The organism is Herbaspirillum sp. Sphag64 (assembly GCF_014192645.1).
In the GTDB taxonomy this organism is placed as follows: domain Bacteria; phylum Pseudomonadota; class Gammaproteobacteria; order Burkholderiales; family Burkholderiaceae_D; genus Herbaspirillum.
Window position 1 is genome coordinate 1,058,184 of sequence record NZ_JACHYE010000001.1, and the last position, 57,671, is coordinate 1,115,854.

The following is a 57,671-nucleotide window of genomic DNA, read 5'->3' on the forward strand; positions in this document are numbered from 1 at the left end:
ATAGCGCGCCTGATTCAGTACGAAGTCCGGATTGAGGGGGCGCTTGCTGTTATCCATGCCTGGCTCGCCATGATCCAGATAACGCCACTCATCGAACAGGTTCGGACCAAAACCACTACGCTTGATCGACTTCAGAAACTGCTTGGGAATGATGGCGTCGGTATCGACATTGGCGCGATCCAATGGCGCAACCAGACCATCATGGACAATGAATTTATTCATGATATTTACCGATCTTACAAAGCACGAACGTCAACAAAATGGCCTGCGATACCTGCGGCTGCGGCCATCGCTGGGCTGACCAGATGGGTACGACCACCAGCACCCTGACGTCCTTCAAAATTACGGTTCGAGGTGGAAGCGCAACGCTCGCCCGGCTCCAAGCGATCAGCATTCATGGCCAGACACATGGAGCAACCTGGCTCACGCCATTCAAAACCGGCATCCTTGAAAATCTTGTCCAGACCTTCACGCTCAGCCTGTTCCTTGACCAGACCAGAGCCAGGTACGACCATGGCCAGCTTGACGTTGGAAGCGCGGAACTTGCCACGCACGACAGCCGCTGCCTCACGCAGATCTTCAATCCGCGAATTGGTACAGGAACCGATGAATACTTTGTCGATCCGAATATCGGAAATTGGCGTATTGGGCTTGAGCGCCATGTACACTAACGCCTTTTCCATACCGTCGCGCTTGGTTGCATCCTTTTCTTTGTCAGGATCAGGCACACGACTATCGACCGAAACCACCATTTCAGGCGAGGTACCCCAGGTCACTTGCGGCTTGATCTCGGCAGCATTGAGGGTAACAACCATATCGAATTTAGCACCCGGATCAGATTGCAGTGTGCGCCAGTACGAAACAGCGCGCTCCCAATGTGGACCAGACGGCGCAAACGGACGTCCCTTCAGATAATTGATCGTGGTGTCATCGACCGCCACCATGCCAGCGCGGGCACCCGCTTCAATAGCCATGTTGCAGACCGTCATACGGCCTTCCATGGTCAGCGAACGAATGGTCGAACCGGCAAATTCAATCGCATAACCAGTACCGCCGGCGGTACCGATTTTGCCGATCACGGCCAGCACGATATCCTTGGCAGTCACACCAACTGGCAACGCACCGTCGACCTGAACCAGCATGGCTTTGGATTTTTTGGCCAGCAAGGTCTGTGTCGCCAGCACATGCTCCACTTCGGAGGTGCCAATACCGTGCGCCAGACAGGCAAACGCACCATGGGTGGAGGTATGAGAGTCGCCACAAACAACGGTCATACCAGGCAAGGTTGCTCCCTGCTCAGGGCCGATCACGTGGACGATGCCCTGACGTTTGTCATTCATGCCGAAATAGGTCAAACCGTAGGTTTTGGCATTCTCATCGAGGGTTTCGACCTGCAGCCGCGAAATCGGATCAGCGATACCGTTGGCACGATTGGTCGTTGGCACGTTATGGTCAGCAACCACCAGATTGGCAGCATTGCGCCATGGTTGACGATTGGCTAGCTTGAGTCCTTCAAACGCCTGCGGGCTTGTTACTTCATGCAATAGATGTCGATCGATATACAGGATGGCTGTGCCATCTTGCTCGGCGTGAACGACGTGGGATTCCCAGAGTTTGTCATAAAGCGTTTTAAGCATGATGCAGGCGTGTCGTAGCGACACCAGTCGTTGAAAATGAACGGATGATTATGCCATAAACAGGCTCTACCCGAGTTGTCAATATGGTTTTAGCATCTGCTTGCCATCGGGCAGGCAATTGCCTACCCGCACCATCATGACTATTTTATTGCCCGGGAGGAATTTTTGGCGTCGCAACCCGTACATCGCCGCATTGCGCGCGATGACGCAAGGCATGATCCATGAGTACCAGTGCCAGCATGGCTTCTGCAATAGGCGTGGCACGAATGCCAACGCAAGGGTCGTGGCGACCGAAAGTTTCCACGGAAGTGGACTGACCGGCCTTGTCGATCGATGGGCGCGGCGAACGAATGCTGGAGGTTGGCTTGATGGCGATCGATGCAGTAATGTCCTGACCAGTCGAAATGCCGCCCAGAACGCCACCAGCATTATTCCCGACGAAACCCGCTGGCGTCAGCGCGTCTCCATGTTCGGTGCCCTTTTGCGCAACCGACTTGAAGCCGGCGCCAATTTCTACACCCTTGACCGCGTTAATCCCCATCAAGGCGTAAGCAATTTCGGCATCGAGCTTGTCATAGATTGGCTCACCGAGGCCGACCGGCACATTCTGCACCACCACATCAATACGCGCACCACAAGAGTCACCATCCTTGCGCAGGCCGTCCATGTAGTCTTCCAGCTGATTAATGATGCTGGCATTGGCGGCAAAGAACGGGTTCTCGCGCACATGCTCCCAGGATTCAAATGGAATCGCGATCTCACCCAATTGACTCATGCAGCCTTTGAAGGTTGTGCCATATTGTTCGAACAACCACTTCTTGGCCACCGCCGCCGCACCCACCACGGGCGCAGTCAGGCGCGCCGACGAGCGGCCGCCGCCGCGTGGATCGCGGATACCGTATTTGTGCCAGTAGGTATAGTCGGCATGTCCCGGACGGAAAGTATCGAGCAGATTGCCGTAATCTTTGCTGCGCTGATCCTGATTGCGAATGAGCAAAGCGATTGGCGTACCGGTCGTCTTGCCCTCAAACACACCAGAGAGGATTTCGACCGTATCGGGTTCCTGCCGCTGCGTGACGTGACGCGACGTTCCCGGTTTGCGACGGTCCAGCTCGGGCTGAATATCCGCTTCCGACAGCGTCATGCCCGGGGGACAACCGTCAATCACGCAACCGATGGCCGGGCCATGGGATTCGCCAAAAGTGGTAACCGTAAATAGCGTGCCAAGGGTGTTGCCGGACATAAAGAAGCTCTGCTGTGAGTTGGATGGAGAGAAGGCGATTCTACCAGTGCAGCGGCCTCAGCTGCTAGTGAGCACGAAGATCCGTGCTCTCCATCCGCTTGGCAACGCTACTTCCACGCTCCACGTAATGCCTTGACGCGTTGCTGCAACTGTTCCGGCGTTGCCTCCGCTGGGGCCAGCGGAGCGCCAACGACCAGCTCAAGACGTGAAAAAGGACCGCGCTTGAAGGAACGCTGGAAGGGATTGCCGCCGCCACGCGTCAACAAACTGCCCCACAGACCTCGTAATGCCATTGGAAACACTGGTACCGGTGTGCGCTCGATAATCTTCTTGACGCCGCCTTTGAATTCGCTGATCTCACCATCCCGCGTCAACTTACCTTCAGGAAAGATGCACACCAGATCACCTTCATGCAAAGCCTGCGCGATATCGACATAGGCTTTCTCCATGATCCATGGATCTTCCTTGGCCGATGCAATAGGGATTGCACGCGCCGTGCGGAAGATCCACGATAACAGCGGAATCTTGAAAATCTGATGATCCATCACGAAGCGGATCGGACGTGGACTGACGGCCATGATCACAATGGCATCAACGTAGCTGACGTGGTTGCATACCAGCACGGCAGCACCACGCGCTGGAATCAATTCGGCATTGATGGTGCGAACACGATGGATGGTATGAATCAGCAACCATGCCAGGAAGCGCATCAGGAATTCAGGTACCAGCGAGAAGATATACAGGGCCACCAACGCATTGAGCCCCGCTGTGATCAGAAATATTTCGGGAATCGTCAAACCAGCGCGCAGCAATACCAGCGCCAGCAATGCGGATACCACCATGAACAGGGAGTTCATGATGTTCATCCCGGCAATGGTGCGCGAGACATGCTGCGGGTCACAACGGGTCTGAATTACCGCAAACAGTGGCACGATATAGAAACCACCAAAAACACCTATCAGCAGACAATCGAACAAAATCCGCAGACTGCCATGCTGCACCAAGAATCCGACGATGTTAACTGCCTCCTGCGCCTGATAGCTCAGGCTGGCGAAATAAAGATCCACCCCAAATACGGAAAGCCCGATGGCACCGAATGGCACCAGTCCGATTTCCACCTTATGCCCGGACAAGCGCTCACACAACAGTGAACCTGCGCCAATACCGACCGAAAATGTTGCCAGCAACAGCACGAATACGCCGTGATCGCCGTGCAGATAATTCCTCGCGTACAAAGGAAATTGCGCCAGCATGATGGCGCCATAAAACCAGAACCAGGAGTTGCCCAGCATGGACAAAAACACCGGACGATTGGCACGTGAGAAGCGCAAATTGCGCGCCGTCTCGGAAAACGGATTCCAATTGATCTTCAACTGCGGTGCCGGCGCCGGCGACAATGGAATCGCCAGACTAGTCAGCCAGCCAATGACTGCAAAGGAGATCGTGACGACAGCAATGACTTCGAGTCCGAACGGCTTACTCACGACCAGTACTGCACCAAGAATTTCTCCCAGCAAGATACCAACGAAGGTTCCCATTTCAATGACACCATTGCCACCGACGAGCTCCTCCGCCTTAAGCTGCTGCGGCAAATAAGCGTATTTGACTGGCCCAAACAGCGTGGAATGAATGCCCATACCAACGACCGCCGCTACCAGCAGCCAGAGGTGATGCGTCATCCAGCCATAGGCTGCGATACCCATGATGACAATTTCCAGTAACTTCACATAGCGCGCGAGTCGTGATTTTTCCATCTTGTCAGCCAACTGCCCCGCCGTGGCAGAAAACAGGAAAAACGGCAAAATGAACAAACCTGGAATCAGGTTAGTCAGCAAACTGGTATCAAGCTTGGTCCAGCTCAGCGCGTCATAGGTAATGATCGTCAGCAGTGCCGTCTTGAACACATTATCGTTGAGTGCACCCAGAAACTGCGTCCAGAAGAAGGGGGCAAAACGGCGCTGACCAAGCAGGGAAAACTGGTTCGATTTACTCATGGAGCATGCGTTGATGGGGTATTTGAGGGTGGAGAAGCGCCATCATCACCAATAGCGTCAATTCCGAGACTGTGACAAATAGGCAACAATATAGCCAATAAAAAACCGTTCATGCAAGCATGAACGGTTCCCATCGTCGGTTTTCAATGCCCTTCGCCGTCTGCAATCCTGCACATGCGCTCGGGCGTAGACGATGTCAGCTGTTTTCTTCTTCAGCCGGCCAGTCACGAATGTAGGCCTTGAGCATCTTGTTTTCAAAACCCTGGGCATCCAGAACGGCCTTGGCCACGTCATAAAACGACATCACGCCCAACAGTGTCTTGGCATCCATGACAGGGACATAGCGCGCATGTTTTTCGAGCATGATGCGGCGCACTTCGTTAAGATCCGTGTCCGGCGTCACCGTAATCGGATGATCGTCCATATGCTTACGGACAGTATTGGGTCCAACCGAGCCCTTGTTTTCCTTCAGGGTATTGAGCACTTCGCGGAAAGTCAACATACCCACCAGTTCGCCAAACTCCATGACGACCAGCGAGCCGATATCTTTTTCGGCCATCGCCTCAACCGCATCGACAATCGGTGTGTCAGGTGTCACGGTGAAGAGAATATTGCCTTTGACTTTTAGAATTTCAGAGACTTTCATGGTGTCATCCTCAAGTTATTATGGCCTTGAAAGGTTGGGCTAGCCGTGATGACCGCCTATCACTTTCTGGCGGTTCTATCCGGAATGTAGACCATGCAGATCCAAAAATCTACAAGCACATCCCGGTAAATGTCATGGTACGAGGTTTCTGGGCGCTTCGGCAACTCAGATTTCGTGTCAGGAATGAAATTTTCCAGTTCAGCCCGGATGGGCAACGACGCTTCGTTCCTTTACGCCAGCCACTGGCTGCTGTAGGCAAAAATAGTCGGTCAGACTCTGATTGAGTGCTACGGCAATAGTCCCGTGGATCCTGTCAAGCAATGGCTGATCCTCAGGTGCATGCATAATCGCATCAAAGACAAACAGGCGGTAGACTTCATCGAGCTTGAGCAAGTCAGGATTGACGATCAGCGTCCAGCTATCCAGCCCATCAAGCACACGTTTGTTCCACGCAGCCTTTTTCGGTGCTTCTGCCTTGATCGATCCGACCCAGCCGGCCTCCAGCATCTTTTGCAACAAGTTCTGCAACTCCTCTAACCCCAGATGCGTGCGCGCGCGCAGCAAGCCCATGTCTACCGTCGAAGTTTCGGCATTGGTGCGCGCGTGGTGGAGAATTCTCAGCACCTGCAAGGCATCCACAAACTCGCTGCCCGGCACTGCTATATGCCACCAGCGCTCATAACGCACTACCGGCAGCGCCGCAGTCAACAAAGCACCCACCAGTGTAATCATCCATAGCATGTAGATCCACAACAGGAAGATAGGCAATGCTGCAACTGCACCATAGACCACGGTGTAAGTGGGAAACTTGAGGACATAGGCTGCAAACAGGCGCTTGGCAATTTCCACACCAACGCCTGCCAGCAAGCCGCCCCAGATAGCATCGCGCCAGTCTACCCATTGATTGGGCACCATGACATAGAGCAGCGTAAAGGCAGCCGTAGTCAACAGTACCGAGATCAGCGTAAAGAAGCTGGCACCAATTAGCGGCACGCTGGTTACCACGCCATTGGTTGCAGAATACAGGGTGGATGTGACGCTGAAGGAGACACCAATCAATAACGGTCCCAGCGAAATGATGGCCCAATAAACCAGGATGCGCTGTAACACGGGTCGCGATTTCTTGACGCGCCAGATTTGATTGAACACCCGGTCAATGGTCGCCATGGTCAGGACCGATGTCAGAATCAGTGCCACCCCACCCAACGCCGACAAGCGTGCTGATTTTGCAGAAAACTGATTCAGATAGCCCAGAATCGTACTGGCCACGCCCTTGGGCATCAGATTTTGTACAAAATAGGCTTCCAGCCCATCGCGAAAGGTATTGAACAGCGGGAATGCGGTAAAGATGGCAAGCGCAATCGTAAATAGCGGTACCAGTGACAGCGTGGTCGTAAAGGTCAGACTACCAGCCACCTGCGGCAGACGATCCTCACCCAGCCTTTGCATGGCAAAGCGCAACAGATTACGCAACTGGTTTCGGGTCAGGCCGTGCATGGGCTTAAATAATGTGGACAGCATGAAACAATCAAAAAATTAAAAGACTGGGCGGCGCAACACCGCCTCGGGCGAGCACAACAAGGAGACTGCACAGGTACTAAAAAAGTGCCAGAAAAAACCCAAAAAACGCCCCACAGGAACTGCGTACCGCTGCGATGATGAAGTAAAGGCTCCTATAATACCAACATGACACAGACATCCATCACGATACTCATCCTCTACTATTCACGGCACGGGTCAACCCGCAAGATGGCGGAACTCATCGCCCAGGGTGTTGAGAGTGTAGCCGGCTGCGATGCGCGCCTGCGCACGGTGCCGGCGGTCTCCACCGTGACCGAGGCGAGCGCTCCTGATATCCCTACGGAAGGCGCACCGTATGTCGAGACGCTCGACCTGGAACAATGCGCTGGCCTGGCACTGGGCTCGCCAACCCGCTTTGGAAACATGGCAGCTGCCATGAAGTATTTCTGGGATGGCACCGCACCGCAGTGGCTCTCCGGCGCATTGGCAGGAAAACCGGCCTGCGTCTTCACCTCGACTGGCAGCATGCATGGTGGCCAGGAATCAACCTTGTTGTCGATGATGTTGCCGCTACTGCATCACGGCATGCTGGTACTCGGGCTGCCCTACACCCAGCCGGAACTGATGAGCACCACGACCGGTGGCACGCCCTACGGTGCCAGTCATTGGGCTGGCGTGAATGGTCATCAGGCGATTTCCGACGATACCCGGGCGCTGGCTATTGCACTTGGCCGACGCCTCGCACAAAACGCCGTCAAACTCCAAGGTGCCTAAATGACCATCTCCCGTATCCGCTTCCTGCATCTTGGCGCTGCCATCAGCCTGGTTGCACTGATCGCCTTGTGTCTGGCCTGGGAATTGTGGCTGGCACCATTGCGACCGGGCGGATCCTGGCTGGTCCTGAAAGCGGTACCACTGCTATTTCCCTTACGTGGCGTATTCAAGCGCGATATCTACACCATGCAGTGGTCAGCCATGCTGATTCTGCTCTACATCGCCGAGGGTATCGTGCGCGCCACCAGTGACCGCGCAACAATGAGCATTACACTGGGTTGGCTGGAAGTTGGCATCAGCAGCATCTATTTTCTGTGCACCATCCTGTACCTGCATCCTTACAAAAAGGCTGCCCGCGAACTGACCCGTCAGGCCATTCAGAAAGCGTCGCGCTGAACCGGCGCGCAAGGTCCGCAATAACACTCAGCGATAATTCAGCAACTGGCGCAGCAACTCACCGCGCCGCTCTTGAAGGCGATGTGCCTGTCATCCATGAACGATTTTCTGCAATGCTGTCGTAACGCCATTGGAGGCGCCAATGTCCTGACTGAAGCTGCCGACACTGCCAGCTATCTGACTGACCAGCGCGGACGGTTTACCGGTCGCGCCTTGGCCGTTATCAAACCTGGTAATACCAATGAAGTTGCGGCCATCGTGAAGCTTTGCCAGCAGTATCAGGTACCGATCGTGCCACAAGGCGGCAACACGGGGCTGGTACTGGGCAGTGTTCCCGATACCAGCGGGCGCGCCATCGTGCTGTCGCTGACGCGCCTGAACCGCATCCGCACGGTCGACCCGATCAACAACACCATGACGGTGGAAGCCGGCTGCCTCTTGCAGCAGGTGCAACAGGCAGCGGCCGACGCTGGCCGACTGTTTCCGCTGTCACTGGCCGCCGAGGGCAGCTGTACCATCGGTGGCAATCTCTCTACCAACGCTGGTGGCACTGCCGTGCTGCGCTATGGCAATACCCGCGAGCTCTGCCTGGGATTGGAAGTCGTGACGGCGCAAGGCGACATCATGAGCAGCCTGCGCGGCCTGCGCAAGGACAATACCGGTTACGCCCTGCGTGATCTGTTCATCGGTGCCGAGGGAACGTTGGGCTTGATTACTGCTGCGGTGCTGAAGCTTTTCCCGCAGCCGCGGGCACAGGTCACGGCGCTGGTTGCCCTGCCCAGCCCCGAACATGCACTGAAACTACTGAATCTGGCACAGGCGCATTGCGGATCATCGCTGACAGGTTTTGAATTGATGTCTGCATTTTGTCTGGAACTGGTCATCAGACACTTCCCGCAACAACGCTTGCCATTCGAGCCATCTGCGCAACCCTCGCCGCACTTCGTCCTGCTGGAAATATCCGATAGCGAATCGGCAGAGCATGCGAACAGCCGTTTCGAAGACTTGATTGAGAATGCGCTGGAGGAAGCGCTCGTCAGCGATGCCGTGATCGCGACGTCAATTAACCAGTCGAAAGCGCTATGGCAACTGCGAGAAAGTATTTCCATGGCACAGGCGCGTGAAGGCAAAAATATCAAGCACGATATTTCGGTCCCAATTTCGCATATTGCCGAATTCATCCGTGTCACCGATGTGCTACTGCAGCAAGCTGCACCCGGTTGCCGCATGGTAACCTTTGGGCACCTGGGGGATGGCAATCTGCATTACAACGTCTCCCCTCCCATCGGCGTGACAGACACCGACTTCATCGCCCAACAGTCCGCAATCAATCGGGTGGTACACGACAGCGTTGACCGCTTTCACGGCTCGATCTCAGCCGAACATGGGCTGGGCGCACTCAAGCGCGATGAAATTCTGCGCTACAAGTCACCGGTGGAATTACAGTTGATGCGCTCGATCAAACAGGCACTTGACCCAGATAACCTGATGAATCCCGGCAAGGTACTCTAAATTACGCGTCTGCCGGTTCATCTGCAGACCAACCACATCGGACTGACAGTGTTGAACTTAGGCCACTGGCGTGCGCATCGTGACAAACTCTTCTGCCAGCGTCGGGTGAATGCCGATAGTGGCATCGAACTGTGCCTTGGTGGCGCCACAATTGAGCGCTACCGCAAACCCCTGAACAATCTCGCCAGCATCCGGCCCCACCATATGTACGCCGAGTACACGATCACTGTTGGCATCCACCACCAGTTTCATGAAGCTGCGTTCGCCATTACCGCTGAGCGTATGCTTGAGAGCCCTGAATTCTGACTTGAAGATGCGCAGCGTTTTGCCCTGTGCTCTTGCTGACTCTTCGCTCAAACCAACCGTGGCGACATTGGGATGACTAAATACGGCCGTAGGAATATTGTCATAAGAAATGGTGCGTTCACCCTGCCCGAACAGACGTGACGCTACAACCATCCCCTCTGCCAGCGCTACCGGTGTCAACGCCACACGATCAATGACATCGCCGATGGCGTGGATCGAAGGCACACTGGTCGTAAAATGTTCATTCACCCAGACTGCACCACTTTCTTGTAAGCGGACACCGGCCGATGCCAGCCCCAGACCTTCGGTATTGGCGTGACGCCCGGTGGCAAACAGCACACAATCAGCCATAAGCTGGTTGCCATCGGTGAATTGAATATCGCGTGCACCGGAGACATGCACGGTGATAGCGGCAATATTGTTTTCAAGCAGTACCGTGATGCCTTTCTTGCGCATCTCTGCCGTCAGAAAATCACCCAACGCACGGTCCATCCCTCGCAACAGATGTTGGCCGCGATAAACAAGTGTTACTTCGCTGCCGAGACCATTGAGAATCGATGCCAGCTCAACGGCAATATAGCCGCCACCGAGCACAACCGTGCGCTGCGGCAACGCCGGCAAATGAAAGAAATCATCTGAGGTAATCCCCAGCTCCTGTCCGGTAATCCCGGGCAAGCTGGGTCTGCCGCCAGTCGCCAGCAAAACGTGCGCTGCGCTGTATTGCTTGCCATTGATGCTAACAGTATGCGCATCCTCAAGGCAGGCATATCCCTCCAGTCGATGCACCTTGGCGCCGTCGAGCAAGTTGCGGTAGATGTCGTTGAGACGCAAGATTTCCCGGTCCTTGGCAGCAATCAGTGCAGACCAGTCAAGTGTTGGCGACACTTCGCTCCAGCCAAAACCACGCGCATCAGCAAAGTCTTCATGGAAGTGTGCGCCGTAGGACATCAGCTTCTTGGGAATGCAGCCCAGATTGACGCAGGTACCACCCCAGTCGCGTCCCTCGGCGATGGCAACGCGCGCACCATATTGCGCCGCAAATCGTCCGGCCCGGACACCGCCGGAACCACCGCCAATGATGAATAAATCGAAATCGTATTGCTGCATGGAGGAACCCTGTCACCGATGAAAAACGAAGGATGTGTCGATACACAGCACACCAAGGCAGGCAGAACAAACCTGCCGCCGCACGTTTCAAGCCTAAAACCTCAAGGCTACCAGATCCCTCTGCCCGACGTCTGTTGCACCACAAGGGTAGACCGAACGCACAGACGCAAGCATAAGCCAGTTACTCAGCGACGTGCCTTGGACAACACCAGCAACCAGCGCCGGAACAGGAGTACCTCCAGATGGCCCGGCTCAATGCCTGCACTGCATTCAATGACCGGATTGACACGATAACGGCGTACATAGGTGTCTCGGCAAACAAAAATTTCGCGACGGCCGAAGCGCAGACTGAATGATGAAGGGGTAGAAGATTCCAGACCAAAGCGTGCGCCTGAAGTGAGATCCAAGTGTGTCATGGCAGTGGTTCCTATCTCGAATGATGAGTCACCACTGTAGCACGAGTACTGTACAAATAAACAGTAGTTTCGCGAAGCGTTGTTTTTGTACAATCCACACGAGTACTTGAGTTTTTTCTATTCTACGACACCGCGCCGGACAATAACAACTCTCGCAATCCTCTGCTGGCGGGAGGATCCCCTTCCCACCAGAAGGCTTCAGTATCAGTATGTTTTGTAAGGCAGGAACTTGCCACTGAGGACAACATTGACGCGGTCTCCATTGGGATCGGGCTGCCGTTGGATATCCATCTTGAAGTCAATCGCACTCATGATGCCATCACCAAACTCTTCATGAATGAGCTCCTTGATGGTACTGCCATAGACACTGACGATTTCGTACCAGCGATAAATCAGTGGATCGGTTGGCACTACAGTGGGCAGAGAGCCTTTATAGGGAACGATCTGCAACCACAGCGTTTCTTCATCGCTGAGGTCAAACAATTCCTGCGTCACGGCCGCCTGTTTGGCGGTCAGGGTCATCTGCCCCAGCATCGCAGCGGTCGTCCATTCCTTGCTTTGGCCAATGTGCTTGGCAACCTGTGCCCAACTGAGTTGCTTTCTGACCTTCGCACTGATGATTTTCTGTGTAACCTGATGACGATCCATGCTGTTCTCCTGTGGTGGACGAAGACTACGGGTTGATCAAGCTCTCCCTGCTGCTATCGCTGTCAGACTCGGTTTTGGCAACATCTCGATAGGTGGCACGGACGCCGCTCAGATGGGTTCGCATGGCGCGTGCTGCCGCTTGCGGATCGCGCGCATTGAGTGCAGCGAGAATCGTACGATGATCCTGCAGACTGCGCTCGAGCACGGCAGGAATGCGGGAAGTGATGCTACGACTTTTCTTGCCAAGGAAGTACAGACTGCCAGCGATACTTTGCAGAAAGGGATTATCGCAAGCATCGATGATGGCTTCATGGAATGCCATATCAGCAGCGGCAAAGGCCACCGGATCGTTGAGCAGTTCGGCTTCGGCTTGAACGCTGTGATTCAGACTCTGCAGCTCGGCCTCACTGATATTGGTCGCAGCCAGCGCAGCGACACCACTCTCGATGATCAGACGGGCATCAAACAAAGCGTCCAGCGTGCCGGCGTTGAGATCAATGATCATCTCCAGCGGCTCTAGCAGCTCCCGCGTTTGCAGTGAGCCTACAAACGTCCCTTCGCCCTGCCGGATACGCAGCAAGCCGAGCAAGGACAAGCCACGAATCGCCTCACGCACTGCAGGACGGCCAACGCCTAGCATGGTCGCCAGCTCACGTTCGGGAGGCAATTGCTGATCCGGCTTGAGCAGACCGCTGCGGATCATACTCAACAGGCGCTGCGCAACCTGCTCGGCAATGGATTTCTGGACGATAGGATCAAAAGACATGTCAGTCTGGATAGTAGGCTGCGCAGAAGGAGGCATTGTCGTCACGAGTCACGATAATGCAGCGAAGGACCGCGAACAAGCCGGTCGCAATGGAGGGTGAGCATAGGCACGCGATGAAGGCATGTCAAGAACGACATCTGACGGATAGAGGCGCTCAGCTTCAGGCATGCACTTTCACACGCAGACGGGAAAGACGCTTCCAGCACCTGCTCAGGCTGTGGTACTGATGGTGGTACCGATGACTTCGCCGTTGGAGTTACGCGAATATTGACGGGACTGCGCCAGTCGCGCCTGTTCAATACGTTCCTGCTGGATTCTGTCTTGTGCAGCCTGCTCATCCTGACGTGCCTGTGCACGTCGCGCCGCATCGAGATCGCTGACCTGCTGTGGTCCCGGGCCAGGCACTGCCGCCGGAGAACTGGGAGTAATTGCGACATCCATGATGGTCACCTTTCAATACTGCTCATACCGCGCTACGCCTCGACCCAGTCACAACGGGCCAGAAAATATCTTACACCTTTGACGCAGCCTGCACAGCGGCATCACTGCCTGACGATGAATCTGGATTGGCAGACTGACAAGATTCCGTTGCGCGGCCACAAAAACACTGTCAATCGGTTAACACATTGGTCATTTCTGCCAGCAAACTCTGCACATCAGGATAACGCAACCGAATCCCGAGTTCGTGATACAGGCGCTCATTACGCAAGCGCCTGGACTCCGACATGAACGACAACATCATCGGCGACACCTCTCGCTCCAGCTCAATACGGGGCAGTCTTGGCGGTACCGGCAACTGCAGCGCCTGCGCCACGGCATCAAAATAATCCCCCATTTTTAGGTCGGTATCATCGACCGCATGGTAGACACGTAACGGTGATGCACGATAAATCGCCGCACAGGCAATGCGCGCCAGATCGTCTGCATGCACATGATTGGTATAGACGTCCTCGCTAGCGATCAGCGCCGGTGTACCTTTTTGCAGGCGCTCCAGTGGCAGGCGATCACGCGCATAAATCCCCGGTACCCGCAGAATCGCCAGCCGACTGCCCGAGCGACGTGCCCAATCGCGCAGCACGCGCTCTGCATCTACCCGCCGACGCGCACGCAGATTGGTCGGGCTAACCACACGGGTTTCATCAAAGCAGGCGCCACCGCAATCTCCGTAGACACCGGTCGTACTGATATAAACCAAGTTAGCGCGGTCGGGTAAAATGGCGGCCAAATGTCGCGTACGGCGGTCGGTTTCGCCCATCGATTGCGGTGGAGCAAGATGAACAATCAGTTTCGCCAGACCTGCCAGACGGGCTAGCGAAGCAGGTTCATCCAGGTTAGCCACGATGGGAGTCGCACCGGCAACACGTAGCTCGGCACAACGCGCCGGGTTGCTGGTGACGGCAAAGACCCGGAATTGACTACGCAACAAGGGCAGCATACGCATGCCAACATCGCCGCAACCCAGCATCAAGAGACGTGTTTTTCCAATTTTGTTTAATTTTTTGATCATTACAGGATTCTATGAGTTTTCAGGTTACCGTTCAGCCCAGTGGCCGTCAGTTTAGCTGCGATGAAGGCGAAGCAATTCTTACTGCCGCCATTCGTGCCGGTGTCGGCTTGCCTTATGGCTGCAAGAATGGGGCTTGCGGCTCGTGCAAAGGGAAACTGCTCAACGGCAGCATCACCCATGGTGCGCATCAGGAACGTGCCTTGTCGGCGGCCGATGAAGAACTGGGATTTTCGCTGTTCTGCTGTGCCAAGCCCAATTCGGATGTCACCATCGAGGCCCGCGAAGTCGCGGGTATTGGTGACTTCCCGGTCAAGAAAATGCCGGTGCGCGTCGCAAAGCTGGACAAAGTCGCCGACGACGTCATCGTGCTCTCGCTGCAACTGCCTGCCAATGACCGCCTGCAATACAAGGCTGGTCAATACGTGGAATTTCTGTTGCGTGATGGCAAGCGCCGTAGCTACAGCATGGCTAACGCACCGCACAAGGATGAACATCTGACGCTGCATATTCGCCACATGCCAGGCGGTCTGTTTACGGACCAGGTATTTTCCACCCTCAAGGAACGCGACATTCTGCGTATCGAAGGTCCACTGGGAACCTTCTTCCTGCGTGAAGATTCCACCAAACCGATCATCCTGCTGGCGTCCGGCACCGGTTTTGCGCCGATCAAGGCCATCATTGAGCAGCTCGAACATAGCAAGTCCGAGCGTCCGATCAGCCTGTACTGGGGCGGTCGTCGTCCGCAAGACCTGTACATGGATGCTTTGTGCAAAGGCTGGGCGCAGAGCCTGCCTGGATTCCAATACACTCCGGTAGTCTCCGATGCACAGCCTGACGATCAGTGGAGCGGTCGCACCGGCTTTGTCCATCAGGCCGTCATCGCCGACCATCCCGATCTGTCCGGCTATCAGGTCTATGCCTGCGGCGCGCCGGTTGTGGTGGAATCAGCGCAGCGCGATTTTGTCGCTGTGTGCAAACTACCGGAAGACGAGTTCTTTGCCGATGCCTTTACTTCGGCGGCAGACCAGCCAGCAGCGTGACAATATTGTTACCAACCGCGCTGCAATTTGTCGCAAATTAGTTTTGACGCATCGCGCAAAAGGTCCTAATATTATTTGCATGAACGCTACCACTACCTACTTGCGACGTCGCAGCCAGCCCCAACGGGGTTTGCCGTGCGCGTGAAGTAAGTCAGGTCACGAAGCCACAGGCAATCCCTGTGGCTTTTTTTTATCGTTCACTTTTATTTCATTTTGGTTACCACCGCGCTTAACTGATCGAGATCGGCTCTGGCCATCAATTTATTCACCGCCTTCGCAGGAGTCATGTAATGGAATTCAACCAGTTCGACGTCAACAAGCTGATGTATGTCACCAATCGCCCGGAAATTGTCTTTACCGAAGGCAACGGCATGTGGCTGACCGACCATACTGGCAAGCGCTATCTGGACTATCTACAGGGCTGGGCCGTGAATGTCCTCGGACACTCGCCACAATGCATTCAGGATGCCCTCACCACCCAGGTCAAGAAGGTCATCAATCCTTCCCCGGCTTTCTACAATGCGCCATCGATTGAGCTGGCCAATCTGCTGACCGCCAATTCGGTATTCGATCGCGTGTTTTTCGCCAACAGTGGCGGCGAGGCCAACGAAGGTGCCATCAAGCTGGCACGTAAATGGGGCAAACTCAACAAGAACAGCAAGGGCGAAAACCGCTTTGAAATCATTACCTTCAATCACAGCTTCCATGGTCGCACTATCGCCACCATGTCTGCCAGTGGCAAGGATGGCTGGGACACCATGTTCGCACCTCAGGTACCGGGCTTCGTCAAGGCTGAGCTCAATGATCTCAATAGCGTCGAGCGCCTGATCACCGACAAGACTGTCGCCGTGATGCTGGAACCGGTGCAAGGTGAAGGCGGTGTGATTCCTGCCAGCCATGAGTTCATGCAAGGCCTGCGTCGCCTGACCAAGAATGCCAACCTGTTGCTGATTGTCGACGAAGTACAAAGCGGCGTTGGTCGTACCGGCGAATTGTTTGCCTATCAACTCTCCGGCATCGAGCCTGACATCATGACGCTGGCAAAGGGTATTGGCGGCGGCGTGCCACTGGCGGCACTGCTGGCGCGCGAAGAAATCGCCTGTTTTGAGCCAGGTGAACAAGGGGGTACCTACAACGGCAACCCATTAATGACCGCAGTTGGTGCTGCCATCATCAAGGAATTGCTCAAGCCAGGCTTCCTGCAGTCGGTGCGTGACAAAGGCGCACACCTGAGTGCGGGTTTGCTCAAGCTGTCAGAGAAGCACGGTTTTGAAGGCGAGCGCGGTGAAGGCTTGCTGCGCGCACTCAAGCTGGGTCGTGATATTGGCCCGCAAGTGGTGGAAGCAGCCCGAAATCTGGAACCGGTCGGCTTGCTGCTCAATTCACCGCGTCCGAACCTGTTGCGCTTCATGCCGGCACTCAATGTCAGTATCGCTGAACTGGATCAGATGCTGGAGATGCTCGACGGCGTACTGGTCAAGCTGGGACACTAAGCGCAGCAACTGCGATGGCGATTTGCTACCTGTCTCCGGTTCAGCGCAACGCGCTGCTTGCCTGCTGCTTCGCTGCCTTGCTGGCAGCATGCAGCAGCCCCCCGATCGCGCCGCCGGATAGCACGCCGGTACAGCCGCCACAGTCTGATGTGGCGGCGGAGAAAGGCAGTGAAGTCGCCCTCTTTGCGATTGGCTTGATTGATACAGGTTATCGATTCGGCGGCAAAAATCCGGAAGCTGGACTCGATTGCAGTGGCATGGTGACATATATCTACAGCCATGCCACAAACCTCCGGCTCACAGGCAGCGCGGCTGATCTAGCCCGCAAAGGACGACAGATCGACAGAGGTCGTTTGCGCGCCGGTGATTTGGTTTTTTTCAATACCCAGCATCGGCCGTTTTCTCATGTTGGCATTTATATCGGTGATGGTCGTTTCGTGCATGCACCAGCAACCAATGGCCGCGTCCATATCTCCCGCCTCGACAACCCCTACTTTGCGCCACGCTTTGAAATGGCGCGCACCTATCTGGACTGAGACCTTGCGCGCTCCTGCAGCAGCATTTCAAGTTGCTGACGAATTTCGGGAGGCGCTACGCCAAGCTCAGTCTCGCCATGCGCATTGACGACTCCGATATCAATATGCGAGGTGCTCAGCAATTCAGTGACAACGTCCAAATGCCCATATCTGGCTGCTTCCAGCAACGCAGTGCTGCCGCACATATCGCGGCAATTGATATCAGTCCGCTCATGCGCAAGCAGAAGTCGTATGGTATTGAGCTCACCACGCATAGCTGCCTGAATCAAAGGTACTCCACGATTGGGATCAATCAATGGAAAAGCCAACAGCTGCTCAATCAATTGAGTATCACCAAGCTGCGCGACCCACACCAGCGCAGTATCACCGAACTCATCGACGCCGTTGATATCAGTCCGGGGATCTCGCAACAGCAGTTGGTAGATATTGAGCTGCTCATACAACAAGCTCTCCACCAGGGGCGTACCAGCGTTGACGTCAATTTCAGGACGCTGCAATAACTTCTCCACGACAGCGTGACAACCCTGTTCTACGGCGATGGACAGTGCAGACTTCGGCGAACCACGTCCATCGACAACACTGGCCAGATTGATATCGAGTCCGGCATGCGGCAACAGTAACTCCACGATATGGAGTTTATTCTCCTCGCAGGCCAACATTAACGCGGTAAGGCCTCGCGCATTAACGGTATTGATCAATGCATTGTCCACGCTGTTCTCAAGGCAAAAACGCATGATCGATTCATTCTCGCCTTGGATGCAGTGCTGCAACCACTGTTTAGTTTTACTAATAGGATGGGCGAACCGGAAAACCCGCTGCACCTCCCCCCGATAGCGGGGGGGCAGCGCACCTGCCAGCTCGTACAAGTCAGGCAAATCCACGATGTATTTGAAAATTTCCCCGAGACAGTCACTCGGAAGTCTTAGTAATTCAGACGCCGTCATCCCCGCGTCCACAGCCAGAGTTGTGCCCGGTGGAGTCTCCGGAACATTGGCTACATGAACAATGTGTTGCGTAACAGGCTTAGTATTAGCCCTCCTGCTAGGGAGAGGTGCGGCAGGATCGGCGCGGTGAAGTGATACATCTGGCTGAAGTATAGAAAAATTGTCCACTTTACCCTCCACAAAGAAGAGATTGATTTATTATCACGAGAACAATTAAAAAACGTTAAAAAATCAAACAAACCAAATCGTCGATGCTGGTGGGACATCTTTGCAGATAGGCCAGCCCCTATACAAACGGCCAGCAAAAAGCCGGCCGTTTTATGTTGTCGCAAATCTCAGTAACTAATCAATTAGCACGCAACGGAGCAGGTTTTCATCGCCCTGAATCAAGCCAGTTGCACAGCAAAGAAATTCTTCAATGCCACAGCAGCACGCTCTGCCGTCTGTTGATGGTAGTAATAACCTGGGTTGTTTGCCTCAGGATCGGTAAAGGAGTGGGCTGCCAGACCGTAGTTGACCAGTTGCCAGTCGATGCCAGCGGCACTGACTTCATCGATGAATGCATTGACCTGCTCACGGGGCACCGAAGGATCCAGCACGCCGTGCAATACCAGCACGGCGCCCTTGATATTCTTCGCATCTTGCGGTGTCGGCGTGTCGAGTGCGCCGTGCAGTGACGCAAATGCCTTCAGATCTGCACCCGAGCGCGCCAGTTCCAGCGCTGCCGTACCACCGAAGCAATAGCCATGCGCCGCAAGCTTGCCATTGAGCTTGACCTTGTCCTGCGACTTGAAGGCATCCAATGCTGCCTGCATGCGCTTGCGCAATTCAGCACGATTCTGCTTGAGGGGGATGATGGTCGCCAGTGCCTCATCTGGCGTAGCAGGACGCACGGTCTTCCCGTACACATCGGCGATAAACAAAGGTTGCGCCAAACCTGCTGTGGTCGTCACGACCTGCAAGGCCTTCTGGCTGATACCGAAGTAATTTGGTACAGCCAACACGCCGGCTGCAGGTGCAGTCACTGTTTTATTGAACAGCAACACGCTTTCATATTCGACGCCGTCAAGGTGATGGGCGATGAGCTCGATACCCAGGTCAGCAGCGGCAATACCGGCAATTTTTGCAATGGGTGCGGGATCAAAATGGTGAGACATGCGGTGTTCTCCTGAACAAAACAAAAGTGGCTAAATTGCGAGAGCCGCTATCTTTGCACAGCTGAAAAAAGTTTGCTGGCGAGCGCCTGAAATGAAAAAAACACCAGAAGTGCATAATCACCCTTGACTTAGAGCGCACTCAAACTTCTAGACTCCGTTCCTATGACCACTTCCCTGAGTATCCAGCAAGCCGCCGCCGTCACTGGCCTATCAGTGCATACCTTGCGTTATTACGAGCGCATCGGTCTGCTCGATCCGATCCGACGCGAAGACAATAGTCATCGCCGTTTCCGGGAGGAAGATCTGCGCTGGATCGATTTTCTGCGCAAATTGAAGTCGACCGGCTTACCGATTCGGGACATGCTGCATTACGCCGAACTGCGACGCCTTGGCAATACCAGGGATAGTGTGTCAGCACGCAAAGCCATGCTGCAACAGCATACGCTGGCCGTGCAACAGACGCTCATCGAGTTGCAAAGCAACCTCACCGTTCTGCATCAAAAGATTGCGATGTATGACGCTTTGGAAGCCACCATTGCGCAGGGCGTTCCACCCCAATCCACGGAGGATGTTTTTCATGAATACACTCAGCACAGCGACACTGCAACAACTGCCAATCAAGGCAGCAACTCAGGTCGGCACTCGCCAACTCGGCGCTGACGGCCCGCACGTCTCAGCCATTGGTCTGGGCTGCATGGGCATGAGCGACTTCTATGCCAATCGGGATGATGCCGAATCCATAGCCACCATTCATCGCGCACTGGAGCTTGGTATCAATCTGCTCGACACTGCCGACATGTATGGCCCCTACACCAACGAGGAACTACTAGCCAAGGCAATTCGTGGCAAGCGCGATCAAGTCTTCATTGCCACCAAGTTTGGAATTGTTCGCGACCCAGCCAATCCAGCGGCACGCGGCGTGAACGGCAAGCCTGACTATATCCGGCAATCAGTAGAAGGCAGCCTGAAACGGCTCGGTATCGATACCATCGACTTGTATTACCAGCATCGCATTGATCCCACCACTCCGATCGAAGAAACCGTCGGCGCGCTCGCGGAGCTGGTCAAGGCCGGCAAGGTCCGTTACATCGGCTTGTCCGAGGCATCTTCGGGCACCCTGGAGCGCGCCAGCAAGGTCCACAAGATTACGGCATTGCAAAGCGAATACTCCTTGTGGACGCGCGACCCGGAGCAGGATGTATTGGCCACCTGTGCGCGTCTGGGAATCGGCTTCGTCCCATACAGCCCGCTTGGACGAGGTTTTTTGACTGGTGCTATCACCCGTCCAGAACAATTTGCAGCAGATGACTATCGTCGTCACAGCCCACGTTTTCAAGGTGAAAACTTTGACAAAAATCGGCAGTTAGTCCACCAGGTCAAAGCGCTGGCACAGCGTTACGCCTGCTCACCATCGCAACTCGCCCTGGCCTGGGTGCTGGCACAAGGCGAGTATATCGTCCCGATTCCCGGCACCAAACGCAGGGTGTATCTGGAAGAAAATACCGGTGCGCTGGCCGTCACCTTGTCGGCAGCTGATCTCACCGAACTGAACCAACTGTTCCCGCTCGGTGCCGCCGCCGGACTGCGCTATCCGGAAGAGGCGATGCGCACATTGAACGGATGATCTTGCTGCATTAGTAGCCTCAGGCAGCGTCAATGAAAAACGGCTGGCATCTAGCGATGTCAGCCGTTTGATTTGCCATTCAGGCGTCAGTCTATCGATTGAAAGACTTATTTCTTGCGTGCAGGAGGCAAGTCCGTGCAAACGCCCTCAAACACTTCTGCCGCCATCCCAATCGATTCACCCAGGGTCGGATGCGGATGGATGGTCTTGCCGATATCGACGGCATCTGCGCCCATTTCGATCGCCAGCGCGATTTCACCAATCATGTCACCCGCATGGGTGCCAACGATACCGCCACCGACGATACGATGCGTCTCAGCATCGAACAGCAGCTTGGTAAAACCTTCCGAGCGGGCATTGGCAACCGCACGGCCAGAAGCTGCCCAAGGGAAGTGGCCCTTCTCCAGCTTGATACCCTTGGCCTTGGCCTCATCTTCGGTCAGACCAACCCATGCCACTTCCGGATCGGTGTAAGCCACCGAAGGAATCACGCTGGCATCAAAGTGGCTCTTCTGACCTGCAGCTGCTTCAGCTGCCACATGCGCTTCGTGCACGGCCTTGTGCGCCAGCATCGGTTGCCCGACCAGGTCACCGATCGCAAAGATATGCGGCACATTGGTGCGCATCTGGCTGTCGACAGGAATAAAGCCGCGATCCGTCACGGTCACGCCCGCCTTGTCAGCAGCAATCTTCTTGCCGTTCGGGCTACGTCCGACCGCCACCAGCACCAGATCATAGAGTTGCGGATCCGGCGCCTTACCACCCGCTTCAGCAGATTCGAAACTGACCTTGATACCTTCCGGCAGCGCTTCCACTGCTACGGTCTTGGTCTTCAACATGATGTTGTCGAAGCGTTTCTCGTTGAACTTTTGCCACACTTTCACCATGTCACGGTCTGCGCCCTGCATCAGACCATCCATCATTTCAACCACGTCAATGCGGGCACCGAGGGTCGAATAGACGGTCGCCATTTCCAGACCAATGATGCCGCCACCAATGACCAGCATGCGCTTGGGCACCTGACGCAATTGCAGCGCGCCAGTGGAGTCAACGATACGCGGATCTTGCGGCACGAACGGCAGGTTTACCACTGACGAACCAGCTGCGATGATGGCTTGCTTGAACTTGATCGTTTTCTTGCTACCGTCAGCGGCAGTGACTTCGATATGGTTGCTACCGACAAACTGGCCGACACCTTGCACCACGTTGACCTTACGTGCCTTGGCCATCCCGGACAGACCTGTGGTCATGGTACCGATGACTTTTTCCTTGTAGGCGCGCAGCTTGTCGATATCGATCTCCGGCTTGCCGAAGGTGACACCGTGGTGCGACATGGACGCAGCTTCATCAATCACGGCGGCTACGTGCAACAAGGCCTTGGAAGGAATGCAACCAACGTTCAGGCAAACCCCACCCAATGTCGAATAGCGCTCAACCAGCACCGTGTTCAGGCCGAGATCCGCCGCACGGAAAGCCGCTGAATAACCGCCAGGGCCAGCGCCCAGCACCATCATGTCGCACTCGACATCGGCATTACCGCCAAAGCTGGCAGCAACAGGTGCTACCACTGGTGCGGCGGCAGGAGCCGGCGTTGCTACCGCCGCTGCAGGTGCAGGCGCTGACGCCGGAACAGGAACAGCAGCACCAGCCGCAGCTTCGACCAGCAACACCACCGAACCTTCAGCAACCTTGTCGCCAACCTTGATCTTCAATTCCTTGACCACACCCGCCGTGCTGGAGGGGATCTCCATACTGGCCTTGTCGGATTCGACGGTGATCAGCGATTGATCGACCACGATGGTATCGCCGACCTTGACCAGCAATTCAATCACTTCTACTTCTTTGAAGTCACCAATATCGGGGACTTTGACTTCGACGAGACTCATGTCTTGACTCCGTTATATTCGTTGTTCGCTCATGCCTGTAAAGGACGTTGCCGCCGTGGCATAGACCACGGCGGAATGCAGCATTACAGCAAGGTCTTGCGCAAGTCGCCCAGTACTTCAGCCAGATAGGCCGAGAAGCGGGCACCCATCGCACCGTCGACGACGCGATGATCGTAAGACAGCGAAGTTGGCAGGATCAGACGCGGTGCAAACTGCTTGCCATCCCAGACCGGTTTGATGGCCGACTTGGACAGACCCAGAATGGCCACTTCCGGCGCATTGATGATCGGGGTGAAGGCGGTGCCGCCAATACCGCCCAGCGAGGAAATGGTGAATGTTGCACCTTGCATGTCGGCAGGCTTGAGCTTGCCGTCACGCGCCTGCGCCGACAGCTCACCCATTTCTGTCGCGATCTGGCCAATGCTCTTCTGGTCAGCATTCTTGATCACCGGAACCACCAGACCATTCGGCGTATCGGCTGCGAAACCGATATTGTAGTAATGCTTGAGGATCAGGTTTTCGCCATTGGCATCCAGCGAGGAATTGAAGGCGGGGAATTTCTTCAGCGCTGCAACGCTGGCCTTGATCACAAACGCCAGCATGGTCAGCTTGACCGGCGACTTGGCCTTGGCGTAGGCGTCGTTGGACGTCTTGCGGAATTCTTCCAGCTCGGTCACGTCTGCTTCGTCAAATTGCGTGACGTGTGGGATCATGACCCAGTTACGGTGCAAGTTTGGACCGCTGATCTTCTTGATGCGCGACAGCGGCAGCAATTCGGTGCTACCGAACTTGCTGAAGTCCAACGATGGCCATGGCAACAGATCCAGGCCTACACCGCTGCCATTCTTGGCTGGTGCGGCGGCTGCGGTACCTGCACCGCCGGCCAGCGCTGCCTTGACGAAATTCTGCACGTCTTGCTGCACGATACGGCCCTTGGGACCCGTACCGGCGACACGGGTGAGATCCACACCGAGTTCGCGGGCAAATTTACGTACCGATGGCGACGCATGCGACTTCTTGCCGGCGCCTGGTGTCACTGCGGCCACTGCCATGGCTGGCGCCACAGCTGCTGCGGCAACCGGTGCTGCTGGTGCTGGAGCCGCTGCTGGAGTTGGGGCTGGAGCCGCTGCTACCGGAGCTGGCGCGGCTGCACCACCAGTCGCTTCAATCACGGCGACCAGCGAGCCCTTGGCAACCTTGTCACCGAGCTTGACCTTGAGTTCCTTGATCACGCCGGCGTGGCTGGAAGGAATTTCCATGCTGGCCTTGTCGGATTCGACGGTCAGCAGCGATTGCTCAACCTTGACGGTATCCCCCACCTTGACCAGCAGTTCGATCACTTCGACTTCGGCAAAATCGCCGATATCAGGTACCAGAATATCCTGCACGCCACCGGCCACTGCTGGCGCTGCTGGTGCAGGCGCTGGTGCAGGCGCTGGTGCAGCGACACTGGCTGCAACAGGTGCAACCACTGCAGCGGCTGGCGCTGGAGCAGCGGCAACAGCGCCGCCTTCGGCATCCACGACGACCACGACCGAGCCTTCAGCAACCTTGTCGCCCAGCTTGATCTTGATTTCCTTGACCACACCAGCGTGGCTGGAAGGAATTTCCATGCTGGCCTTGTCGGATTCGACGGTCAGCAATGATTGTTCGACCTTGATGGTATCGCCCACCTTGACCAGAATTTCAATGACTTCAACTTCCTTGAAATCGCCAATGTCCGGTACTTTTACTTCGATTTGACTCATCTCTTGCGCTCCGTTTGTTCTGGCTCCGGTCCGATACTGGGAAATTGATCGACCGGTGCTTGTGTCCACTCATGTTGAAGGCGGCTTGCCGACAAAGTATGTCACGACAAGCCGCCTTGCTGATGATGCAAGTTCAGCGTAACCCTTAATTATTGGGTCACTGGATTTGGCTTTTCCGGATTGATGCCGTACTTGGCAATTGCCTCAGCCACCACGGAAGGCTTGATCTTGCCTTCATCTGCCAGCGATTTGAGCGCTGCCACGGCGACGTAATGACGATCCACTTCAAAGAACTCACGCAGCTTGGCACGGGTGTCGGAACGGCCATAGCCATCGGTACCCAGTACCTTGTAGGAGCGACCCTTCGGTACAAACGCACGGACCTGTTCAGCATAGGTGCGCATGTAGTCGGTCGAGACCACGATCGGACCTTCGGTCTTTTCCAGCGATTGCTCGAAGTGACCCTTGCGTTGGGCTTCGGCCGGATGCAGCATGTTCCAGCGTTCGCAATCCTGACCATCGCGGGCCAGCAGGGTGAACGATGGTGCGGACCAGACGTCAGCATCGACCTTCCAGTCGTCGCGCAGCAGATCCGCGGCAGCAATGACTTCGCGCAGGATGGTGCCGGAACCCAGCAACTGCACGCGCAACTTGTTCTTCTTCTCTGCTTCATTGAGCAGATACAGGCCCTTCAGGATGCCGTCTTCCTGCCCTGGCTTGATGCCTGGGTGACCGTAATTCTCGTTCATCACGGTAATGTAATAGAACACGTCTTCCTGATTGCCAACCATGCGACGTAGACCGTCATGGATGATCACGGCGACTTCATGAGCGAACGTCGGATCGTAAGGGACGCAGTTCGGAATGGCTGAAGCGAACACATGGCTGTGACCATCTTCATGCTGCAGACCTTCGCCGTTGAGCGTGGTACGACCAGCAGTACCGCCGATCAGGAAGCCACGCGCACGCATATCACCTGCGGCCCAGGCCAGATCGCCAATACGTTGCAGACCAAACATCGAGTAGTACGTATAGAACGGAATCATGATGCGGTTGTTGGTCGAGTACGAGGTCGCCGCGGCGATCCATGAGCTCATACCGCCCGCTTCATTGATACCTTCCTGCAAAATCTGGCCGGCCTTGTCTTCGCGGTAGTACATCACCTGGTCCTTGTCGACCGGGTCATACAACTGACCTACCTGGCTGAAAATACCGATCTGACGGAACAAGCCTTCCATACCAAAGGTACGTGATTCGTCGACCATGATCGGCACCACGCGCTGACCCAGGCTAGGGTCACGCAGCAGTGCTGTCAGCACGCGCGAATAGGCCGCTGTGGTGGAGATTTCACGGCCTTCAGCGGTTGGCTCCAGCATCGCCTGGAAGGCAGACAGCTCGGGTACGACCAGCTTTTCATCGGCTTGTGGACGACGTTGCGGCAGATAACCGCCAAGCGCCTTGCGGCGTTCGTGCAGGTATTGCATTTCTGGCGTGTCATCGGCCGGCTTGAAGAAGGGAATGTTCGGCAGCTCAGCGTCCGAGATCGGCAACTGGAAGCGGTCGCGCATGGCCTTGATGGCTTCGTCATCGAGCTTCTTGGTGTTGTGCGCGGTATTGCGTGCTTCGCCAGCCTTGCCAAAACCATAACCCTTGATGCTCTTGGCCAGAATCACGGTTGGTTGGCTCTTGCTTTCCTGAGCCGCCTTGAAGGCAGCATAAATCTTGTGTGGATCATGACCGCCACGGGTCAGACGCCAGATATCGTCGTCCGACATCTTGCTGACCATTTCCAGCAACTTCGGATGTTTGCCGAAGAAGTGCTTGCGCACGAATGCACCATCCTTAGCCTTGTAGTTCTGATATTCACCGTCCACGGTTTCCATCATCACTTTTTGCAGGATGCCTTCCTTGTCCTTGGCCAGCAACTCATCCCAGCCACTGCCCCAGATGACCTTGATGACGTTCCAGCCAGCACCGCGGAAATCGGATTCCAGTTCCTGAATGATCTTGCCATTGCCACGTACCGGACCATCCAGACGTTGCAGGTTGCAGTTGACCACGATGACCAGATTGTTCAGATGCTCACGACCTGCCATACCGATGGCGCCCATCGATTCTGGTTCGTCCATTTCGCCATCGCCACAGAAGGCCCAGACTTTACGCTTCTCGGTGTCGGCAATGCCACGTGCATGCAGGTACTTCAGGAAACGCGCCTGATAGATCGCCATCAACGGACCCAGGCCCATGGACACAGTCGGGAACTGCCAGAACTCTGGCATCAGCTTAGGGTGAGGATAGGAGGACAGACCCTTGCCGTCAGCTTCGCGACGGAAATGGATCAGTTGGTCTTCAGTCAGACGGCCTTCCAGGAAGGCACGTGCATAAACGCCTGGGGAAGAGTGACCTTGAATGTACAGCAGATCGCCACCGTGATCTTCGGTCGGTGCATGCCAGAAGTGGTTGAAGCCAATGCCCAGCATATTGGCCAGCGAGGCAAAGCTCGACAAGTGACCACCGAGGTCGCCGTCAACACGGTTTGCCTTGACCACCATGGCCATCGCATTCCAGCGCATCCAGGAGCGCAGACGCTCCTCGTATTCCAGATTGCCAGGGCAGTGCTCGCCTTGATCGGCTGGAATGGTATTGACGTAGGCGGTATTGCTGGAAAAAGGAATATGGGCACCACGGCGGCGGGCCAGATCGACCATACGCTCCATCAGATAATGCGCACGCTCCGGGCCTTCTGCCTCGATCACGGCTTCGAGGGCATCTAGCCACTCCTGCGTTTCAATGACGTCGGGATCGTTGGCGGCTTGCGCCAGGACTTGGTCGATTTGGGCTGACATGTGATGTCTCCTGAGTTGTAAGGGAAACCGGCCTGATAAAGCCGGATCGTGAAACCGTAACGCGTTTTTTGCCAATACTTTACGGTCTTTGGGCCGTGTGGACGAGGCATTTTAACAGGGCTTTTTTTATTTTCAAATAGCGATATTCAATTCCGCATTATGAAATAATGCTGCAAAGCGGCATAAACAGGGCCTTCTAGCGGCATGTATTTTCAGCCATCTGCGCCAGACTGGGGTTTAGCGCTCAGTTGCAGTGCACCGAAACGACCGTCCTATTTATGTCAAGGCGACAAAAAGCCCGCTATTCCGGAAGGAGAGCGGGCCTTGCTCAACATTGATAGTACAAAAGATAAGGACCAGCAACGGCCCTACTGCACCAGAGACTAATTACTAGATACTGATATTGCCCAGTGTACTGGCGCGATAGGCGGCAACAAACGTATCAAAATCACCGGTCTGGGTACTCTCCAAGGACTGCTGCTGCTCCAGGGATGTCGCAGCGGCAGCGACAAAGCCCTGCGCCAGCGCATCATCGAGCGGCCGCGCCAGGAAATCTGCTGCCTGTGCCTGACTTTGCTGCAAGACAAAACGCGGGAAGGAGTTGCCGGCTGCACGCACCTCACGCAGAACCCGTGCCGACGGCGTAACCTCGGGATCACGCAGCTTGTCGGCCTGCGCCGCCAGTGCACGCTGATGCTCTTCACCACCAGCCTGGCTATCAAGCAGCGCCGCTATCGGCTGCATGCGCTCAATCAGTTGCAAACCCCAATCCGGCAATGCCAGTTGCTGACCACGATGTTGCAACTGCAAGCCAGGACGTCGCCCGTCCTTGACCACGCTCGCGAAATTGCGACGATTTTCTGTACCCTCCTCCGGCGACGTCAGCGCACTTTCTTCAAATGCAATGAAGTGCAGGAAGACGTCCAGGAAACGTGCAGTTGTCAAAGCAACACCAACGGGCTCAAACGGATCGATATCAAGACAGCGCACTTCGACATACTGCACACCACGCGCCGCCAGCGCCTGTACCGGACGCTCACCGCTATAAATTACCCGCTTGGGGCGAATACTGGAGTAAAACTCGTTTTCGATCTGCAAAATATTGGTATTGATCTGTATCCATTCGCCATCGCGCTTGGTGCCGATCGCCTCATACGGCGGATAGGACTGGCTGACCGCTTGCGACAAGCTTCTGATATAGCTGTGCAGATTGTTGTAGTCCGGCGTGATATTGGCCTGCGCATTGCTCTGATAACCCAGATCGCTCATGCGCAAGCTGGTGGCATACGGCAGATACAGGGTGTCGTCGCTCAACGTCCCCAGTTGATGCGGGCGACCACGCAGGAAATTGGATGCCAGTGCTGGCGACGCACCAAACAGATACATCAGCAGCCAGCTATAACGGCGGAAATTACGAATCAGCGCAATATAGCTCTCCGACTGATAGTCTCGCGCCGAGACCGATGGCTCAACGCTTTGCTCACGGTCGTCGAGTTGGCGCAGTAATTCCCAGACCTGTTCATTGAGCGAAAAATTGTAATGAATCCCAGCGATGCACTGCATGGTCTTGCCATACCGTAACGCCAGCCCACGGCGATAGACATGCTTGAGCGTGCCAATATGGGAGGTACCGTACCAGGCAATCGGAATATCTTGCTCATCCGGCAACACACAGGGCATCGACTCATTCCACAACAACTCACCTTGCGCCTGCAACCGTGAATGGACGAAGCGATGGATTTCATCCAGGCGCGCCAAGGCAGTGGCAATATCGTGTTTGGCGGGAGTAATGAATTCCAGCAAGGACTCCGAGTAATCTGTGGTGATCTCTTCATTGGTCAATGCCGAACCCAGACCGATCGGGTGTGGTGAAGTGGCAAGCCGACCATCTGTCGTCACGCGCAGCGTTTCCCGCTCCACGCCACGCAGGCCAAGAGCCAGCAATGCGCGGTGTTGCTGGCTGTTAAACAGGGCCAGACGGCGGGTTAGCAGATCAGTCATACAGCGTCCTCGTTAGAAATGTTTGGCGGAGAATAACCGAAAATCCAGAATCACGTCGTCCGCGGACCTAATCCGAGGCTGTATACAAATGGGCATCCTATTTGTCTCCGGCTAGACGACCCTTCAGGCATTTATAATGTGACGTTATTCGCACCTGGTGCGTCTTCTTTTGATTTTTTAGCCCTTTTCTTTCTTCTCTCCTAGCCTAGTCATCATGCCAGCACAACTCATCGACGGAAACCTGCTCTCCCAACAACTGCGTGCCGATGTTGCCAAACGCGCCGCAGCCTTGACTGCCGCCGGCAAACAACCCGGTCTGGCCGTGATTCTGGTCGGTGACAGCCCGGCCTCGCAGGTCTATGTGCGCAACAAGGTCAAGGCCTGTGAAGACAATGGTCTCTATTCGGTACTGGAAAAGTATGAAGCCAGCCTGACCGAGGCGGCGCTGCTGGCACGTATCGACGCGCTCAATCACGATCCCAAAATCAACGGCATTCTGGTGCAATTGCCACTGCCAGCCCATATTGATGCGCACAAGGTCATTGAGGCAATTGCTCCGGAGAAAGATGTAGATGGTTTCCACGTCAGCAACGCGGGGCTCCTGATGACCGGTCAACCGTTATTCCGCCCCTGCACACCCTATGGCGTGATGAAAATGCTGGAATCGATCAACTACCCTGTACGCGGTGCCACTGCGGTCGTCGTCGGTGCCTCCAATATTGTTGGCAAGCCGCAAGCCATGCTGCTCTTGCAAGCAGGTGCTACCGTCACTATCTGTAATTCCAAGACCCGCGATCTTGGTCACCACACACGTCAGGCAGATATTCTGGTGGTGGCCACTGGCAAGCGCAACATTGTCACTGCTGACATGGTCAAACCAGGTGCTGTCGTGATCGACGTCGGCATGAACCGGGATGACAACGGCAAGCTGTGTGGCGATGTCGACTTTGCCAATGCCAAGGAAGTCGCCGGTCATATCACCCCTGTGCCTGGCGGTGTGGGGCCGATGACCATCACCATGTTGCTGGTCAATACCATTGAAGCTGCAGAACGAACCTGAAAGCCGGAACCTTTATGACCACCACCGCAGATACCGCAATGCCCCTGAATTCGCCCAATCCTCTGCTGGACTTCTCCGGCCTGGCCCAGTTTGCTGCGATCAAACCCGAGCACGTCACGCCGGCCCTCGATACCCTGCTGGCCAAGGCTGAGAGGTTAATCAAGGAATTGGAATCACCGACAGCGACTGTCAGTTGGGCCAGTTTTGTCGAACCGCTGGAAAATGCCACCGAGCAACTCGGGCGTGCATGGAGCATTGTCGGGCATCTCAATTCGGTGGTGGATACACCTGAACTACGCGCTACTTACAACGAAAACCAGCCACGTCTGGTCGAGTTCTGGACGGCGCTGGGTCAGAATCTGGCGCTGTTCGAAAAATACAAGGCACTGCAAACCGGCAGCGAATACGCCTCGCTGTCAGCGGCACGCAAGAAGGTAATCGATAACGCGGTGCGTGACTTCCGCCTCTCAGGTGCAGAACTGCCTGACGAGAAGAAAGTGCGTTTTGCAGAAATTCAGGAAAAAATGGCGGCACTGACGACCCGTTTTTCTGAAAACATCCTTGACGCCACCAACGATTACGGCCTGTTCGTCACCGACGAAGCAACGCTGTCTGGCCTGCCCGACGACGTGCTGCAGGCCGCCCGTGCTGCGGCCGAAAAGGATGGCAAGCCAGGTTACAAGTTCACGCTGCACTTCCCATCCTACTTTCCGATCCTGCAATACGCCGATAACCGCGCCCTGCGCGAACAGATCTATCGCGCCAATGTGACCAAGGCTTCGGAGCTGGGCGTCAAGCCGGAATGGGACAATACCGCCAACATGCAGGAGATCCTGCAACTGCGCCATGAAGAAGCCGTCATGCTGGGCTTCGAGAACTTTGCGGAACTGTCGCTGGTGCCCAAAATGGCGCAATCACCACAGGAAGTCATCGCCTTCCTCGAAGATCTGGGTCAACGCGCCCGCTCCTACGGCGTCAAGGATTGGGATGAACTGCGGACCTTCGCCCGTGAACAACTGGGCCTGGACGACCTGCAGTCGTGGGACATGACTTACGCAGCCGAAAAACTGCGCGAGCAACGCTATGCCTTCTCGGAACAGGAAGTAAAGCAATACTTCCCGGAGCCGAAGGTGATTGAAGGCCTGTTCCAGGTGATTCAGCGTCTGTTCAACGTCAACATTGCCCCAGACAGCGCGCCGGTCTGGCATCCCGATGTCAAATTCTTCCGCATCGAACGTGACGGCAAGCTGATCGGCCAGTTCTACCTCGATCTGTATGCCCGCAACGGCAAGCGTGGTGGCGCCTGGATGGACGATGCACGCGCCCGCCGCATGACCAGCCATGGCGTACAGACGCCGATTGCCTATCTGGTATGCAACTTCAGCGAACCTGCGATCGTCGATGGCGTGCGTAAGCCTGCCTTGTTCACCCATGATGAAGTAATCACGCTGTTCCACGAGGCCGGTCACGGCTTGCACCACATGCTCACGCAAGTTGACGAAGTCGGCGTCTCCGGTATCTCCGGCGTGGAGTGGGATGCGGTCGAATTGCCTTCGCAATTCATGGAAAATTTCTGCTGGGAATGGGAGGTTGTACAACACATGACTGCGCATGCCGATACCGGCGCGCCGCTGCCACGCGCCTTGTTCGACAAGATGATCGCTGCCAAGAACTTCCAGTCGGGCTTGCAGATGCTGCGTCAGATCGAGATGTCGCTGTTTGACATGCATATTCATTACGACTACGACGCAGCCAGCGGGGCCGGTGTGCAAAGCGTCCTGGAACGGGTACGGGATCAGATTGCCGTGATCCGTCCACCTGCCTTCAATCGCTTCCCGCATTCGTTCAGCCATATCTTTGCTGGTGGCTATGCCGCTGGCTACTATAGCTACAAATGGGCAGAAGTGCTGTCGGCGGACGCCTATAGTGCTTTTGAAGAAGCTGCTGCAGCTGGCGACAACGTCATTTCGATTGCTACCGGATTACGCTTCCAGCAAGAGATTCTGGCAGTTGGCGGTTCACGTCCGGCCATCGAATCGTTCAAGGCCTTCCGTGGTCGCGAACCGCGCATCGATGCCTTGCTCCGGCATAGCGGCATGGCGGCCTGAATTACGCTCGTCAGTTAGTTTGTTGCACTGCGCTCCTGCCCGACAGGAATGCAGTGCAACAATCGCCCCGCATTTGTCTATACTTGCACCATGACTCGCATCGACTTCCACAGCAATGTCCCCAATAAACTAGCCTACGCCTGCAGGCTGGTACGCAAGGCGCACGCCGCACAATGCAAGATTGTGGTGCTGACCAGCCAGCGCAACGAGCTAACGCAACTCGATCAATTGCTCTGGAGCTTCTCAGAGCAGGATTTTCTGCCGCATGTCCACGCCACGGATCCGCTGGCACCGCAAACACCGATCATCCTGACCGACGATGAGCAAGTCGAGCTGCCACACCACCATGTACTGATCAACCTGTCCGGTCAGCAACCGCAGCATTTTGCGCGCTTCGAGCGTATGTTCGAAATCATCTCGTCGGACGACACCGACAAGGCTGCCGGGCGCGATCGTTATCGTTTCTACAAGGAACGCGGCTATCCCCTGAGCCACTTCGTCGCCGATTGAACGTGCCATCATGGATAACTCCACGTACCAGAACATTCCACTACTGACCGATGTCATTGCCGTCGCACCGGCGACAGGCAGTGCCGCGTTAAATGGTGTGGTAACTGCCCCCATTGCTGCGCCCAGCAGTGAGCAACTAGAGCATCTCCGTCAGGAAGTATTCGAGAACGTCATGCAGGCCGTACTACGAGAAGTCGATCAAGTCTTGCATCAGCATCTGCAGGATCAACTGGCAGTGGTGCTCGACAACATGGCCGACATCCTCAAGACACGCGTGCGAGCCAGCATGGAGCAAGCACTGGTAGCGACGGTGGAACAAGCACTTGCAGAGGAAATGGCGAAGATTGCAAATGCAAAAAAAATAAGTGAAGTACCAAATTATTTTCATTTTTAAACACAAAGCAGGAATTAGTATTTAAAAATACAAATAAAACGGGCTTGATTGCTTACCCAAAAAATCAGTTAATTCTTACAATGCTGGTCATTGATTAAGGAGATTGTGATGAAGAAGGTCATCGTATTGGGATCAGGCATTATCGGCACCGCCTCGGCGTGGTTTTTGAAGCGTGAAGGTTACGACGTGACGGTGATCGACCGTCAACCAGGTGCAGCCCAGGAGACCAGCTTCGCCAACGGCTGTCAGATTTCTGTGTCGCATGCCGAACCCTGGGCTAACCCATCTGCCCCCTTAAAAGTACTGAAATGGCTGGGCAAGGAAGACGCACCGCTGCTCTATCGCTTCCGCCCTGAATGGCTGCAATGGAAGTGGGCCGTCAACTTCCTGCGCGAATGTACTCCTGCCCGCACCGATGCCAACATCCGCCAGATCGTCGCACTATGCGAATACAGCCGTGAGACACTGGTTAATCTGCGCGCGGAAACCAATATTCAGTACGACCACCTGACGCGCGGCATCCTGCATTTTTATACCGAAGAAAAAGAATTCGAACTGTCACTGCCAGCCGCCAAGCTCATGCGTGATCTGGGTTGCCCACGGGAATCGATCAGCGCTGACGAAGTCGTCAAGATTGAGCCCGCACTTGCCAGCATCCGCAACAAGATTGTAGGCGGTGACTTTACCGCCACCGACGAGTCCGGTGACGTCTACAAACTGACCACAGGTTTGGCAAAGAAGGCCGAAGAAGCTGGCGTTGACTTCCAGTTCAATACCACTATCACCCGCTTGCTGACCGAAGGCACTGGCGCTGCTGCCAAGATTACCGGTGTGGAAGTCATCGATGGCGAAGGCCGTCACAAAACCCTGCGCGCCGATGCGTTCGTGGTCGCTATGGGTAGCTTCTCGGAAGCGCTGCTGCGTCCACTGGGCATCAACCTCCTGTTGTATCCGGGCAAGGGCTATTCGGCAACCTACAAGGTGACCAACCCGGATGCCGCACCGAGCGTGTCGTTGACCGACGACGGCTACAAACTGGTGGTATCGCGCCTAGGTGACCGTTTGCGTGTGGCAGGTACCTGCGAATTGAACGGCTACACCCGTGAACTCAACAATACCCGCTGCGAAGCCATTACCCGCCGCACCCGTGAACTGTTTCCAGATGGTTGCGACTATGACAATCCGACCTACTGGACTGGCTTGCGTCCGCTGACGCCATCCAATATCCCGTATGTTGGCAAAACAAAGTTCAGCAACCTGTTCCTCAATACCGGTCACGGCACACTCGGCTGGACCATGGGTTGCGGCTCAGGACGTGCAATTGCAGAGATCATCGCAGGACGTCAGCCAGAAATCGACTTCGGCTTTACCGGTATGCCGCGTCAGGCGCCGCGCAAGCTGCAAATCCAACCCGCCTGAGACTGAGCGAGGCAAGCTGCAGGCAACTGCAGGTGCCTGGAAGCGCCAAAGCGGCCCTACACCTCCGTGTGGGGCCGCTTTGTTTTTCCACCTCCACTTGATCTACCTCACTCTTGGTCATCGACCGCTTGGTGTAAAATCGAGCGCATGAATGGATAATTTTGTCAAATCAACAACAAAATTACTATCGTACTGACAGCACGGCCGAATCAACAACGCCGATGTCAGCCGCGGGGAATTAATCATGATGGCCACTAACAGGGGGCTCTGGTGCCATCGACTTGAGGATATTGCAATGAAGTGGGTCGTCGTCGGTCTTTATATTTTTTCGATTTTATTTATCCATTTCCGGGGTAAGGTCAGGCTGCCCTTCCTGCGCCAGTTCTTCGATCACTCCTCGATCATGGCGCCTATCAACCTGTTCATCTATACGTTTTCCCGCGTGCCGGCAGTGCCCTATCCGGCGGTCAGTGAATTCGAAAACCTGCATCTGCTGGACGACAACTGGGAAACCATCAAGGAAGAAGCCGTCAATCTGCGCAATATTTCGAAGATCAAGGCTGCCGAGAAAAACGACGATGCCGGTTTCAACTCCTTCTTCAAGGCAGGCTGGAAGCGCTTCTATCTGAAGTGGTACAACGCCAGCCATCCTTCGGCTGAACAGTTTTGCCCGAAAACGGTGGAACTGCTACGTCAGATTCCTTGCGTCAAGGCGGCCATGTTTGCCGAGCTGGCACCTGGCGGCACGCTCAATCCGCATCGCGACCCCTACGCCGGTTCACTACGTTACCACCTGGGGCTGGTCACTCCGAATGATGATCGTTGCTTTATCGATGTCGATGGTCAGCGCTACAGCTGGCGCGACGGCAAAAGCGTCGTGTTCGATGAAACCTTTATTCATACCGCCCACAATGGCACCGACAGCAATCGCATCATCCTGTTTTGCGATGTCGAACGGCCTTTGCGATACCGTTGGGCAGAGGCATTCAATCAATGGTTTGGACGCTCCATCATGACTGCCGCCAGTTCGCCCAATGAAACTGGCGACCAGACCGGACGAATCAACAAGCTGTTCCGCTTTGTCTGGCTGGCCGGTCAATATCGCCGTCGCTTCAAGAACTGGAACCGCACTGTATACCGAATCACAAAGTTTGCGCTCATCATTGGCGTTGCTCTGGCGATCATTTATTGGTAATCAGACTGCTAGGCTGACGATACAGTAATAAAAAAAGGGTACCTCAAGGTACCCTTTTAAATTTATGGCTAATGACCGCCACCACCGTATTACGCCGCTGCATCCCTCTCTTAATTGGCGTAATAACATCGTAAATTGATAAAAAATTTCCACAAGGAAATCAAAGCGACTTATTCCATCCAAATTTACAGAAAGGCATTAGCTGATCACGAAGTGACCGTGTAGAATCGGTCAGTTAAGTTGCCTGATCAATGGTGTGATTCTTGCATAGAGTCCTGATGCATTATGTGAATGGTCAAGCATCCTTTCGAGTACCACCATACATAGAATAATGTGCTCATGCAGGAGTAGACATCCCGATGATGAAACAGCTTCTAAATAATCTGGCCGACATTACAGCGCACCGTGAACACACGCGTCTGGAACGTTCCGTTATTTCCGCTCTGCATGAGTTGACGCTCGTCAGTCAGGTCCGTGTGCTGGAGATCTTCTCTCTGCGCGAGGAACTGTTCGTCCAGGAGAAAATCCTGTTTCGGGACGGACAACTGTGTGAACCCATCGAACATCATCACGATGACGCCAAAGAACCGCTGAGTCAATATCCGGCGATCCAGACCTGTATCCGTGAACACAAATCGGCCCACAATGACATGGTTGGCACCGAGCACGTCTTATGGCTGCCCGTGTGGCTCCATGGAAAAATCAATACCTGCCTCGAAATCACCAATACCAAACCCTTTGATGATGCCGCCCTGGAAATCATCGGTGGCATCTTCAAGGTCTATTGCAATTACAAGAGTCTGCTTGATTACAGCGAACGCGATGCGCTGACCGGCTTATTCAATCGCAAGACCTTTGATGACCAGTTCTCCCGTAATGCGCTCTCGATCGCGCCAAACGAATCCCACCATCTCGACTCCAATGAACGACGCCATCACGAGAACATTAAGGCGCACTGGCTGGCTGTAGTGGACATCGATCACTTCAAGCAGGTCAATGACCAGTTTGGCCACTTATACGGTGATGAAGTCTTGATTCTGATGGCGAACATCTTGCGCGCGTCGTTTCGCTCGCAGGACCGGATTTTCCGCTTCGGCGGTGAAGAGTTCGTGATTCTGCTACGCTCGACCACATTTGATGACGCTAATCGGATTTTCGATCGCTTCCGTCAAAACGTCGAAAATTATCAGTTCCCGCAGGTAGGCAAGGTCACAGTGAGCCTGGGCTTCGTGGGTATTTCGCACGAAACACCGGTGGTGATTCTAGGGCATGCCGATCAGGCGCTCTACCACGCCAAAAAGAATGGCCGCAACCGTATCTGCTTCTATGACGACCTGGTCACCTCAGGCGTCTTGAGTTCTGAAATCTCGACCAACGATACGGTCGAATTCTTCTAGTCCGGCTTCGCCCTATCGATTTCGCCAGCCTGCATCATGTCAGGCTGGCAATGTTGCGCGATTCAGCCAGCCTTGCGCTGGCGCAGGAACTGGATAATTCCCGGCAAAAACGAAATCACCACAATCGCCACAATCAGCAGACTGAGGTTTTGTCTGATCACAGGCAGGTTGCCAAAGAAATAACCGGCATAGGTAAAACTTGCCACCCACAACACACCACCAATCACGTTGTAAGTAAAGAAGCGCGGATAGGTCATCGCACCGACACCGGCAATGAACGGGGCAAAGGTGCGCACAATCGGTGCGAAGCGCGCAATGATAATGGTCCGGCCACCATGACGCTCATAGAAGGCATGCGTGCGCTCCAGATACTCACGCTTGAAAATCCTTGAATTCTCTCGCTCAAACACCTTAATACCGAGAAATTTGCCAATCTGATAATTGGTACTATCGCCAAGGATGGCGGCCACAATCAGCGTCACCGCCATCAGATGTACATTGAATGCGCCAGTGGCCGCAATGGCACCGGTCACGAACAGCATCGAATCACCGGGCAGAATCGGCGTGACGACCAGACCGGTTTCCGCAAAAATGATCAGGAACAAAATCAGAAACAACCATGGACCATAGGCCACGGCCAGTTCAGTCAGATGGCGATCGATATGAATGATGAAGTCGACCAGAAACAGAATGAAATCCATGGCGGTGAGGAGGTAATAGAAATAATGAAAAAGACAGACAATATAGAAAAACCATACTGATGCAACCCGGCTGCGCGCATTGTACCAATCAAGGGCGCCCCCACAGCAATCGACCTGAACTGCCGCACAAATAATTGCTGAGCAGACAAAGGCAGGCCACTTAACAATCCATAAACTTACATTTCTTTACAAATTGCCATCTCAACGTCTCGCTCAGACTGTCGATATTGCTAGTACAGCGTCTTGAAGGAGAACAGCATGGCAAGCAAATCGACAACCGGGAAAGTCGGCTTCCACCTGAATCTGCGATTGATTGCAGGTCTGTCAACGGCATTGCTGTTTTTGTTGCTCGTGTTTGCCAGCCACTACCAGTTCGGACTGGAAGAGGTAGAAGAGCATACCGGCGTGCTGGAAATGATGGCCGCCGCAATTCCTTTACTGAGCCTGTTGCTGGCAGCAGTTTTCAGTGTCAACCCCAAAAAACGTCGCCAGACACGTCACCGAACGCAATCAGCAAGCTCGCGGACCGCGCCGGTACAACACTAAGCAAACCACCTCATCCTCCGCATCCCCCTCTTGCACCGGGTCACAACGTGACCCGGCACTGTCTTGTGCTCCCTTCGACATCAACACACGGACAAAAAAGCTGCATGGCCGGTATACTTGTACGACTATTTCTGGCCGCCCTGGCGCCCTCCATTTCAGCATTCAAACACTATGAAACAGTATCTCCAGCTGGTGCAAGACATCTTCGACAACGGTGCGTGGCAAAACAACCGCACCGGCATCCGCACCCGCAGCATTCCCGGCGCAATGATGAAATTTGACCTGCAGCAAGGTTTCCCGGCGGTCACAACCAAAAAACTGGCCTTCAAATCGGCGATTGGTGAACTCGTCGGCTTTTTGCGCGGCTATCGCAATGCGAGTGACTTCAATGCGCTCGGCTGCAAGGTCTGGGATCAGAATGCTAATGAAAACAAGCAATGGCTGGCCAATCCCTATCGACTGCAAGAGGGGGATCTGGGCTCGGTCTATGGGGTGCAATGGCGGCAATGGCCTGCTTACAAGGTGATTGATCTGGGCTTGCCACAAAGTAGCGCCCAGATTGCCGATGCACTGGCACGCGGCTATACCCATATCGGCGAAGTCGCCGCTAATCCGGACACCGGCAAAGGTGCCAGTGCCTTGCTCTACAAAGCGGTAGACCAGTTGCGTCAGTGTCTCGATACCATCATCAACGATCCCGGCAACCGCAGAATTCTGTTTCATGGCTGGAACTGGGCGCAACTCGAAGAAATGGCACTGCCACCGTGCCACCTGCTATATCAGTTTCTGGTCAACGCTGAACAACGCGAGATTTCATTGTGCCTCTACATTCGCAGCAACGACGTCGGTCTGGGCACCCCTTTCAACCTGACTGAAGGTGCCGCCCTGCTGCATCTGGTCGGCAGACTCACCGGCTATACGCCGCGCTGGTTCACCTACTTCATCGGCGATGCGCACATCTATGAAAACCACGTCGACATGTTGCAGGAACAGCTCAAACGGGAGCCTTTTCCTGCTCCCCGGCTGATTCTTTCAGACCGTATTCCTGACTACGCAAAAACCGGGAAGTACGAACCAGAGTGGCTCGAAAAGGTAGAACCGGGAGATTTTGTGCTTGAGGGCTATCAGCATCACGCGCCCCTCACCGCCCCCATGGCGGTATAGATAAACCGGTGGTCAACGTTAGCTTTGGCCACCGTAAAGCATCTGCAACAGGTCATCCTTCCAGCCACCGCCGAGCGCCTTGTACAGGGACACGGTGGCTTGCAGGCGTTGCAGCTTGATCTGACCCAGCTGGTCCTGTGCTTCCGACAGGCTACGCTGCGTATCCAGCACCGTCGTCAAATCCTCAGCCCCAACCCGATAGCGAATTTCTGAGAGATCAAACGCGTAACGGGCCTGATCCACTTCCTGCTTCTTGAGCCGATAACGCTCTTCCAGACTGCGAATGGCACCCAGTGACTTTTCCACTTCCGACAACGCACCGATCACAGTAGAGCGATATACCTCAAGCAACTCCTGCTTTTGTGCGATGGCCAGATCGCGCTGACTGCTCAACAACCCGGCGTCGAAAATCGGCGTAGTAATCGATGCCCCCAGATTGAGGAGCAGATTGCTACCATTGAACAACGACAGCAAGGCATTGCTTTGCGCACCGGTAGCACCAGTCAGGCGAATGCTCGGAAACAGTGCCGCCCGCGCTGCTGCCACATTGGCATTGGCCGCCACCAGCTTGGCTTCGGCACGGCGAATATCCGGACGACGTGTCAGCAACTCGGAAGGCAAGCCAGGCTTAATCTGCGGCATGTTAATTGCAACCAACCCTTTCTCGCTGACGGAAAAATATTGCGGTGGTCGTCCCAGCAGGATTGCCAATGCGGTCTGTGCGTCACGCTCCTGCTGCATCAAATCGGGAATCACCGCCTGCAATCGTGCCACCGTCGCACGCTGACGCGCCAGATCGAGCGACGAAGCGGCGCCAGCACGACTTTGCGCTTCCACCAGTCGCAACAAGCGTTGTGCATTGCTGACGTTCTGCTGCGCAATACCAAGACGATCCCTCAGCGACAACACCTGCAGGAAGGTCGAAACAATCCCGCTGGTCACCGTCAAGGCAACGGTTTCACGGTCATACAGATTAGCGCGAAGTGACGCTTCAGCAGCCGCCAGCCCAGCCCTGTTCTTACCCCAGAAATCGATTTCGTAGTTAACTTCCAGCACCGCACTCGTGGTGGTGGCAGCTGAACCACCACTGACCAACGGCGCACGATTGCCGATGGTAGTCGCATCAATCTCCGGCAACAATGGTGCACCAGCAATACGTGCATTGGCCTCGGCCTGACGGACCCGGGATACCGCTGCTGCGATTTCAAAATTATTACGTTGCCCCTCGTCGACCAGCGCCGTCAACTCCGCGCTGCCAAACTGCCGCCACCAATCCACATCCAGTGGGAGCGGCTTATCACCGTCAGCATCACTTTGTATGTCTGCATGGGATTTGGCTGTGGCGACCGATGGATCGCTCCACTGATGCGGTACTTCAGGCTTTTGAACCGGCTCTATCGCCACGGGAGCGATATTGCAGGCGGACAGCAGCAATGGCAGCATGATTATTGCTGTGAATGGCGATCTCAGGGGGCGATGCATTATCTTCATTGAAAAGCTGTCAAAATTCGGCTCCAACTGGCACACACAGACTCATCGCACTGTGGTGCCATCCGGCACAACCACCTGCTCACCGTCGCTTAAGCCATTGAGGACCTGAGCCCGTTCGCCATTGTGAATCCCGATGCGCACACTACGGATCTGCAGCTTGCCATCGACCTGCAGCACTTGCAGCGTTTGCAACCCCTTACGGTCGGGCTTGACCACCAGCGCCGCAGGGATCGTGATCGCATGCTCCGCCCGCTCCAGCACGAAAAAGACATCGGCCGTCATGCCTGCCATCAATTCACGGCTAGGGTTGGAGACGTCAAATAATACCGTGTAGTAAGCCTTCTTGCCCTGCTTGCCGCTGTCCTCGGTTGGCAACGGCATGATCTGACGCAGCTTGCCCAGCCACTGCTTGCCGGGATAACCGGGTGTGGTGAAGTAGGCCAGCATGCCCTTGCGCAAGCGCGTCACATCCTCCTCCGCCACGCGCGCCTGCACACTCATTCTGCTCAGATCAGCAATGCGCATGAGCACATCCTGATTGGCCGACAGGGTCTGCCCCACACGTGCCGACAATGCCACGACGGTACCACTCATCGGTGCCTGTACCTTGGTCTGTTTTTGTATCGCGTCGTCTTCCTTCATGGCGACTTCGAGCTGCTGGATCTGGGCATTGATCGCATCCACCTTGGCTTGCGCTGAGTACATGCCCATGCGTGTCGACTCATAGGTCTCTTCGCGGGTAGCGTTCTCCGCCTTGAGCTGACTTTGGCGCTGAAACTGCAACTGCGCAAAATCGAGCTGGGCATTCTGTCCCGCTAGCTCCGCCTTGAGTCTGGCCAGCTGGGCGCGATTGTTTTCAATCCGGCCCGTCGGAATCACCGGAGAAATTGCCACCAGTAATTTCCCCTCTTTCACAACGTCGCCAATCCCCACGAAAACATCCGAAATCTGCCCTGTCACTTTGGCCCCGACATCGACATAATTCAGCATCACCACATTACCAACGGCATTGACGACCTGTTCGATATCCCCACGCTCGGCACGCACGGTTTCCAGTCGCGGCGGCGGTACTTGGTGATGGCTGCGGGCGTAGGCAATCCAGCCAGCTGCCAGCAGCAGCACCAGCAAAGTTACAGTCGCTACACGCGCATAACGCCACAACGTGCGCCGATGCTCATCAAGATGCAGCGGCGGCGCGGTCACCGATTCAGTCACTGGATTGTCGCTGTTCATACTGTTTGCCTGACTTTTGCCATCCACATGGAGTGCCGCACTGGCTGCGACCAGACCGCCAGATGCAACGCCGATAACAGCCGCGGATCATCAAGCAGCATGTGCTTCTGCTTCGCAGTCAAAACTTCGGGGCCACGTCGCAAGGCTTGCAGCACCAAGGCATTACCAGCATGAAGGCTCTGCTCAGGCTGGCGCGCATGGGCATGACCAACCGCGCAAACCAGAGCATTGACAGCCGGATCCACCACCGCATCCACAAAATCCGGCAAGGCTCGGCCATCGCTGGCAGCATTGACGTAGGTCACGGTATCGCGCAGTTCGCGTGGTGCATCAACCTCTTCCGGAATGGTGAATAAACCACGTTGACGCAACCCGCGTCCCAGGGAGACCCGACTCGATAGCACCGACAACGGTATCGACAAGGTCAGTGAGCCCGCAATCGGTAGCAACCACCAGACGAAGGAAGGATCGAGCCAATACACCAACGCGCCCCAGCTCAGCCCCAACACGGTATGCCAGCCGTGACGACGGAACGCCTGGTCCCAACCGGTTTCATTGTCGGCGCGCGGTGGCGACTTCCAGCCAACCGCCCAGCCCAGAAATGCCCCCAGCACGAAGCGGGTATGAAACAACATGCGCACCGGTGCCAGCATCATCGAGAACAGCAATTCGATCAGCATGCTTACACTCAGCTTGAGCGCACCACCGTAATCGCGTGCACCCTTGACGATGATCAGAAACACGCTCAGGATCTTCGGCAAAAACAGGATCGATGCAGTTGCCGATACCAGAGCCAACGCCTTCTCGGGATGCCATTCCGGCCAGATCGGAAACAGCTGGCGCGGTGTCACGAAATACTGCGGATCAATCAGTGTATGGCTTGCCAGCAATAAGGTGGACAACGCCAGAAACAACGCCCAAAGCGGTGCCGACAGATAAGCCATGACACCAGTGACAAACACCGCCCGATGCACGGCATGCATACCGCGCGCCAAAAACAGGCGGAAATTCATCAGGTTGCCCTGACACCAGCGACGATCACGACTGAGCTCATCGAGCAGGTTCGGTGGCATTTCCTCATAGCTGCCGTCGAGATCGTAAGCAATCCAGACCGACCAGCCGGCACGTCGCATCAGCGAGGCTTCCACGAAATCGTGCGACAGAATCGGGCCGGACAGATTGCCCTCGCCCGGCAACGGTGCCAGCGCACAATGCTGCATGAACGGCGCCAGCCGGATAATCGCGTTATGCCCCCAATAATGGGACTCGCCCAGTTGCCAGAAATGCAGACCGGCAGTGAACAAAGGGCCATAGACCCGGGTCGAGAACTGCTGAATCCGCGCATACAGGGTATCGCGACCAGCGGCCCTGGGAGCGGTCTGGATGATACCTGCCCCCGGATGTGCTTCCATCAGCCGTACCAGCGTCGACAGGCACTGACCACTCATCACGCTGTCGGCATCGAGCACCAGCATGTAGCGGTACTTAGCGCCCCAGCGTCGGCAAAAGTCATCGATGTTGCCGCTTTTGCGTTTGACGCGACGACGTCGGTGACGGTAAAAGATCCGGCCAAAGCCATCCACTTCCTTGCACAGCTGCGCCCATGCCTGCACTTCGGCCACACAGATATCAGCGTCACCGCTGTCGCTGAGCACAAAAAAGTCGAATCGATCCAGATCACCATGGCGCTTTACCGATTCATAGGTGGCACGCAATCCGGCAAAGACCCGTGCCACATCCTCGTTGCAGATCGGCATCACAATCGCCGTCCTTGCTTCCGGAGAAATCCATTTCGGGCCGGCAGCTTCATGCGATATCAGATACGGATCATCGCCGCGTAACAGCACCAGAAAGCCAGTCATGGCAGTCCAGAAACCGGCAGACACCCAGCAGAAAAGAATCGCGAACAGGCCCAGCACCAGCATTTCCAGCGGTTTGGTACCGTGATAAGGCAAGACATCACTCATGAAGTAAGTCGCCATCACCGTCTGCAGCAGCATCAACACCAGCAGCACCAAACGTCGCACATTACCGCTGTGTTGCCAGTAACCCAGCGGATCAGGTGCATCCGATTGCAGGCTGTCTTCCACAAATTGCGGTTCCTTCGGCCGGATACCACGACGCCGCGCGGCACGCTGCTCAAACCGGCGCGTGGCTTCTTCGACCCAGCGCGACAAAGGATTGAGCGTGCCCCAGGGACGCGGCACCATGGAACGCCGTTGCAACGGCGGCGCGACTTTCAGATGATCGCCCTGCACTGGCCCCGCGGCTTCGCCCAATGCGTTGCCAGTCACCGCCTGTTCGGCTGCACCAGGGAAACAGAACTCCAGACGCCCGGCCACGGAGGCTGCCGCCGGATCGGCTTCCTGCGCACGACCTGCCGCGATTGCACGTCGCGCAATGGCGTCATGCAAGCTGGTCATACGCTCAGTGAATTGATGGGGAGCATCAACCTTCGGCTGCCCGGCCACGGCCAGCAGCTGCGCGCGTTCCTGCGCGGACAGCGGCAAATGGTCCAGATAACGCGCAAGCTGCTGCGCAGCGTCGTCGACCGACCTCAGTTGGGGGGTAATATGTAGCTCCACGTTTCAGACAAGGTTGTGCTGGTCCCCTGCACGGTATTCCTGAGGAATCCACGCAGCTCGACCGGCTTGTTTTCTTCATTGCGGCGCAGTTTCAACTCGATGCGCCAGCCACCGGTCACTTCATTGCGCCGAACATTGGCACTGAGTACCTTACCGTTGGCATCACTCTCCACGCTGGCATCGACATTGCTGCCGGCGGGAAGCTTCTTCAGTGCCGGGCCATCAAAATCAATCGCCATCTCGATCGCATCGTCGGACTTGGTGCGATAAGCATGTCCGACACGCGTCTGCGCGACCCAGGCCAGAGGTGGCTTTCTTTCATTATCCTTTTGCCAGTACATGCGGTATTCCACGTTCAGCGGTTGACCTGGCTTGGGCATCACATTCGGCATCCAGTAGGCGACGATATTGTCGTTGGTCTCGTCCGGCGTCGGAATCTGCACCAGCTCCACCTGGCCTGCGCCCCACTTGCCGCGCGGTTCGACCCAGGCACTCGGACGTGCTTCATAGTGGTAATTCATATCCTCATAGCTGGAGAAATTCCGGTCCCGTTGCATCAGACCAAAGCCAAGCGGATTGGTCAGCGCAAACGAAGTCACCAGCAAACGCTTCGGGTTCACCAGTGGCCGCCAGATCCACTCACCGGTACCGGACTGGATCGACAGGCCATCCGAATCATGCACCTCTGGGCGGAAGTCATCGGCGGGCCCCTTCTGGTTCTCGCCAAAGTAGAACATGCTGGTCAATGGTGCCAATCCCAGCTTGGTCACATTGGCGCGCAGATACAGTTGCGCCTTCACATCGATGACGGTATCGGTCCCGGGGCGTAGCACGAAACGGTAAGCGCCGGTCGCGCGCGGCGAATCCAGCAGCGCATACACCGTCAGTTCCTTATCGCCGGCCTTGGGGCGCTCCAGCCAGAACTCGGTGAAGCGCGGAAACTCCTCGCCCGAGTACAGTGCCGTATCAATCGCCAGGCCACGTGCCGAAAGGCCGTAGCCCTGACCATGTCCCATTGCCCGGAAATAACTCGCGCCCTGGAAGGTCAGCACATCATCCTTGACCTTGGGCGAATTGACCGGAAAGCGAATCCGGAACCCGGCAAAACCGAGGTTACGTAAGCGCCGTGGATCAAGATGCGTCTGGCTGTAATCGAAGTAAGCAGAATTGAACCCGATTTCACGCACCGCGCCGCCACTGAGCTCATTGATCCGCACCGGCTCGACATAGCCGCCGCCGGGATGCACGAAGGTCAGTTCAAAGGGCAGCTTCTCGGCGCGCCAATAAGAACGTTCCATCCTGAAATGCAACTGGTTGAGCTGGTCGTCGCTCAGCTCGCGTAATTCCTTCGGCAATTTATTGCCCGGTTTCTTGTAGGACTTGCTGGCCAGAGCCTTGGCACGGGCAGCGACATCGTTGAAGTCAAATGCCACTGCTGACTGCACATAAAGCAGTGCAGCGACAGCGGTCGACAACACCACCAACAAGCGTTTTGCCGAACCTACAATGTGCGCTTGCCTGCGCGATTGCATTGGAGATATTGACTCAAGCGCAAGGGACGAGCTGGTATCGGCGTTGTGCTTGCCATACCGATGGGAGGTTAAAAACATTGAATTTCCGTCTGACATGCAGTTTTTCTTGTTCGACGTGACCCTAGCGGCAGTCGAGAATGACGCTAGTTTACCTAATGTTGCGTGACTTGTTACAAGAGTTCGACATGGACTCGCAGTTTGATTTCTGTCAGCCATGCCATCATTGATATTGCCTTTTTGCATCATTGCCAAAATGACATCGCGATGCCGCCGCTGCAGGACGAATGCGGAGTAGTTTAGGGACGTATGTCCTGCATAAAGTTCCGCGCATGCGCGGCGGCGCCCATAACTCCTGTAACATGGCGGCCTCGCTTACAGCAAGCAGTGACGCGCGGCACCACGCTCATTTTCGCCACTCTTATTATTTACTGGCATGTCCAACACAAGCACTCCCTCCGGCGCCCTGTGCGTCATCGTCGCCACCGACAGCGCTGGCGGCATTGGCATCAACAACACCCTGCCCTGGCGACTGCCCGAGGATCTGGCGCACTTCAAGCGCACGACCTCCGGTCATCCAATCATCATGGGCCGAAAAACCTTTGATTCGATTGGGCGTCCGTTACCGAACCGACGCAACATTGTTGTCACCCGTAATCTAGACTGGTCGCATCCCGGAGCAGAAAGCGTATTATCGCTAGAAGCGGCGGCCCAGCTGGTAGCAGGCAGCGATGCCTATATCATCGGTGGCGCCCAGATTTACGCGCAGGCGTTGCCTCTGGCACAACGCCTGATCGTGACTGAAATCAACCGGCGCTTTGATTGCGATGCGTTTTTCCCGGCAATCGACCCACAACAATGGCAAGCCGTTGCCCGTGAATCCCATCATGACGCCACGCAGGATTTGAACTACGCGTTTGTGACATACCAAAGACGCTGAAAACCGATTGCCATTTTTGTTGTTTTTTACCGGACTTCGGTAATAACGGGGTGATTTTTCACCCCAAGTTTTCGCAATTTCTGCGAAAATTCGCTTTCTTTTTTTCGGACAGGGTCGCCTGCGATCCTGCCCAGCCTCAGAGCGCGTAAGCTTTTCGCCCAGGCGCAGTGTCAACTGAATGCATCCAACCGCAAACCACGGTGCGTTCTACCTGGAGAACCTATGAAATTCCGTTTCCCTATCGTCATCATCGACGAAGATTTCCGCTCAGAGAACACTTCCGGTCTCGGCATCCGCGCACTGGCCGATGCGATTCAAGAAGAAGGCATGGAAGTGCTGGGCGTGACCAGCTACGGCGACCTGTCGCAGTTTGCCCAGCAACAGTCACGAGCATCCGCCTTCATCCTGTCGATTGACGATGAAGAGTTCGGTGCCGGCTCCTCCGAAGAGACCGACTTCGCGCTGAAATCACTGCGCGCCTTCGTCGGAGAAATCCGCCACAAGAACGCGGATATCCCAATCTATCTGTATGGAGAAACCCGCACCTCGCGCGATATCCCCAACGACATCCTGCGCGAGCTGCATGGCTTCATCCACATGTTTGAAGACACGCCGGAGTTTGTGGCACGCCACATCATCCGCGAAGCCAAGTCCTATCTGGACGGTCTGGCACCACCGTTTTTCCGTGCACTGGTGCATTACGCGCAAGATGGTTCCTACTCCTGGCACTGCCCCGGCCACTCGGGCGGCGTGGCATTCCTGAAGTCACCCATCGGTCAGATGTTCCACCAGTTCTTTGGTGAAAACATGCTGCGCGCCGACGTCTGCAATGCCGTGGAAGAACTCGGCCAGCTGCTCGACCACACCGGTCCGGTCGCCAATTCGGAACGCAATGCCGCACGTATCTTCAATGCCGACCACTGCTACTTCGTCACCAACGGCACCTCTACTTCCAACAAGATGGTGTGGCACTCCACGGTTGCCCCCGGCGACATCGTGGTGGTTGACCGCAACTGCCACAAATCGATTCTGCACTCGATCATCATGACAGGCGCGATTCCCGTGTTCCTGATGCCGACCCGCAATCACCTCGGCATCATCGGCCCGATCCCGCTCGAAGAATTCACCATGGAGAGCATTCACAAGAAGATCGAAGCCAACCCGTTTGCCCGTGAAGCCAAGAACAAGAAGCCGCGTATCCTGACCATCACGCAATCGACCTACGATGGCGTGATCTACAACGTCGAAACCCTGAAACAAATGCTCGACGGTGAAATCGACACCCTGCACTTCGATGAAGCCTGGTTACCGCATGCCACCTTCCATGATTTCTACAAGGACATGCATGCCATTGGCAAGGATCGTCCACGCGCCAAGAAGTCGATGATTTTCTCGACCCAGTCGACCCACAAGTTGCTGGCTGGCCTGTCACAGGCATCGCAGATTCTGGTACGCGAATCGGAAACAGTGCAGCTCGACCAGGATGCCTTCAACGAAGCCTTCCTGATGCACACCTCAACCTCGCCGCAATATTCGATCATCGCCTCCTGCGATGTCGCCGCCGCCATGATGGAAGCGCCGGGTGGTACTGCACTGGTGGAAGAAAGCATTCTCGAAGCGCTGGATTTCCGTCGCGCCATGAAGAAAATCGATCAGGAATTTGGTCAGGACTGGTGGTTCCAGGTCTGGGGTCCAGACAGCTTCTCCGCCGATGGTATCGGCGAGCGCGAAGACTGGGTCATCAAGGCGGAAGACGACTGGCACGGCTTCGGCAATCTGGCACCGGGCTTCAATATGCTGGACCCGATCAAGGCCACCATCGTCAACCCAGGCTTGTCGCTGGATGGCAAGTTCGGCGAGACCGGTATCCCGGCATCGATCGTGACCAAGTATCTGGCGGAACATGGCGTGATCGTCGAAAAATGCGGTCTGTATTCCTTCTTCATCATGTTCACCATTGGCATCACCAAGGGCCGCTGGAATACCCTGGTGACCGCTTTGCAGCAGTTCAAAGACGACTATGACAAGAACCAGCCGATCTGGCGCATCCTGCCCGAGTTTGCTGCTGCCAACCAAGGCCGCAATGCACGCTACGAGCGCCTTGGTCTGCGCGATCTGTGCCAGCAAATTCACGAGACTTACCGCGCCTACGACGTCGCCCGTCTGACGACAGAAATGTATCTGTCTGACATGCAACCAGCGATGAAACCGTCGGACGCCTTCTCCAAGATGGCGCACCGTGAAATTGACCGGGTACCGCTCGATGAACTCGAAGGCCGCGTTACCTCGATCCTGTTGACGCCATACCCACCGGGCATCCCGCTGCTGATCCCGGGTGAGCGCTTCAACAAGACCATCGTTGATTACCTGCGTTTTGCGCGTGATTTCAATGAGAAATTCCCTGGCTTTGAAACCGACGTCCATGGTCTGGTCAAGCGTGAAGTTGATGGCCGCAAGGATTACTTCGTTGACTGCGTAAGACAATAAGGCAAACACGCATAACGCCCTGACAGACATCTCAGTGCTGCAAGCAGAAACGCCGCTGCCGGTTCACCAACAGCGGCGTTTTTCATGCGCTATCGTGATGTCGGCAATGCGCCGGTGATGACCGGTATAACGTCGATTGTCAGCCATCCCGGCGCGCAACAATCGCAAACAGCACCACCGCTTCTGACATCATCACTGACACATTTCACTGGCATGGTCAACTGTGTGCGCGGAGTCTGCCAGCGCTGGCAGACAGCCGCAACCGGGCCGGTGCATGCGGACTGGATCAAGCACCTGCCAGCGCATGAGCGACGCATCGCAAGATCACTGAATGCCCTGACGCAGCAAGCGCCAACCCAGACTCTCGGGCCAGCATTACCGGCATCGGCCAATGCCTTGCTGGCAATTGCCGGGCTCGGTGCGAACGCCGCGCACTCCGCCCAGCAAGACACCATCATGGCAACACATTTGTTTGAGCAACAGCTACAACAGTTACCCACCACGCCACCGCTGGTATATCGCTCTCAACTGATTCAGCAGATCATCGATACCCAGCTTGAGTCGCCACAAACAGTGCCAGTGCAATCGATGACGATGCAACAAGACCGCCAGGCATCGCTGATCAGACTTGCCCTGCCAGCTCCGGACTACAACATGCTCGAAGCGCTCATGCTGGCCTATGCCGACAGTCAGCTCAGCGCGCTCGGGCTGCCAGAAGATTTACTGGCAGCTGACTATCTTTATCAGTACACCGTTACAGACGCGCAGGGAACACAAAGCCATATGGACATGGCGACACTTACCGAGATTCTAGCCATGCAATCCGGTGCTCCCCACGTTCTGATTGCGCAGCGAGAGCAGGTCAATATTCGCTGGCCTGCAGCGATTACCGCAGCCCGGCAAACAGAGATCGTAACGGGTATGCAACGCGTCAAACAATTTTGGCAGCGCCTCAACCAGGCGCAGCTGCTCGGTGAAGTCAGTCAAGTGCTAACACAGCAGATGCCAGACTTCCATGTACAAATGCAAGCCTTGATCGAGGCACTCTGCAAGACGCACTGCCTCTTGCACTGCGCACTGTCCCAACAATTTCAATTCACCTACACAGTGCGGGCGGCCAACATGCATCATCAACATGTCGCCAATATGCTGCATCCCGTCACCACGCAGACGTTTACGGCAGCAAATATCCTCCTCGGCCAGCAACGCAAATGGCGCTCACAATATGCGGTCTACAACCAGGAGACGCTCGTTGACAGCCGACATGACGATGCATCGTCCTCCATCAAAAAATATGTCCATAGCCTGCAGCAAGTTCAGGCCCAAAGCATCTTCAGCGATGGGCTGGAACGACTCAGGAGGAACAGGGATGTCAAGGCGCTCTATCAGGAATATGCCAGACTCGTCATCGCCCAGCTCCCCAAACACCACCAGCACGCTTTTCAGTTCAGCGACACGCCCTGGATACTGATCTACCCCGAGCGCGACCCTACTGCCAGAGATCGCCACTGGGCGAGTCATCACAACAGTCCTGACTATCTCGAACTCGATGGCTGGCACCACCGTCGTCTACCTGACTTTGCACTGGTCAAACTGTGTGCCATCCCCTTTCATCTGGTGTCGCTGATGACTGGAAAAATCTATCACTTTGCCTCCTTCGCAGCGATGCTGCAGGAGCGTAACAATGTACCTGCACTGGCAGAAGAGTTCAGCAGACATTTTTTGCTTGATCATGAGGGCGACGTGAGCAACAGCGCACTCAGAGATGCGGTTGGACTCAGTGAGCGCTATGGACAGATCATAGACTGGCAAATCAGGCAAATCGATCAGATGATCGTCTCGCATACGGAAGCGACTATGTTCATGCTCGCCAACAGGATTGCCGACTCGGCATTTATCCTCGCCTTGCCGTCGCTGGCACTGGGGCCAACTGGCGGATTGACGATGGCAGCACTACTTGCAGCAGGCCCTCCCCTGATGCGCGCCGCTGCCAGCGACAGTCGCATTGAGCAGGAATCCTATCTCCTCGATGCTGCCTTTGCGCTGGCACTCGAAGCCACTGGCAACACCGCTGAAAAAGTCCTCCTGAAGGCGCTCAAAATCGGGATAAAAAAGATCTATACCCGATCTCTCGATACACTCCGTCTCCCCCGGAAACAGCTTCACGATTCGCAGCGCATGATCGAAAAACTCGGGCAGAAATTTGATCTGGTCTGTCCAAGCAGACGTAAACGTAGTGACGACAGCACCCTATGCCGCGTCGGGCGACGACCACTATCCACCCGCTCACGAGGTGCCAGACGATTCGACAGCAGCGTTTCCTGGATCAACAGTGCCAGCCGATTTCTGTTCCAGCTGCCATCGATGCGCAACCTCTTCATCGGGCGAATCCGCCGCACGATCATCAATGACATCAAGCCGCTAGGGCTACTCAAGCTGCGTAACACACAAGCGGTCATTGGCGACCCTGCCTATGCAGAGCAAATAGCCATCGCAGCACATGCCTATTTTGGCCAGGCGTTCTCGGTAGACGATTTTCTCAAAAGGCTACATGCACTGGAGTCAGCATTTGAGCGACTACTGCCCGACAACATCCGCATCCTGGATCACGCCAGTGAGGCAACGAGTTTTATCGCGGAGATTGATATTCAGCAGTATCACACTGGCAGCAAAAGGGTCAAATTTCTGAGTATCAGCAAGAACAACTATCAGGCCTATTACACCCACATGGGGAAAAGCAAGAACGCCATCGCCGATCTGCTGATCCACGAGTTGTCGCATGGTGCACTCAACACCATGGATTTCATTTATGTCGGCAGTCGCCAATACCAGAATGGTGCCGTCAATGTGTTCGAACTGATCAATCTCAGCCACCGGCATTTACACGTCCGGCAACGCCAATACATCAGCGCACTGGCAGGTGCCGACCTACCCGGTCTGGCCGGAAGCTCAACCGATTTCGGCGGTATGGCCGGACTACATAACGCTGACTCGGTGACGCAATTCATCTCGCTGCTATCCAAGGCGAAAACGGATCCTCCCAGCTTCACGCGTGAACTCGCAATACTGGAGCAGGCTGGCGTGCAATCGCGGCAATTTCAACAACGGGTGGAACAGGAAGTACTGCTCAGTCGCGCCCGACGCAGCCGCGCATGGCATTGGCATATCAGTCCGGAGCGGTTCAGCAACTACTTATTGGTAATCAGTGGCGAAGAGATTGCCCTGTATATCGGCGTACCACCGACGGCATGACGCGCCGTCTATCAACCAAGCAGCAGCAATCCGGCAAGCGCACCGCCGAACAACAGCCAGAGCGGGTGCAATTTGGTTCTCAGTGATAGCACCGCCGTAGCTGCTGTTATCGCCGCAAGCAAACCATTGCTGATGGAAGCATGCGCAATCAGCGCCGCACTAGCCGCGACCAGACCCGCCGTCACCGGCATCAAACCAGCCTGCACATGACGCCGCCAGGGTTTGTCTTTGAAGCGATCCCAGACATGTAGCATGGCAATCGTCACCAGCGATGAAGGGCCGAATTTCGCCAATGAGGTCACCAGCATCCCGTAAAAACCCGCCACGTGCCAGCCCACCAAAGTGACAATCATCAGATTCGGGCCCGGCGCTGCCTGCCCCAGCGCAAACAGGGCACTGAAATCCTCGGCCGTCATCCAGTGATGCACCTCCACCACCTGACGCTGCATCTCCGGCAGGATGGTGTTGCCACCACCAAAGGCCAGCAGGGATAATTGTGAAAATATCGATGCCAGCGATAACAAGGTATCGTTCATTTTTCATCTCCTTGCGCTTCCTCTTTGGCACTCACCTTGGCCGTCAGGAAGATGCTGATCGGCGTCATCACCAGCATGGTCCACACCAAAGGAATACGCAGCACTGCAATCGCCACAAAACAGGCTGCAGCCAGTGTGGCCAATACAAAATTATTGCGCAAAGGCAGCGCAATCTTGACCGCCATCTGAATCAGCAAGCCCGCCGCTGCTGCCGCCAGTCCGGCAAACAAATGCTTGATATGCGGATCAGACTGATAGTGCTGATACAGAATCCCCAGCAAAATGACTACCACCGACGGCACCGCGATGAGCCCGAGGATCGACGCCAGCGCCCCGCGTACACCGCGAAACCGCATCCCCAGCGCAACCGACAGATTGATGATATTGCCTCCCGGAAGGAACTGGCACAGGCCTAGCAGCTCGACGAACTCTTCCTTGTCCAGCCAACCGTGGCGCTCGACGATCATGCGGTGCGCCAAAGGCAAGGCTCCGCCAAAGGCAGTCATGCCAAGGCCCAGAAAGCCCAGAAAAAGTTGTCGGCAAGTCGGTATTGCCTTAACGGGGGAGGAATCGTTGATGGTTTGCATGATGGTGGGCCTTGTTCGCAACGGCTTGTCTACTCAAGTCGGAAGGCTACTCTTGCACCCTTATTTTGTCTAATATATGGCAAACACATTATTCATATTAAATACATATGTCATCAATTGATTTGCGCCTGCTGCGCTACTTTATTGCCGTCGCGGAAGAAGGCCACCTGACTAGGGCTGCAGAGCGCATTGGCATCCAGCAGCCACCGTTGAGCCAGCAAATCCGGCATCTGGAACAAGAGCTTGGTGTACGCCTCTTCAACCGCCTGCCACGCGGCATGGAACTGACTGACAGTGGCCACGCCCTGCTCACCGATGCACGCGCCATTCTGGCGCAACTGGATACCAGTATCGCCGGCGTGCGGCGCATTGCGCAGGGGGAATCAGGTCGATTGGCGCTCGGCTTTACCGAGTCGGCTGCCTTGCATCCTTTCATCGCGCAGGTGATCCGTGCCTTCCGTGCGATTGCGCCAGAAGTCGCCTTGAGCGTTGAGGAGAGCAACACCACGGAGCTGGTCGATGCGCTGCGTCAGAAGAAGCTCGATATCGCCTTCATCCGCTCACCAGTAGGCAATGCGGATGGTCTGGTGATTGAAACCATGCTAGTGGAAAAGATGATTCTGGCACTACCGGCAGGTCATCCTCTGGCAAGCATCCGTTCCGGCAAATTACGCAAGAGCATACCGTTGGCAGCACTGGCGCAGGAGAGATTCATCCTGAACCGGCGGCCCAGCGGCCCGGGCCTGTACGACACCATCATTGCTGCCTGTCATGTTGCCGGGTTTAGCCCGAACGTGGTGCAGGAGGCACGCAAAAACCTCTCCACGCTGAGTCTGGTGGCGGCTGGATTGGGGGTCTCGATTGTGCCGGCGTCAATGCGGCATGTGGTGCTGGCCGAAGTGGTGTATCTCGACCTTGAGGACAGCGCTGACCTGAGCGCACCGCTGTATCTGGCCCATCTGGAAGGTGCGCTGTCAGGCGCGGCACAGCGGATGATTGATCAGGCCAGACAATGCTGTCGTGACCTGACGTAATCCTGGATCAGGTCTTGGGCAGTGTGACGCCGTGCTGTCCCTGATACTTGCCGCCGCGATCCTTGTACGAAGTTTCGCAGATTTCATCGCTCTCGAAGAACAACACCTGCGCGCACCCTTCGCCAGCGTAAATCTTGGCGGGCAGCGGCGTGGTGTTGGAAAACTCCAGCGTCACATAACCTTCCCACTCGGGCTCAAACGGCGTCACGTTGACGATGATGCCGCAACGCGCATACGTCGACTTACCAAGGCAGATGGTCAGCACACTGCGCGGGATACGGAAGTATTCGACGGTGCGCGCCAAGGCGAAAGAGTTCGGTGGGATGATGCAGACATCACCCTTGAAGTCGACGAAGGATTTTTCGTCAAAATTCTTGGGATCGACAATGGTCGAGTTGATGTTGGTGAAGATCTTGAATTCGTTGGCGCAGCGAATATCGTAGCCATACGAGGACGTGCCGTAGGAGACAATTTTATTGCCATTAACCTCGCGCACCTGACCCGGTTCATAGGGCTCGATCATGCCCTCTTGCTCGGCCATGCGCCGGATCCACTTGTCGGATTTGATTGCCATTGGAGTATTTCAGAATGAAGTGCAGTGGAAGTACATCAAAAGTGTTGCCATTCTACGCTAAATGACCTCTACATCGCGCAGTTTCGGGTTGTTATCATCACAATTCTGTCGATCACCCCATTTTCAGGCATCAGCCCGTGAAGCAACACGGGCCTGCCTTCTATGGCGGTTAGGTTGGCGATTCTGCGAGTTCATCGACCTGCCGCCGTGCTTCATCGCGCAGCAAGCCTGCAGAGGCCATCGCCAGCCGCATCAATTGGTCGGCCTGCACAATGCCGACGACGGGTGTTGCAGGCGTCTCGGGGTCGGCATCGTCATTGGCTGCGCGTTCCAGTGCGCTGGCGTACACAATCTGCAAGCAGGCGTGAATACCGGCGGAAACATCGAGGGTAGTTTCCAGTAGGTTGCCGTAGAGGCTGCCTTGGAGCTCACCATCGATCCAGTGAAAATCATGATGGATCGTTGAATCTGCTGCGTGGGGGGAAGTGGCGTTAGCGTTATTGTTAGTGCCGGCGGAACTGCTGTCGTTATCGATCATAGAGCCTCCGTAGGGTACACAAGTGAAGTACCCGCCTGCGCCTCGATGTATAACAAGGGTGGCGGGCACAAGACAGGGTTGACAGACCGGAGACTTCACCAGAACCGGCATGCCCGAAGGCATCCCTGCCAAGGCCCGCCATAGAGACGTGCGAAAGCAGGACGAAAAAAACGCGTCACAAGGACGCGGCTTTTCGCCGGTGAAGTCAACAGGCTGTCAAACCTGATCCCCTTCTTTTTTAGGGACGCAGCCAGAATACCGTTCGATAAAACGATGGTCAATGCTTATTGTCAGCTCGGTTAGCGCAAAGGCATTGAAGGGAACTAAATGTGCTTTTCAGGAAAGCACCCCTTCGATGAATTTTATTGAGAAATGATGATCCGAATGTTTTTCGCCATCGCTTCACTGCACTTCGCCTGATGTTACCTACTGAAACTCTCTCCGCCTCTACCACCATTTCCAGCACCACCTATGACAAGTGCATTTCGTTTGAAGATGCATCATCTCAGGAGGTGGATGAACCATGGACCAGCGATATTCTGGAAGTCAGTAGTACACCGATGAGTTTCACAGTCGATGTGATCCCTACGCCAAACGCAACAGGACAATCATCTATACCCAATGCCGCACTCATGCCTGCCAA

General features: G+C 55.4%; 49 protein-coding genes (2 of these 49 cut by a window edge). 22 read left to right on the forward strand and 27 right to left on the reverse strand.

What is annotated here, in order from left to right:
* The 6 genes from leuD to FHW66_RS04725 form a co-directional block, all read right to left on the reverse strand.
* Window positions 1-222, reverse strand: the 5' end (the start) of a protein-coding gene (gene leuD / locus FHW66_RS04700) for a 3-isopropylmalate dehydratase small subunit (RefSeq protein ID WP_183378532.1). Its footprint begins 426 nt before the window's first position; the window shows 222 of its 648 coding nt (coding positions 1-222); it begins with the start codon at window positions 220-222; its stop codon lies beyond the left edge, outside the window.
* Between the two features lie 14 nt (window positions 223-236).
* The gene (gene leuC, locus FHW66_RS04705; protein WP_183378533.1) at window positions 237-1,637 is read right to left on the reverse strand and encodes a 3-isopropylmalate dehydratase large subunit; all 1,401 of its coding nucleotides are present in this window, start codon (window positions 1,635-1,637) and stop codon (window positions 237-239) included.
* Between the two features lie 145 nt (window positions 1,638-1,782).
* Window positions 1,783-2,880, reverse strand: coding sequence for a chorismate synthase (gene aroC / locus FHW66_RS04710; protein ID WP_183378534.1), 1,098 nt, complete (start codon window positions 2,878-2,880; stop codon window positions 1,783-1,785).
* Between the two features lie 107 nt (window positions 2,881-2,987).
* Window positions 2,988-4,874 carry an MFS transporter gene (locus FHW66_RS04715; protein ID WP_183378535.1) on the reverse strand — a complete coding sequence of 629 codons (1,887 nt, stop codon included), beginning with the start codon at window positions 4,872-4,874 and terminating at the stop codon, window positions 2,988-2,990.
* Between the two features lie 196 nt (window positions 4,875-5,070).
* Window positions 5,071-5,520: a CBS domain-containing protein gene (locus FHW66_RS04720; protein WP_183378536.1), complete on the reverse strand. Its 450-nt coding sequence runs from the start codon at window positions 5,518-5,520 to the stop codon at window positions 5,071-5,073.
* A gap of 198 nt (window positions 5,521-5,718) precedes the next feature.
* Window positions 5,719-7,041, reverse strand: a complete 1,323-nt coding sequence (locus FHW66_RS04725) for a YihY family inner membrane protein (RefSeq protein WP_255458813.1) — start codon at window positions 7,039-7,041, stop codon at window positions 5,719-5,721.
* Window positions 7,042-7,206: 165 nt separating this feature from the next.
* Between FHW66_RS04725 and wrbA the strand changes: the two genes are divergently transcribed.
* From wrbA to FHW66_RS04740, 3 genes are all read left to right on the forward strand, one after another.
* Window positions 7,207-7,815 (forward strand): NAD(P)H:quinone oxidoreductase, encoded by a 609-nt coding sequence (gene wrbA, locus FHW66_RS04730; RefSeq protein ID WP_183378537.1) that lies wholly within the window; start codon window positions 7,207-7,209, stop codon window positions 7,813-7,815.
* Entirely contained in the window at window positions 7,816-8,211 is a 396-nt protein-coding gene (locus FHW66_RS04735; RefSeq protein WP_183378538.1) for a DUF2069 domain-containing protein, read from the forward strand.
* Window positions 8,212-8,307: 96 nt separating this feature from the next.
* Window positions 8,308-9,723, forward strand: coding sequence for an FAD-binding oxidoreductase (locus FHW66_RS04740; RefSeq protein ID WP_183378539.1), 1,416 nt, complete (start codon window positions 8,308-8,310; stop codon window positions 9,721-9,723).
* Window positions 9,724-9,780: 57 nt separating this feature from the next.
* On the opposite strand, the gene gorA is transcribed toward FHW66_RS04740, so the two are convergent.
* The 6 genes from gorA to FHW66_RS04770 all read right to left on the reverse strand — a co-directional run bounded on the left by gorA (window position 9,781) and on the right by FHW66_RS04770 (window position 14,473).
* Entirely contained in the window at window positions 9,781-11,136 is a 1,356-nt protein-coding gene (gene gorA / locus FHW66_RS04745; RefSeq protein WP_183378540.1) for a glutathione-disulfide reductase, read from the reverse strand.
* 185 nt (window positions 11,137-11,321) lie between these two features.
* Window positions 11,322-11,552, reverse strand: coding sequence for a hypothetical protein (locus FHW66_RS04750; protein WP_183378541.1), 231 nt, complete (start codon window positions 11,550-11,552; stop codon window positions 11,322-11,324).
* A gap of 204 nt (window positions 11,553-11,756) precedes the next feature.
* The gene (cynS, locus tag FHW66_RS04755; RefSeq protein WP_183378542.1) at window positions 11,757-12,200 is read right to left on the reverse strand and encodes a cyanase; all 444 of its coding nucleotides are present in this window, start codon (window positions 12,198-12,200) and stop codon (window positions 11,757-11,759) included.
* Between the two features lie 25 nt (window positions 12,201-12,225).
* The gene (locus FHW66_RS04760; RefSeq protein WP_183378543.1) at window positions 12,226-12,966 is read right to left on the reverse strand and encodes a FadR/GntR family transcriptional regulator; all 741 of its coding nucleotides are present in this window, start codon (window positions 12,964-12,966) and stop codon (window positions 12,226-12,228) included.
* Window positions 12,967-13,176: 210 nt separating this feature from the next.
* Window positions 13,177-13,407 carry a hypothetical protein gene (locus FHW66_RS04765; RefSeq protein WP_183378544.1) on the reverse strand — a complete coding sequence of 77 codons (231 nt, stop codon included), beginning with the start codon at window positions 13,405-13,407 and terminating at the stop codon, window positions 13,177-13,179.
* A 169-nt stretch (window positions 13,408-13,576) separates the two neighbouring features.
* Window positions 13,577-14,473 (reverse strand): SDR family oxidoreductase, encoded by an 897-nt coding sequence (locus FHW66_RS04770; RefSeq protein ID WP_183378545.1) that lies wholly within the window; start codon window positions 14,471-14,473, stop codon window positions 13,577-13,579.
* An 11-nt stretch (window positions 14,474-14,484) separates the two neighbouring features.
* Between FHW66_RS04770 and FHW66_RS04775 the strand changes: the two genes are divergently transcribed.
* The 3 genes from FHW66_RS04775 (at window position 14,485) to FHW66_RS04785 (ending at window position 17,542) form a co-directional block, all read left to right on the forward strand.
* Entirely contained in the window at window positions 14,485-15,513 is a 1,029-nt protein-coding gene (locus tag FHW66_RS04775; RefSeq protein ID WP_183378546.1) for a CDP-6-deoxy-delta-3,4-glucoseen reductase, read from the forward strand.
* Window positions 15,514-15,803: 290 nt separating this feature from the next.
* Window positions 15,804-17,006 (forward strand): acetylornithine transaminase, encoded by a 1,203-nt coding sequence (locus tag FHW66_RS04780; protein ID WP_183378547.1) that lies wholly within the window; start codon window positions 15,804-15,806, stop codon window positions 17,004-17,006.
* A 14-nt stretch (window positions 17,007-17,020) separates the two neighbouring features.
* Entirely contained in the window at window positions 17,021-17,542 is a 522-nt protein-coding gene (locus FHW66_RS04785) for a C40 family peptidase (protein ID WP_183378548.1), read from the forward strand.
* On the opposite strand, the gene FHW66_RS04790 is transcribed toward FHW66_RS04785, so the two are convergent.
* Window positions 17,530-18,486 carry an ankyrin repeat domain-containing protein gene (locus tag FHW66_RS04790; RefSeq protein WP_255458827.1) on the reverse strand — a complete coding sequence of 319 codons (957 nt, stop codon included), beginning with the start codon at window positions 18,484-18,486 and terminating at the stop codon, window positions 17,530-17,532. The two genes, FHW66_RS04785 and FHW66_RS04790, sit on opposite strands and share 13 nt — an antisense overlap.
* Window positions 18,487-18,872: 386 nt before the next feature.
* On the reverse strand, window positions 18,873-19,643 hold the full coding sequence (locus FHW66_RS04795) for a dienelactone hydrolase family protein (RefSeq protein WP_183378550.1): 771 nt from the start codon (window positions 19,641-19,643) through the stop codon (window positions 18,873-18,875).
* A gap of 162 nt (window positions 19,644-19,805) precedes the next feature.
* Between FHW66_RS04795 and FHW66_RS04800 the strand changes: the two genes are divergently transcribed.
* Both FHW66_RS04800 and FHW66_RS04805 read left to right on the forward strand, forming a co-directional pair.
* Entirely contained in the window at window positions 19,806-20,303 is a 498-nt protein-coding gene (locus FHW66_RS04800) for a MerR family transcriptional regulator (RefSeq protein ID WP_183378551.1), read from the forward strand.
* Window positions 20,221-21,267 (forward strand): aldo/keto reductase, encoded by a 1,047-nt coding sequence (locus tag FHW66_RS04805; RefSeq protein ID WP_183378552.1) that lies wholly within the window; start codon window positions 20,221-20,223, stop codon window positions 21,265-21,267. The genes FHW66_RS04800 and FHW66_RS04805 overlap by 83 nt, the downstream gene beginning before the upstream one ends.
* 107 nt (window positions 21,268-21,374) lie before the next feature.
* On the opposite strand, the gene lpdA is transcribed toward FHW66_RS04805, so the two are convergent.
* From lpdA to gshA, 4 genes are all read right to left on the reverse strand, one after another.
* Window positions 21,375-23,153, reverse strand: a complete 1,779-nt coding sequence (gene lpdA, locus FHW66_RS04810; RefSeq protein WP_183378553.1) for a dihydrolipoyl dehydrogenase — start codon at window positions 23,151-23,153, stop codon at window positions 21,375-21,377.
* 83 nt (window positions 23,154-23,236) lie between these two features.
* Window positions 23,237-24,901 carry a dihydrolipoyllysine-residue acetyltransferase gene (gene aceF / locus FHW66_RS04815; RefSeq protein WP_183378554.1) on the reverse strand — a complete coding sequence of 555 codons (1,665 nt, stop codon included), beginning with the start codon at window positions 24,899-24,901 and terminating at the stop codon, window positions 23,237-23,239.
* 149 nt (window positions 24,902-25,050) lie between these two features.
* Window positions 25,051-27,747, reverse strand: a complete 2,697-nt coding sequence (aceE, locus tag FHW66_RS04820; RefSeq protein WP_183378555.1) for a pyruvate dehydrogenase (acetyl-transferring), homodimeric type — start codon at window positions 27,745-27,747, stop codon at window positions 25,051-25,053.
* A gap of 390 nt (window positions 27,748-28,137) precedes the next feature.
* Entirely contained in the window at window positions 28,138-29,748 is a 1,611-nt protein-coding gene (gene gshA, locus FHW66_RS04825) for a glutamate--cysteine ligase (protein ID WP_183378556.1), read from the reverse strand.
* 214 nt (window positions 29,749-29,962) lie between these two features.
* Here gshA and folD point away from each other — a divergent pair, with 214 nt between their 5' ends.
* The 7 genes from folD to FHW66_RS04860 all read left to right on the forward strand — a co-directional run bounded on the left by folD (window position 29,963) and on the right by FHW66_RS04860 (window position 37,831).
* Window positions 29,963-30,808: a bifunctional methylenetetrahydrofolate dehydrogenase/methenyltetrahydrofolate cyclohydrolase FolD gene (gene folD, locus FHW66_RS04830; protein WP_183378557.1), complete on the forward strand. Its 846-nt coding sequence runs from the start codon at window positions 29,963-29,965 to the stop codon at window positions 30,806-30,808.
* A gap of 14 nt (window positions 30,809-30,822) precedes the next feature.
* A complete protein-coding gene (locus FHW66_RS04835) occupies window positions 30,823-32,916 on the forward strand; it encodes a M3 family metallopeptidase (RefSeq protein WP_183378558.1) in 2,094 nt (697 codons plus the stop codon).
* Between the two features lie 90 nt (window positions 32,917-33,006).
* Window positions 33,007-33,426, forward strand: coding sequence for a DNA polymerase III subunit chi (locus FHW66_RS04840; RefSeq protein WP_183378559.1), 420 nt, complete (start codon window positions 33,007-33,009; stop codon window positions 33,424-33,426).
* 10 nt (window positions 33,427-33,436) lie between these two features.
* Window positions 33,437-33,820, forward strand: coding sequence for a hypothetical protein (locus tag FHW66_RS04845; RefSeq protein WP_183378560.1), 384 nt, complete (start codon window positions 33,437-33,439; stop codon window positions 33,818-33,820).
* 108 nt (window positions 33,821-33,928) lie between these two features.
* Entirely contained in the window at window positions 33,929-35,239 is a 1,311-nt protein-coding gene (locus FHW66_RS04850) for a D-amino acid dehydrogenase (protein WP_183378561.1), read from the forward strand.
* A gap of 295 nt (window positions 35,240-35,534) precedes the next feature.
* Window positions 35,535-36,434, forward strand: a complete 900-nt coding sequence (gene lpxO / locus FHW66_RS04855) for a lipid A hydroxylase LpxO (RefSeq protein WP_183378562.1) — start codon at window positions 35,535-35,537, stop codon at window positions 36,432-36,434.
* Between the two features lie 359 nt (window positions 36,435-36,793).
* Entirely contained in the window at window positions 36,794-37,831 is a 1,038-nt protein-coding gene (locus tag FHW66_RS04860) for a GGDEF domain-containing protein (protein ID WP_183378563.1), read from the forward strand.
* Between the two features lie 62 nt (window positions 37,832-37,893).
* On the opposite strand, the gene FHW66_RS04865 is transcribed toward FHW66_RS04860, so the two are convergent.
* Window positions 37,894-38,532 carry a DedA family protein gene (locus tag FHW66_RS04865; protein ID WP_183378564.1) on the reverse strand — a complete coding sequence of 213 codons (639 nt, stop codon included), beginning with the start codon at window positions 38,530-38,532 and terminating at the stop codon, window positions 37,894-37,896.
* A gap of 258 nt (window positions 38,533-38,790) precedes the next feature.
* Here FHW66_RS04865 and FHW66_RS04870 point away from each other — a divergent pair, with 258 nt between their 5' ends.
* Both FHW66_RS04870 and FHW66_RS04875 read left to right on the forward strand, forming a co-directional pair.
* Complete coding sequence (locus FHW66_RS04870; protein WP_183378565.1) at window positions 38,791-39,078, forward strand: hypothetical protein; 288 nt, start codon at window positions 38,791-38,793, stop codon at window positions 39,076-39,078.
* A gap of 171 nt (window positions 39,079-39,249) precedes the next feature.
* Window positions 39,250-40,242: a thymidylate synthase gene (locus FHW66_RS04875; protein WP_183378566.1), complete on the forward strand. Its 993-nt coding sequence runs from the start codon at window positions 39,250-39,252 to the stop codon at window positions 40,240-40,242.
* A gap of 18 nt (window positions 40,243-40,260) precedes the next feature.
* On the opposite strand, the gene FHW66_RS04880 is transcribed toward FHW66_RS04875, so the two are convergent.
* The 4 genes from FHW66_RS04880 to FHW66_RS04895 all read right to left on the reverse strand — a co-directional run bounded on the left by FHW66_RS04880 (window position 40,261) and on the right by FHW66_RS04895 (window position 47,083).
* The gene (locus FHW66_RS04880; RefSeq protein ID WP_183378567.1) at window positions 40,261-41,685 is read right to left on the reverse strand and encodes an efflux transporter outer membrane subunit; all 1,425 of its coding nucleotides are present in this window, start codon (window positions 41,683-41,685) and stop codon (window positions 40,261-40,263) included.
* A 90-nt stretch (window positions 41,686-41,775) separates the two neighbouring features.
* Window positions 41,776-42,966: an efflux RND transporter periplasmic adaptor subunit gene (locus FHW66_RS04885; RefSeq protein WP_183378568.1), complete on the reverse strand. Its 1,191-nt coding sequence runs from the start codon at window positions 42,964-42,966 to the stop codon at window positions 41,776-41,778.
* A complete protein-coding gene (gene mdoH, locus FHW66_RS04890; protein WP_183378569.1) occupies window positions 42,963-45,551 on the reverse strand; it encodes a glucans biosynthesis glucosyltransferase MdoH in 2,589 nt (862 codons plus the stop codon). The genes FHW66_RS04885 and mdoH overlap by 4 nt, the downstream gene beginning before the upstream one ends.
* Window positions 45,524-47,083 (reverse strand): glucan biosynthesis protein G, encoded by a 1,560-nt coding sequence (locus FHW66_RS04895; protein WP_183378672.1) that lies wholly within the window; start codon window positions 47,081-47,083, stop codon window positions 45,524-45,526. Before FHW66_RS04895 ends, mdoH begins: the two co-directional genes overlap by 28 nt.
* 433 nt (window positions 47,084-47,516) lie before the next feature.
* Here FHW66_RS04895 and FHW66_RS04900 point away from each other — a divergent pair, with 433 nt between their 5' ends.
* From FHW66_RS04900 to FHW66_RS04910, 3 genes are all read left to right on the forward strand, one after another.
* Window positions 47,517-48,020 carry a dihydrofolate reductase gene (locus FHW66_RS04900; protein ID WP_183378570.1) on the forward strand — a complete coding sequence of 168 codons (504 nt, stop codon included), beginning with the start codon at window positions 47,517-47,519 and terminating at the stop codon, window positions 48,018-48,020.
* A 222-nt stretch (window positions 48,021-48,242) separates the two neighbouring features.
* Entirely contained in the window at window positions 48,243-50,507 is a 2,265-nt protein-coding gene (locus FHW66_RS04905; RefSeq protein ID WP_183378571.1) for an arginine/lysine/ornithine decarboxylase, read from the forward strand.
* A gap of 84 nt (window positions 50,508-50,591) precedes the next feature.
* Complete coding sequence (locus tag FHW66_RS04910) at window positions 50,592-53,759, forward strand: hypothetical protein (RefSeq protein WP_183378572.1); 3,168 nt, start codon at window positions 50,592-50,594, stop codon at window positions 53,757-53,759.
* Window positions 53,760-53,770: 11 nt separating this feature from the next.
* Here the strand turns inward: FHW66_RS04910 and FHW66_RS04915 are convergent, their stop codons facing one another.
* Both FHW66_RS04915 and FHW66_RS04920 read right to left on the reverse strand, forming a co-directional pair.
* On the reverse strand, window positions 53,771-54,295 hold the full coding sequence (locus FHW66_RS04915; RefSeq protein ID WP_183378573.1) for a chromate transporter: 525 nt from the start codon (window positions 54,293-54,295) through the stop codon (window positions 53,771-53,773).
* Window positions 54,292-54,882, reverse strand: coding sequence for a chromate transporter (locus FHW66_RS04920; protein ID WP_183378574.1), 591 nt, complete (start codon window positions 54,880-54,882; stop codon window positions 54,292-54,294). Before FHW66_RS04920 ends, FHW66_RS04915 begins: the two co-directional genes overlap by 4 nt.
* A gap of 107 nt (window positions 54,883-54,989) precedes the next feature.
* On the opposite strand from FHW66_RS04920, the gene FHW66_RS04925 reads away from it, so the two are divergent.
* Entirely contained in the window at window positions 54,990-55,916 is a 927-nt protein-coding gene (locus FHW66_RS04925) for a LysR family transcriptional regulator (protein ID WP_183378575.1), read from the forward strand.
* A gap of 7 nt (window positions 55,917-55,923) precedes the next feature.
* Here the strand turns inward: FHW66_RS04925 and dcd are convergent, their stop codons facing one another.
* Both dcd and FHW66_RS04935 read right to left on the reverse strand, forming a co-directional pair.
* Window positions 55,924-56,490, reverse strand: a complete 567-nt coding sequence (dcd, locus tag FHW66_RS04930) for a dCTP deaminase (RefSeq protein WP_183378576.1) — start codon at window positions 56,488-56,490, stop codon at window positions 55,924-55,926.
* A gap of 169 nt (window positions 56,491-56,659) precedes the next feature.
* Window positions 56,660-57,028, reverse strand: a complete 369-nt coding sequence (locus tag FHW66_RS04935; protein ID WP_183378577.1) for a hypothetical protein — start codon at window positions 57,026-57,028, stop codon at window positions 56,660-56,662.
* 419 nt (window positions 57,029-57,447) lie between these two features.
* Here FHW66_RS04935 and FHW66_RS04940 point away from each other — a divergent pair, with 419 nt between their 5' ends.
* On the forward strand, window positions 57,448-57,671 hold the beginning of the coding sequence (locus tag FHW66_RS04940) for an anthrax toxin-like adenylyl cyclase domain-containing protein (protein ID WP_183378578.1). Its footprint extends 1,288 nt past the window's final position; the window shows 224 of its 1,512 coding nt (coding positions 1-224); the start codon lies at window positions 57,448-57,450; the stop codon falls past the right edge of the window.

Bases quoted from the DNA above. Each gene is read 5' to 3' on its own strand.
- leuC (WP_183378533.1), bottom strand. From the start codon at position 1,637: ATGCTTAAAACGCTTTATGACAAACTCTGGGAATCCCACGTCGTTCAC.
- aroC (WP_183378534.1), bottom strand. From the start codon at position 2,880: ATGTCCGGCAACACCCTTGGCACGCTATTTACGGTTACCACTTTTGGC.
- FHW66_RS04715 (WP_183378535.1), bottom strand. From the start codon at position 4,874: ATGAGTAAATCGAACCAGTTTTCCCTGCTTGGTCAGCGCCGTTTTGCC.
- FHW66_RS04720 (WP_183378536.1), bottom strand. From the start codon at position 5,520: ATGAAAGTCTCTGAAATTCTAAAAGTCAAAGGCAATATTCTCTTCACC.
- FHW66_RS04725 (WP_255458813.1), bottom strand. From the start codon at position 7,041: ATGCTGTCCACATTATTTAAGCCCATGCACGGCCTGACCCGAAACCAG.
- wrbA (WP_183378537.1), top strand. From the start codon at position 7,207: ATGACACAGACATCCATCACGATACTCATCCTCTACTATTCACGGCAC.
- FHW66_RS04735 (WP_183378538.1), top strand. From the start codon at position 7,816: ATGACCATCTCCCGTATCCGCTTCCTGCATCTTGGCGCTGCCATCAGC.
- FHW66_RS04740 (WP_183378539.1), top strand. From the start codon at position 8,308: ATGAACGATTTTCTGCAATGCTGTCGTAACGCCATTGGAGGCGCCAAT.
- gorA (WP_183378540.1), bottom strand. From the start codon at position 11,136: ATGCAGCAATACGATTTCGATTTATTCATCATTGGCGGTGGTTCCGGC.
- FHW66_RS04750 (WP_183378541.1), bottom strand. From the start codon at position 11,552: ATGACACACTTGGATCTCACTTCAGGCGCACGCTTTGGTCTGGAATCT.
- cynS (WP_183378542.1), bottom strand. From the start codon at position 12,200: ATGGATCGTCATCAGGTTACACAGAAAATCATCAGTGCGAAGGTCAGA.
- FHW66_RS04760 (WP_183378543.1), bottom strand. From the start codon at position 12,966: ATGTCTTTTGATCCTATCGTCCAGAAATCCATTGCCGAGCAGGTTGCG.
- FHW66_RS04765 (WP_183378544.1), bottom strand. From the start codon at position 13,407: ATGGATGTCGCAATTACTCCCAGTTCTCCGGCGGCAGTGCCTGGCCCG.
- FHW66_RS04770 (WP_183378545.1), bottom strand. From the start codon at position 14,473: ATGATCAAAAAATTAAACAAAATTGGAAAAACACGTCTCTTGATGCTG.
- FHW66_RS04775 (WP_183378546.1), top strand. From the start codon at position 14,485: ATGAGTTTTCAGGTTACCGTTCAGCCCAGTGGCCGTCAGTTTAGCTGC.
- FHW66_RS04780 (WP_183378547.1), top strand. From the start codon at position 15,804: ATGGAATTCAACCAGTTCGACGTCAACAAGCTGATGTATGTCACCAAT.
- FHW66_RS04785 (WP_183378548.1), top strand. From the start codon at position 17,021: ATGGCGATTTGCTACCTGTCTCCGGTTCAGCGCAACGCGCTGCTTGCC.
- FHW66_RS04790 (WP_255458827.1), bottom strand. From the start codon at position 18,486: ATGACGGCGTCTGAATTACTAAGACTTCCGAGTGACTGTCTCGGGGAA.
- FHW66_RS04795 (WP_183378550.1), bottom strand. From the start codon at position 19,643: ATGTCTCACCATTTTGATCCCGCACCCATTGCAAAAATTGCCGGTATT.
- FHW66_RS04800 (WP_183378551.1), top strand. From the start codon at position 19,806: ATGACCACTTCCCTGAGTATCCAGCAAGCCGCCGCCGTCACTGGCCTA.
- FHW66_RS04805 (WP_183378552.1), top strand. From the start codon at position 20,221: ATGAATACACTCAGCACAGCGACACTGCAACAACTGCCAATCAAGGCA.
- lpdA (WP_183378553.1), bottom strand. From the start codon at position 23,153: ATGAGTCTCGTCGAAGTCAAAGTCCCCGATATTGGTGACTTCAAAGAA.
- aceF (WP_183378554.1), bottom strand. From the start codon at position 24,901: ATGAGTCAAATCGAAGTAAAAGTACCGGACATTGGCGATTTCAAGGAA.
- aceE (WP_183378555.1), bottom strand. From the start codon at position 27,747: ATGTCAGCCCAAATCGACCAAGTCCTGGCGCAAGCCGCCAACGATCCC.
- gshA (WP_183378556.1), bottom strand. From the start codon at position 29,748: ATGACTGATCTGCTAACCCGCCGTCTGGCCCTGTTTAACAGCCAGCAA.
- folD (WP_183378557.1), top strand. From the start codon at position 29,963: ATGCCAGCACAACTCATCGACGGAAACCTGCTCTCCCAACAACTGCGT.
- FHW66_RS04835 (WP_183378558.1), top strand. From the start codon at position 30,823: ATGACCACCACCGCAGATACCGCAATGCCCCTGAATTCGCCCAATCCT.
- FHW66_RS04840 (WP_183378559.1), top strand. From the start codon at position 33,007: ATGACTCGCATCGACTTCCACAGCAATGTCCCCAATAAACTAGCCTAC.
- FHW66_RS04845 (WP_183378560.1), top strand. From the start codon at position 33,437: ATGGATAACTCCACGTACCAGAACATTCCACTACTGACCGATGTCATT.
- FHW66_RS04850 (WP_183378561.1), top strand. From the start codon at position 33,929: ATGAAGAAGGTCATCGTATTGGGATCAGGCATTATCGGCACCGCCTCG.
- lpxO (WP_183378562.1), top strand. From the start codon at position 35,535: ATGAAGTGGGTCGTCGTCGGTCTTTATATTTTTTCGATTTTATTTATC.
- FHW66_RS04860 (WP_183378563.1), top strand. From the start codon at position 36,794: ATGATGAAACAGCTTCTAAATAATCTGGCCGACATTACAGCGCACCGT.
- FHW66_RS04865 (WP_183378564.1), bottom strand. From the start codon at position 38,532: ATGGATTTCATTCTGTTTCTGGTCGACTTCATCATTCATATCGATCGC.
- FHW66_RS04870 (WP_183378565.1), top strand. From the start codon at position 38,791: ATGGCAAGCAAATCGACAACCGGGAAAGTCGGCTTCCACCTGAATCTG.
- FHW66_RS04875 (WP_183378566.1), top strand. From the start codon at position 39,250: ATGAAACAGTATCTCCAGCTGGTGCAAGACATCTTCGACAACGGTGCG.
- FHW66_RS04880 (WP_183378567.1), bottom strand. From the start codon at position 41,685: ATGCTGCCATTGCTGCTGTCCGCCTGCAATATCGCTCCCGTGGCGATA.
- FHW66_RS04885 (WP_183378568.1), bottom strand. From the start codon at position 42,966: ATGAACAGCGACAATCCAGTGACTGAATCGGTGACCGCGCCGCCGCTG.
- FHW66_RS04895 (WP_183378672.1), bottom strand. From the start codon at position 47,083: ATGCAATCGCGCAGGCAAGCGCACATTGTAGGTTCGGCAAAACGCTTG.
- FHW66_RS04900 (WP_183378570.1), top strand. From the start codon at position 47,517: ATGTCCAACACAAGCACTCCCTCCGGCGCCCTGTGCGTCATCGTCGCC.
- FHW66_RS04905 (WP_183378571.1), top strand. From the start codon at position 48,243: ATGAAATTCCGTTTCCCTATCGTCATCATCGACGAAGATTTCCGCTCA.
- FHW66_RS04910 (WP_183378572.1), top strand. From the start codon at position 50,592: ATGCGCTATCGTGATGTCGGCAATGCGCCGGTGATGACCGGTATAACG.
- FHW66_RS04915 (WP_183378573.1), bottom strand. From the start codon at position 54,295: ATGAACGATACCTTGTTATCGCTGGCATCGATATTTTCACAATTATCC.
- FHW66_RS04920 (WP_183378574.1), bottom strand. From the start codon at position 54,882: ATGCAAACCATCAACGATTCCTCCCCCGTTAAGGCAATACCGACTTGC.
- FHW66_RS04925 (WP_183378575.1), top strand. From the start codon at position 54,990: ATGTCATCAATTGATTTGCGCCTGCTGCGCTACTTTATTGCCGTCGCG.
- dcd (WP_183378576.1), bottom strand. From the start codon at position 56,490: ATGGCAATCAAATCCGACAAGTGGATCCGGCGCATGGCCGAGCAAGAG.
- FHW66_RS04935 (WP_183378577.1), bottom strand. From the start codon at position 57,028: ATGATCGATAACGACAGCAGTTCCGCCGGCACTAACAATAACGCTAAC.